General features: G+C 35.5%; 43 protein-coding genes (1 of these 43 running past the window's edge). 4 read left to right on the plus strand and 39 right to left on the minus strand.

Annotation, left to right across the window (positions count from 1 at the left end):
- Window positions 1-218: 218 nt before the first annotated feature.
- The 7 genes from RMR19_RS09395 to RMR19_RS09425 all read right to left on the minus strand — a co-directional run bounded on the left by RMR19_RS09395 (window position 219) and on the right by RMR19_RS09425 (window position 10,612).
- Entirely contained in the window at window positions 219-2,927 is a 2,709-nt protein-coding gene (locus RMR19_RS09395; protein ID WP_310603235.1) for a family 78 glycoside hydrolase catalytic domain, read from the minus strand.
- 134 nt (window positions 2,928-3,061) lie between these two features.
- Window positions 3,062-4,747: a glycoside hydrolase family 3 protein gene (locus RMR19_RS09400; RefSeq protein WP_310603236.1), complete on the minus strand. Its 1,686-nt coding sequence runs from the start codon at window positions 4,745-4,747 to the stop codon at window positions 3,062-3,064.
- Between the two features lie 34 nt (window positions 4,748-4,781).
- The gene (gene pgmB, locus RMR19_RS09405; RefSeq protein ID WP_310603282.1) at window positions 4,782-5,417 is read right to left on the minus strand and encodes a beta-phosphoglucomutase; all 636 of its coding nucleotides are present in this window, start codon (window positions 5,415-5,417) and stop codon (window positions 4,782-4,784) included.
- A 65-nt stretch (window positions 5,418-5,482) separates the two neighbouring features.
- The gene (locus tag RMR19_RS09410; protein ID WP_310603237.1) at window positions 5,483-6,472 is read right to left on the minus strand and encodes an ABC transporter permease; all 990 of its coding nucleotides are present in this window, start codon (window positions 6,470-6,472) and stop codon (window positions 5,483-5,485) included.
- A 148-nt stretch (window positions 6,473-6,620) separates the two neighbouring features.
- A complete protein-coding gene (locus tag RMR19_RS09415; RefSeq protein WP_310603238.1) occupies window positions 6,621-7,910 on the minus strand; it encodes a hypothetical protein in 1,290 nt (429 codons plus the stop codon).
- Between the two features lie 139 nt (window positions 7,911-8,049).
- The gene (locus tag RMR19_RS09420) at window positions 8,050-9,009 is read right to left on the minus strand and encodes an ABC transporter permease (protein WP_310603239.1); all 960 of its coding nucleotides are present in this window, start codon (window positions 9,007-9,009) and stop codon (window positions 8,050-8,052) included.
- Between the two features lie 85 nt (window positions 9,010-9,094).
- Window positions 9,095-10,612, minus strand: coding sequence for a sugar ABC transporter ATP-binding protein (locus tag RMR19_RS09425; protein WP_310603240.1), 1,518 nt, complete (start codon window positions 10,610-10,612; stop codon window positions 9,095-9,097).
- 331 nt (window positions 10,613-10,943) lie between these two features.
- On the opposite strand from RMR19_RS09425, the gene RMR19_RS09430 reads away from it, so the two are divergent.
- Window positions 10,944-11,990, plus strand: coding sequence for an AraC family transcriptional regulator (locus tag RMR19_RS09430; RefSeq protein WP_310603241.1), 1,047 nt, complete (start codon window positions 10,944-10,946; stop codon window positions 11,988-11,990).
- Window positions 11,991-12,150: 160 nt separating this feature from the next.
- Here the strand turns inward: RMR19_RS09430 and RMR19_RS09435 are convergent, their stop codons facing one another.
- The 6 genes from RMR19_RS09435 to RMR19_RS09460 form a co-directional block, all read right to left on the minus strand.
- A complete protein-coding gene (locus tag RMR19_RS09435; protein ID WP_310603242.1) occupies window positions 12,151-13,263 on the minus strand; it encodes a PDDEXK nuclease domain-containing protein in 1,113 nt (370 codons plus the stop codon).
- Between the two features lie 75 nt (window positions 13,264-13,338).
- The gene (locus RMR19_RS09440) at window positions 13,339-14,127 is read right to left on the minus strand and encodes an HAD family hydrolase (RefSeq protein WP_310603243.1); all 789 of its coding nucleotides are present in this window, start codon (window positions 14,125-14,127) and stop codon (window positions 13,339-13,341) included.
- Window positions 14,128-14,132: 5 nt separating this feature from the next.
- Window positions 14,133-14,525 carry a DUF7674 family protein gene (locus tag RMR19_RS09445; protein WP_310603244.1) on the minus strand — a complete coding sequence of 131 codons (393 nt, stop codon included), beginning with the start codon at window positions 14,523-14,525 and terminating at the stop codon, window positions 14,133-14,135.
- 116 nt (window positions 14,526-14,641) lie between these two features.
- The gene (locus tag RMR19_RS09450) at window positions 14,642-15,388 is read right to left on the minus strand and encodes an EFR1 family ferrodoxin (RefSeq protein ID WP_310603245.1); all 747 of its coding nucleotides are present in this window, start codon (window positions 15,386-15,388) and stop codon (window positions 14,642-14,644) included.
- A 306-nt stretch (window positions 15,389-15,694) separates the two neighbouring features.
- Window positions 15,695-16,984 (minus strand): MFS transporter, encoded by a 1,290-nt coding sequence (locus RMR19_RS09455; RefSeq protein ID WP_310603246.1) that lies wholly within the window; start codon window positions 16,982-16,984, stop codon window positions 15,695-15,697.
- Window positions 16,985-16,994: 10 nt separating this feature from the next.
- Window positions 16,995-18,011 carry an ROK family protein gene (locus RMR19_RS09460; RefSeq protein ID WP_310603247.1) on the minus strand — a complete coding sequence of 339 codons (1,017 nt, stop codon included), beginning with the start codon at window positions 18,009-18,011 and terminating at the stop codon, window positions 16,995-16,997.
- 402 nt (window positions 18,012-18,413) lie between these two features.
- Between RMR19_RS09460 and RMR19_RS09465 the strand changes: the two genes are divergently transcribed.
- On the plus strand, window positions 18,414-18,680 hold the full coding sequence (locus RMR19_RS09465) for a type II toxin-antitoxin system prevent-host-death family antitoxin (protein ID WP_310603248.1): 267 nt from the start codon (window positions 18,414-18,416) through the stop codon (window positions 18,678-18,680).
- A complete protein-coding gene (locus RMR19_RS09470) occupies window positions 18,670-18,975 on the plus strand; it encodes a type II toxin-antitoxin system RelE/ParE family toxin (RefSeq protein WP_310603249.1) in 306 nt (101 codons plus the stop codon). Before RMR19_RS09465 ends, RMR19_RS09470 begins: the two co-directional genes overlap by 11 nt.
- A 117-nt stretch (window positions 18,976-19,092) precedes the next feature.
- Here RMR19_RS09470 and RMR19_RS09475 read toward each other — a convergent pair whose 3' ends face one another.
- The 8 genes from RMR19_RS09475 to RMR19_RS09510 form a co-directional block, all read right to left on the minus strand.
- A complete protein-coding gene (locus RMR19_RS09475) occupies window positions 19,093-19,887 on the minus strand; it encodes a cytochrome b/b6 domain-containing protein (RefSeq protein ID WP_310603250.1) in 795 nt (264 codons plus the stop codon).
- Between the two features lie 226 nt (window positions 19,888-20,113).
- On the minus strand, window positions 20,114-20,671 hold the full coding sequence (locus tag RMR19_RS09480) for a prolyl-tRNA synthetase associated domain-containing protein (RefSeq protein ID WP_310603251.1): 558 nt from the start codon (window positions 20,669-20,671) through the stop codon (window positions 20,114-20,116).
- Window positions 20,672-21,661: 990 nt separating this feature from the next.
- Window positions 21,662-22,687: an ABC transporter permease subunit gene (locus RMR19_RS09485; protein ID WP_310603252.1), complete on the minus strand. Its 1,026-nt coding sequence runs from the start codon at window positions 22,685-22,687 to the stop codon at window positions 21,662-21,664.
- Window positions 22,687-23,733, minus strand: a complete 1,047-nt coding sequence (locus RMR19_RS09490) for an ABC transporter permease (RefSeq protein ID WP_310603253.1) — start codon at window positions 23,731-23,733, stop codon at window positions 22,687-22,689. Before RMR19_RS09490 ends, RMR19_RS09485 begins: the two co-directional genes overlap by 1 nt.
- Window positions 23,726-25,258: a sugar ABC transporter ATP-binding protein gene (locus RMR19_RS09495; RefSeq protein ID WP_310603254.1), complete on the minus strand. Its 1,533-nt coding sequence runs from the start codon at window positions 25,256-25,258 to the stop codon at window positions 23,726-23,728. The genes RMR19_RS09490 and RMR19_RS09495 overlap by 8 nt, the downstream gene beginning before the upstream one ends.
- Window positions 25,259-25,400: 142 nt before the next feature.
- On the minus strand, window positions 25,401-26,426 hold the full coding sequence (locus RMR19_RS09500; protein WP_310603255.1) for an ABC transporter substrate-binding protein: 1,026 nt from the start codon (window positions 26,424-26,426) through the stop codon (window positions 25,401-25,403).
- 205 nt (window positions 26,427-26,631) lie between these two features.
- Window positions 26,632-28,068, minus strand: a complete 1,437-nt coding sequence (locus RMR19_RS09505; protein WP_310603256.1) for a sensor histidine kinase — start codon at window positions 28,066-28,068, stop codon at window positions 26,632-26,634.
- Complete coding sequence (locus RMR19_RS09510; protein ID WP_310603257.1) at window positions 28,046-29,695, minus strand: response regulator transcription factor; 1,650 nt, start codon at window positions 29,693-29,695, stop codon at window positions 28,046-28,048. Before RMR19_RS09510 ends, RMR19_RS09505 begins: the two co-directional genes overlap by 23 nt.
- A gap of 356 nt (window positions 29,696-30,051) precedes the next feature.
- Between RMR19_RS09510 and RMR19_RS09515 the strand changes: the two genes are divergently transcribed.
- Window positions 30,052-31,239 carry an SLC13 family permease gene (locus tag RMR19_RS09515; protein ID WP_310603258.1) on the plus strand — a complete coding sequence of 396 codons (1,188 nt, stop codon included), beginning with the start codon at window positions 30,052-30,054 and terminating at the stop codon, window positions 31,237-31,239.
- Between the two features lie 116 nt (window positions 31,240-31,355).
- Here the strand turns inward: RMR19_RS09515 and RMR19_RS09520 are convergent, their stop codons facing one another.
- From RMR19_RS09520 to ilvB, 18 genes are all read right to left on the minus strand, one after another.
- The gene (locus RMR19_RS09520; RefSeq protein WP_310603259.1) at window positions 31,356-32,882 is read right to left on the minus strand and encodes a tetratricopeptide repeat protein; all 1,527 of its coding nucleotides are present in this window, start codon (window positions 32,880-32,882) and stop codon (window positions 31,356-31,358) included.
- A 284-nt stretch (window positions 32,883-33,166) separates the two neighbouring features.
- Entirely contained in the window at window positions 33,167-34,132 is a 966-nt protein-coding gene (locus RMR19_RS09525) for a DUF4825 domain-containing protein (RefSeq protein ID WP_310603260.1), read from the minus strand.
- Entirely contained in the window at window positions 34,125-34,622 is a 498-nt protein-coding gene (locus RMR19_RS09530; RefSeq protein ID WP_310603261.1) for an RNA polymerase sigma factor, read from the minus strand. Before RMR19_RS09530 ends, RMR19_RS09525 begins: the two co-directional genes overlap by 8 nt.
- Window positions 34,623-34,911: 289 nt before the next feature.
- Window positions 34,912-35,376 carry a helix-turn-helix domain-containing protein gene (locus RMR19_RS09535; RefSeq protein ID WP_310603262.1) on the minus strand — a complete coding sequence of 155 codons (465 nt, stop codon included), beginning with the start codon at window positions 35,374-35,376 and terminating at the stop codon, window positions 34,912-34,914.
- A 148-nt stretch (window positions 35,377-35,524) separates the two neighbouring features.
- Window positions 35,525-35,950 (minus strand): 3-hydroxyacyl-ACP dehydratase FabZ, encoded by a 426-nt coding sequence (gene fabZ, locus RMR19_RS09540; RefSeq protein WP_310603263.1) that lies wholly within the window; start codon window positions 35,948-35,950, stop codon window positions 35,525-35,527.
- Window positions 35,951-36,593: 643 nt separating this feature from the next.
- Entirely contained in the window at window positions 36,594-37,832 is a 1,239-nt protein-coding gene (gene fabF / locus RMR19_RS09545) for a beta-ketoacyl-ACP synthase II (RefSeq protein WP_310603264.1), read from the minus strand.
- Window positions 37,833-38,021: 189 nt separating this feature from the next.
- A complete protein-coding gene (fabG, locus tag RMR19_RS09550; protein WP_310603265.1) occupies window positions 38,022-38,762 on the minus strand; it encodes a 3-oxoacyl-[acyl-carrier-protein] reductase in 741 nt (246 codons plus the stop codon).
- Window positions 38,756-39,691 (minus strand): ACP S-malonyltransferase, encoded by a 936-nt coding sequence (gene fabD, locus RMR19_RS09555; RefSeq protein ID WP_310603266.1) that lies wholly within the window; start codon window positions 39,689-39,691, stop codon window positions 38,756-38,758. The genes fabG and fabD overlap by 7 nt, the downstream gene beginning before the upstream one ends.
- A gap of 163 nt (window positions 39,692-39,854) precedes the next feature.
- The gene (gene acpP, locus RMR19_RS09560; RefSeq protein ID WP_310603267.1) at window positions 39,855-40,085 is read right to left on the minus strand and encodes an acyl carrier protein; all 231 of its coding nucleotides are present in this window, start codon (window positions 40,083-40,085) and stop codon (window positions 39,855-39,857) included.
- Between the two features lie 17 nt (window positions 40,086-40,102).
- Window positions 40,103-41,083, minus strand: coding sequence for a beta-ketoacyl-ACP synthase III (locus RMR19_RS09565; protein WP_310603268.1), 981 nt, complete (start codon window positions 41,081-41,083; stop codon window positions 40,103-40,105).
- Between the two features lie 267 nt (window positions 41,084-41,350).
- Window positions 41,351-42,904, minus strand: a complete 1,554-nt coding sequence (gene cls, locus RMR19_RS09570) for a cardiolipin synthase (protein ID WP_310603269.1) — start codon at window positions 42,902-42,904, stop codon at window positions 41,351-41,353.
- Window positions 42,905-43,057: 153 nt separating this feature from the next.
- Window positions 43,058-43,774: an RloB family protein gene (locus tag RMR19_RS09575; protein ID WP_310603270.1), complete on the minus strand. Its 717-nt coding sequence runs from the start codon at window positions 43,772-43,774 to the stop codon at window positions 43,058-43,060.
- The gene (locus RMR19_RS09580) at window positions 43,767-45,008 is read right to left on the minus strand and encodes an AAA family ATPase (protein WP_310603271.1); all 1,242 of its coding nucleotides are present in this window, start codon (window positions 45,006-45,008) and stop codon (window positions 43,767-43,769) included. Before RMR19_RS09580 ends, RMR19_RS09575 begins: the two co-directional genes overlap by 8 nt.
- A gap of 312 nt (window positions 45,009-45,320) precedes the next feature.
- Entirely contained in the window at window positions 45,321-46,517 is a 1,197-nt protein-coding gene (locus tag RMR19_RS09585) for a YibE/F family protein (protein ID WP_310603272.1), read from the minus strand.
- A gap of 362 nt (window positions 46,518-46,879) precedes the next feature.
- Window positions 46,880-54,046: a CehA/McbA family metallohydrolase gene (locus RMR19_RS09590; protein ID WP_310603273.1), complete on the minus strand. Its 7,167-nt coding sequence runs from the start codon at window positions 54,044-54,046 to the stop codon at window positions 46,880-46,882.
- A gap of 540 nt (window positions 54,047-54,586) precedes the next feature.
- The gene (locus RMR19_RS09595; RefSeq protein ID WP_310603274.1) at window positions 54,587-56,038 is read right to left on the minus strand and encodes a phospholipase D family protein; all 1,452 of its coding nucleotides are present in this window, start codon (window positions 56,036-56,038) and stop codon (window positions 54,587-54,589) included.
- 107 nt (window positions 56,039-56,145) lie between these two features.
- The gene (gene ilvN, locus RMR19_RS09600; protein ID WP_310603275.1) at window positions 56,146-56,625 is read right to left on the minus strand and encodes an acetolactate synthase small subunit; all 480 of its coding nucleotides are present in this window, start codon (window positions 56,623-56,625) and stop codon (window positions 56,146-56,148) included.
- 20 nt (window positions 56,626-56,645) lie between these two features.
- Window positions 56,646-57,671, minus strand: partial view of a biosynthetic-type acetolactate synthase large subunit gene (ilvB, locus tag RMR19_RS09605; protein ID WP_310603276.1) — the 3' portion only. It continues 720 nt past the right edge of the window; the window shows 1,026 of its 1,746 coding nt (coding positions 721-1,746); its start codon lies beyond the right edge, outside the window — the gene reads right to left on this strand; it ends in the stop codon at window positions 56,646-56,648.

A 57,671-nucleotide genomic window follows, 5' to 3' on the forward strand; every position in this document is an offset into this window, starting at 1 on the left:
TAGGCTCAAGAATTTTGCTACACCACTTCCTTCATCCATACCATTACTGATACCAACTTGTGGTTCGCTACACTTGGCGGTAAATACCCGTGACTGGACTTTCACCAGTTAGATTAGTGCCATGCCTGGCACACCGCAAAAGACTACACAATGTAGACACTTATAGTCTACATCGTGTAGTCATGATTGTCAATATGAAATAAATGCAAAACCACTCTTTAATCCACCCTCACCGAAAAACAATGTTCCCCAGCCTTCAAAACCCTACTACTACCATCAGGTAAAACAACCTCCGCATTCGCATTGAATGGAATCATAATCTTAAATTGCATCTCCCCAGAAGGTTCTACATGCCACTCACTTTCATACTCACCATATGGTGTGCGAATACGCCCCTTCGCCCATGCAAGCAACTTACTTGGCTTTGGTGCAATCAGCATCTTCACCTCATCACCCATCCTTGGCGAGAAACCTAAAACATAACGATACATCCATTCCGCAATACTTCCGTATGCATAATGATTTAAGCTGTTCATTCCTGTTCCACTAATACTTCCGTCCTCCAATAGAGAATTCCATCGCTCCCAAACTGTCGTTGCACCAAGTTTTACTTCGAACAACCAGCCTGGATATTCTTCATTTAGCAGTAATTTATACGCCCAATCATTAAGATTATTATCCGATAATGCCTGACAAAGAAACGGTGTTCCCACAAATCCAGAATTCAGATGCCCATCATTCGCAATCAACAATTCCTCCAACGACTTAACAAGATATTCCTTCGCCACCTTAGGATATAATTGAAAATGTAATAGTAGCGCACAAGCTGTTTGTGTCAACTCCTCCACATAGCAATCGTTATCATCAAAATACTCCTTTATAAACTCCGATTTAATCATCTCCGCCAAATGCAAATACTCTTCATAACGGCTATCTTGAATCACATTTGCTGCCTTAGCACAAAGGAGTGCAGATTGATAATAGAATACATTGGCAATCATATGGGGATTTGTCTTTCCAATCGGATTATGAGGATTCCCATTATCAAGTGCTAACCAGTCACCAAGATGATGTCCATTCTTCCATAGATAAGCGTCTTCACTTGCCGCTACCTGCTTTGTAATATAGTCTATCCAATCGCACATAACCCCAAAATGTTGTTTTAGTAACGACTTATCACCATAATGTAGATACAACGTCCAAGGTAGTACGGTTGCAACATCTCCCCATACACAAGCACCATTTGTAACATAGAAAGGATTGATTCCTTCAAATGCTTCTACTTTAGGCATTGGAACAAAGAACGGAACAGAACCAGCTAATCGCTTTTGTTCCTCTTTCAAACTGTGTAAATAGTGATTATAAAAAGCAGCACTATCCATATGAAAGCATGCCGTTGGTGCAAATATTGTCGTATCTCCAGTCCAACCCATTCGTTCATCACGTTGTGGACAGTCCGTAGGAATATCTAAGAAATTGCACTGTTGGGAACGCAGTGTATTTTGCACCAATTTATTTACCATAGCGTTACTTGTTGTAATTGTTCCTGTCTGCTCCATATCCGACATAATCCGGTATGCGGTAAATGTAAGCTTACCCTCTTCTACTAATCTTAACAAAACTTCTTTTCCATCAGGTAAATCCACTCCATTACAATCCACAAGCGTTACCTTAACAAATTGAAAACCGTAGTATGTAAAATGTGGTCGCATCGTTACCATCTCACCATTTGAAGTATAGCAAAATTCAGCCTTTGCAGTACGAAGATTGTCGTTATAGAATGCTCCATTCTGTAGGACTTCTCCATATTGAAGTGTAAGGGTGTAACTCTTTTCAATAATTCCAGTAATCTCTACCCAGCCAGTGATAACTTCGCCAAAATCAAGTAGAAGGTGAGAGGCTGTTTTTGAAATACTTTTACTTTCTATAGCTGCACCACTTGCATCCGATACGTTAGCTGAATCTTCCCCTTTCAGACCACCGATTGAAAGTTTCGAAGCTATGTCTGCGTTATCTAAATATGTTGAAACTACTACAGGCTCAAACTCCGCCACCTTCCTAATTGGAGGATTCGAACGCCCTACTAACAGCGAAGTCGTATCATCAAGAACAGATACCGAAAGTTCTTCCTTCTTTGCTGTCATATCAATATGTTCCCCATCATAGATATTGTTCTCGAATATCTGAGATGTACAAGCCATAAAAGAATCATCCGTATACACACAATCCTTTTCACCATCTGTATACTCAATATGTAGCTCTAACAATACTTTCAGTTTGTCTCCATATAGATTATCAAAGTCATGATCAAAGCCAAAACGCCCCTTATACCAGCCATTTCCCATCAAGATTGATAATGCATTCTCACCCTGTTTTAACTGGTTTGTAACATCAAATGTCTGGTATTCCAAACGATAATCATAGGAATGATACCCTGGAAGTAAATATTCATCACCTACTTTTGTATCATTCATATAGATTTCATATAATCCCAAACCACAAGCATAGATTCTGGCGGTTTTCACTTCCTTTTTGCATAAAACATTTTTATAGAAGAATGGCATTGCTGTTTCACTATCTGCACTAATCCATTTTGCTAAGAATGCCTCTTCCATCTTTGCCGTTTCAAAGTAAGCAGTATCACTCACCATTCTTTGACCAATTACATCCACAATGGTAACGTTCCAGTAATATCTTGTACGTGGTTCTAAATCGAGTTGTATGTCCAATGTATTAAACGCATAATCCATAATAATTTGGCTATCATAGATAATGTCTTTCATACAATTCACATCTTTAGAAACTACAAGATGAAATTCCTTACACTCCTGATTTGCCTCCTGCACTTCCCAGTTAAAATGTAATGTTTCAAAATCATATCCGACAGGATTTATAAGATGATTTGTTTTTAAATTTAATATTTTCATGGCGTTACTCATGCATATCACAAGTCTGCTTGTAATACTGCTCAACTAAATATGGCTGAAAGAATTAACGAGCTGCATGTTCTCCTTTACATCAATTTTCTTTCAACCATTTATATAAATCCCTTATTATTCTGCTACAGTTTCAACTCTTCTCGTCCACAATACGGATCAATTGGACTTATCCCTGTAAATGCACTCTCTCCGCACAATTTATTAACAACAGAATCTAACACGTACTCGTTATTGCTGTAACAGTTAATATATGTTTTAATCATTGGTACATCAAGCAGATGATATGGATTTGCTACACTTACAAATATCGTTGGCACTTCCTCCACAAACCAAGGAACATTGTTTCCCATTCCCCAGAAGGTATACCAGTTAATACGATTTGTCGTCTGGTTACTTGCATTTTCATAATTTCCAATATAGATTACTAAATCATATTTCTCTTTAAATGCAGTTACATTGTCCACGCCCTTATCAAACTCTTCTTTTTCATATGGAATTACGGTAAATCCCTTCTCTTCCAGATTCTTTTTTACAGAAGAAAGTACACGGTCATTCGATGGAAAATGTCCTAACACTTCTAATAACACTCGTTTTGTCTTCTTTGCTGAAATCGGCAAAATGTTCTGCGTATCTTTTACTAATGTAATTGCTTTATCCGCTACTTCCTTCGCCCATTCCACATGTTGCTTGCATCTAAGAATCTTCAATGCCTCTTTCTCTGGAACTAACTTACCTGCTCGTTGCTTACTATGTAGCTTTAGTGCCGCTTTCGTTGCTAGTATTCTTGTATTCGCCTCTAACAATCTTTTTTCAGAAAGAATCCCATTCTTATAACCATCCATCATATATTTAAAATCTTCCGATAAATCTCGATTAAATAGGAACATATCACAACCAGCCTCAATTGCTGTCGGAACGGAATATTCCCGTGCCATTGCAACAGCAAAGCCAACCATTGGTGTTGCATCCGTAATGATTAATCCCTGAAATCCTAACTTATCACGTAAAAGATTTTGTAATAGTTCTTTTGATAACGTTGCAGGAACTATCTTTCCCTTCGTCTCCTCATTGTAATACTCTTGGTACGCTGGCATTGCAATATGACCTGCCATAACAGTCAATGCTCCTGCATCAATTAAATGTTGATACACTTTTCCAAACGTATCATCCCATTCCTCCATATTTAGTGAATTCACACTTGTTAGCAAGTGTTGGTCACGTTCATCTATTCCATCACCCGGAAAATGTTTAATGGAAACAGCAACATCACATTCCTTTGCTGCTCGCATATATTCTGCTGCAAATGTTACAACGGTATCAGGACTATCTCCATACGTTCTTACATTTGTAATCGGATTATGATAGTTTCTATCAATATCAACCACTGGTGCAAACGCCCAGTTGATACCAAGTGCACTCGCCTCTGTACATGCAATCTTGCCAAGACGATACGCATACTTCTTATCACCAGTTGCCGCAACACCTAACTGTTTGCTATATGCCGTTCCATCCATTGCCGCTCCATCACCACCAGCCTCTAGGTTTGACGGAATCAAAAGCGGAATTCTGGAATGTGTCTGCGCGTATTCGAATGTCTTTTGCATCTCTTCACCTAGACCATCCCGAAAGAATAGACCACCAATATGCATATTTAGTAATGCATTCTGTAGATATTCTGGCTCTGTTGAATATCCAATTGGACAAAAAAGTTGTCCGATTTTCTCTTCTAAACTCATCGATTCCAGTGTTGTAGTAACCCAATTTATATCTTCATCACTTAAATAAAACGGTGCTGCTTTTAAGTTCATAGTTTTCCTCCTGTTGCTAATCATCTTAACATTCCTACAAAAACTTTAGTAGTTCCCCAAATCTGCCTAGCCCATATGTCGCTCTTCCATCTCCTGCTGCATCACCAATTCCTGCACAATCAAAACCTCCACGGCAAGCGGCCTCTACTCCTGCAGTTGCATCCTCCACAACCAAACAATCCTGTGGTTGTAACTTTAACTGCTCTGCTGCCTTTAAAAACACTTCTGGATTTGGCTTGGAATATGTTATATTCGTTCCATCGCTAATCACATCAAAGTACGTTCCTAACCCTAATCTATCTAATATATATCTTGCATTCTTACTGGAAGAACCGATTGCCAGTACATAACCTCTTTGTCTTAATTCATCTAAAGTATTCTTTACTTCCTCAGATAGATTCTCAGGACTCATATTCATTAATAGTTCTTTATACAATGTATTTTTCTTTTCCATTAAAACCAGTTTTTCTTTTTCAGAAAGGACGATATCATAGTTTTCAAGAATAATTTCCAAGCTCTCTACTCTGCTTACACCACGCAAGCGATTGTTCACTGTTTCATCAAAGAAAATATTCAAGCTATCTGCAACACTCTTCCACGCTAAATAATGATATTCATCCGTTGAGCAAATCACGCCATCTAAATCAAAAATAATCCCCTTATACTTCATCTTATCAACCATGCCTTTCTCACTCTGTTCTTTTGCTTATCTTTTGGCTTATCTTTGCAATTTCCTTACTCTAAATTCTCTTTCCTACTTCTTCTTACAAACATTTTAGTAATCACCTGTTCATTATTCAGATAGATTAAAAACATAACCAAAATCAATGCTGTCACAATCTGCTGCACAGAAGAACTAACATTTAACCTCGCATACATTAAAGAGATAAACGCTGTCGTTACTGCTCCAAGCATATAACCAATCTTCTCATTGCAGAACCTTCCGATAAATCCACCGATAAACATTGGAAGGAATGCGGTAAACATAACGGCAATTGAACCAAAGTTTAACGACATCTGAATCGTTCCTGTATTACTTGCACTGATAAAACCAACAACTCCCATTAAGCCACCAGCAATCGCATAGCAACCTATTGCATTTTTAATTTCATGTATTCCTAAGTTGACGGACACCTTTTGTCCTGATAACAACGCCTTATATTCATAACCAAATTTACAATAATCAAATAGTACAATCATAATTACCAAGGCAACTACGATTACGCCAATATAGCTTCCGACACTTGGGAAACTTGTCAAATTCTTATTTGCTACAAACGAAACTCCATATCCTTTTGTAATTGCAAATGCCAAACCTTCGTAGAATAGTGCTACTCCTAACGATACAATAATCGGTGGAAGTTTTACTAATACATACAGCACTCCTGATATACAACCTAATACAATTCCTACTACAATTGAAATAACCAACATAAATCCAACAGATAAATTATAGTGAATGCAAACCGATGCACTAATTACAGACGACAATAACGAAATCGAACCAATCGAGAAATCAAATCTTCCTGAATTCAAATTAATAGATAGGGCAAATGTTGTTAACATTACAGAGGCTACTGCACGAAAGAAAGCAATCCAGTTACCTTTTGTTTCAAAAAGTGTAATCCCATTCATTCCACATAATAGCAACATAATAAGTAACGTAGCGACTGGAATCACAGCTATTGCAATAATTTTTTTACTTATGCTTAATTTATTTTTCATACGAATCACCTTTTCAATTTGTCTATTTGCTCTTAGTAGTTTGGGGTTGTTGCAAAATATTTTTCCACGATATACCGCACTTTTGTTTAAGTAATACCCTTGTATATTGTAGGAAATTATATTTTGCAACAAAATCTCTATTTTTAGCCTACTTCATACCTATAATTTCTTCAAAACTATACTTACTAACAAAATCAGAGTAGAAAGCATAATCTGTACCTAATAATGTGTTAAGCATATCTTTTGTATACGCTGGTGCTTCTAAAGAACTGTCTACACCATAGAATTCCTGAAACTCATCATAAGAATTGGCAACCCAGTATCCTTGGTTTAATGCAATTGCATAACCCTCTTCAGTACGAATTGGAGCACCTAACGCCGCACTATATGTTGCAATGAAGATTGGCCCAATACTTGCAGAGAATTTACCAGCTAGATAATCAAGCATTCCGGCTTGCATTGCATCACCAAAACTACTTGCATAGGCATCAACACTGGCAATCTTAACATTTGTTCCTTCAATCGCTGTTCCGAAGAAATCTGAACCATTTCCAACCGCTAATAATACTTCCAAACCTGTTGTCTGTGCCATTTGTCCACATTTTGCAAACCAAGCATCATCCATGTCATATCCACCAACATAACCAAGTAGATTTACATCTCCAATTGCACCTGTATCAATTGCACCATCGGCATAGATTTGCCCTACAATACTATCTTTATCTGTTTTGCCTTTATAGTTTGCTCCATCACCTGCTGATTCTACCATTGCTGTCAACATACCTGCTACACGATAAATGTGCATGTCAGTATAGTAAGGTAATGCACCACCAAAGATTGCAAAGTTTTTCACTCCTTGATCAAGATAATATTTCGCCATGTCGTATCCTGTTTGATACTCCACATCAAGAGAAGGCCCAATTGCACCAACATAATATTCATTTGTTTTATATGTTTCATACTCTGTTTCTGTCAACGTACCAGTTGCAATAGCATAATAAACTTTTGCACTTGCACATTGCGCAACTTGTGCAAGACGGTCAAATGAGGAGAACGAAATAACCGCTTTACAATTGTTTGTAATAAATGTATCAATTGCTGATTTCTCACCTGCTGCATCTTTTAGCTCATCTGAATAAATTAACTCTACATTGTATTGCTTTGCTATGTATCCCGTGTAGTAGTTACGAAATGCCAATGCTTCTGCACTTGTTGCGTCCGATACCAAGATTCCCATCTTAATCTTCTTACTTGTATCTAAGTTTGTCTTTACTGCTGAATCCTCTGTTTTGTCTTCTTGATTTTCATCCGCTTTCTCTGTTGTAACTTCCCCTGTTGTTTTGTTTGCGTTTTTATTGTCTGTATTCTTCCCACACCCAACTAACAATGTTGATGCTACTAACACGACGCAAAGCATTTTTGATACTGCCTTTTTCATAAAATTACCTCCTGTTTGAACTTGATTTATTTTAAGCACATTCGCCTAAAATCAACTACTAGGATGTGTCTGAAAATGCTTGTACTTGGCTGTTCACTCCACTTAGGGTAATGAATTTTCAGACACATATACCTCAAAACTATCTTGGCAACATCTTCTGTCGATTGTCACTTGTCGCAACAAATACAACGAAGATAAAGATTGCCGCTTTCACCATTTGTCCAATTCCTGTGTTCAGATTAAATAGTGTCATAATCTGTCCTAAAAATGTCATTGAAAATGCTCCAATTGTTGCGGCTGTGATTTTACTTCTTGCTCCACCTGACACTGGCATTCCACCAAAAACAATTGCAATAATAACGTCCATACCAACACTAGATGCTGTGTTTTTCGTAAGCGTAGGTGCATATACAATGGATAAAAATGCCCCTAAACCAACGCCAATGCCTGCCATTACGAAAGCAATAATTCCCATCTTCTTGTCCGAGATTCCTGTAAGTTTCGCACAGAGTGGATTCCCTCCAACAAATTTCTGCATACGTCCAATCTTTGTATAGTTAAAGATAAAGATGCAAAGCACAAGAAATATTGCAAATACAGTGATTTTAAATCCTACATTATCAAGTCCTGCTACTGCACTTGCTGGGATGGCAATTTCTGACCCTGTACCATTTGCACTGATTAGTACCAGCACTAACGCATTTAACACACTTAGCATCGCAATGGTTGTAACAAAAACAGGCAAGTTAAATACCGACGCTAGTACCGAATTAAATAAAGAGATACAAACTGCAATTCCAATACAAGTTATAAACATAACAAGCAAACTTTCTGTCTTGTTATACACAATTGCTCCAAGTAATGCACTTACTGCCACCGATGCTCCCAAACTGATATCAAATGAGCCTAATGTATAGATGAATATTGCTCCTGTTGCTACAATTGCAACGACAATGGATTGATTCACAATTGACTTCAAACCATATGTGATATTAATATCTTTTTGAACACCTACTAGAAAAAATGTAGCTATTAGTATTAACAATCCCATTAATGGGGCGACACTTAATACTATCTTTTTTATATCAATCTTCTTCATTCATCATTCCCTCACTTTTTGCCAAACACTAACTGTCCAAGGCTATGTTGTTTAAGTTATCGTTACTATCTTCTAATTCGTTACATCAAATCATATACTCAATAATGTCTGATTCACTTAGCTCTTTCTTCCTAGGAAATTCTTTCTTAATCTCCCCATCTTTCATAACAACAAGTCGGTCTGCCATTCCAATTAATTCTGTCATTTCTTCTGAGATAATAACAATGGACTTTCCTTCTTTCTTCATGTCATACATCAATTGATACATGGCTTGCTTCACACCAATATCAACACCTCTTGTTGGGCAATCCAGAATTAAGATTTCACTGCCTCGTCCAATCCATTTACCAAATACAACTTTTTGTTTGTTTCCACCAGACAATGCAGATACATATTGATTTCTGTTTTGGCATTTAATCTGTAGCAAATTAATTTGCTCATCTACATACTGTTTTTCCGCACCAGATAAAACAAGAATATTTTTATGAGCGATCGTATCCAAACCGCCAATTGCTATATTTTCTTTAATACTTGCATTTAAACAGAGGGATTCCGTATCACGGTCTTTCGCTACATAACCAACTTTTCTTTTCATCGCTTCCGCTTCATTTTTTAATATTTGCTTGTGTATCAAAACATTTCCTGATGCTGGTTTCACAGCTCCAAACATAACCTTGCCAAGCGTATGCATTCCGCAATGCGATAAACCACCGATTCCTAAGATTTCGCCTTTATGCAACTGCAAGTTAAAGTTTTTTAATTCTCCTGCAACATTAATATCCTCTAGTTCTAATACAACTTCAGAATTATATGAACCATTGTAATCACTACGGTAGTAATCACCTTCTAACTCTCTTCCAATCATACTTGTCTTAATTAGCTCTTCATCAAATTCCTCTTTGTCAAATGTTCGGATAATTTTCCCATCTCGTAATACCGTTAAACGATTACATACATTCATAATTTCATCTAAATCATGCGAGATAAAAACTACTGCTTTATTCTCCTTCACCATCTTATTCATTAGATTATATATAATCGTTCTTCCGTTCTGGGAAAGTGCTGTTGTTGTTTCGTCAACAACAAGCACCTCTGGATTCTTCTGCATAACCTTCGCAATCTCGATTAACTTTCTGTCCTGCAAATCCAGTGCTCCTGTTATCCTATCCGCTTTAATATAAGATGCTCCGATTTGATTTAAAACTTCCTGTGCCTTTCGGTTTAATTCCTTTCGATTCACAAAACCATAGCCACGACCTTTATGTATACTCTTAAACTGATCTAACTCACCTAAGAATATATTCTCAGCTACGCTTATTCCTGCAACCGTACCGTTTTCCTGAACAATCATACCAATTCCTTGATTCAGTGCATGAATCATCGTGTCTGGATTCCAGCTCTTTCCTTTATAGAGCATCTCTCCGCTATCGGCTCTTTGCATTCCCGAAACAATCGATGTTACCGTTGATTTTCCCGAACCATTTTCTCCGATTAACCCAAGGATTTCTCCACGGTTAATTGCTATATCTACATTGTTTAGGGCAATCGTTGACCCGAATCTCTTATTCATCTGTTTTACTTCAACAATAACTTCCTTCTTCATAAGCGATATCCTCTCCGTACTAAACACTTATTGTTTTTCAACTGATTATACGTTTATTATATCTCTTTTTTTGAAGTTTACTATTGTCTGTATTATTCAATTGAATTGATGTTTTTTAATCTTTATGTTATGATAGTGTTATATTGTATGATTTTTTTTAATCTGAATGGTTTAAAAATTCAGCCTTAACGATTAGATTACAGAACTATATACAACTCATTCAAAATACACCCACACAAAATTTTTCTGTGAGTGCTAATCGTTCTTCATTTTTTTACAATTACTACGACAACCGTTAAAACTCCAACACCATAGAAAGCAGGTGCTAAATATGACTTTTGAGCTCTTTGAAACCCAGATATATGAATTAAATGAAGATGAGAAATTCTATAGAAGTTATTATTATGCTAGACAGCAAGAATATTCATTAAAAAAATTTCTTGCGAATATTGATTTAGGCGAAGTTAAAAAAAGAAATCTACTCATTCCTGAATTAGCAGAAACCATTCCACCTCGAATGGAAGATTCCTATGTATTTACGGCAAAAGACCAGAAAGACATCGCTGTGCAGAAACACAATCGCTTTTCTCCTGCACTTGAGCATTCTCATACTTTTTTTGAACTATTATTTGTCTATGACGGAAAATGTAGTCAGAAAATTAATGGAAAAGAAATGAATCTTAGAGACGGTGACCTTTGTATTATTCCCCCTGGAAGCAGACACACCGTTGAAGTTTTTGATGAAAGTATCTGTATTAATGTTTTTATTCGTAAAAGTACTTTACAAAATATTTTCTTTAATTTTTTGCGTACCTCGAATGTATTATCCATGTTTTTTCTCAACAATATCTATTCCCAGAATGCCAATGACTATATTATCTTTCATTCTGGGCCAGATATCCATGCACATATCGCAATGTTGCGCACTCTATGGGAATTTACAGAGCAAGATGATTATTACTATTCACTTATTGTTAATACGATAAACAACCTATTTGCTATCTTACTGCGTTACTATTCCGAAAGCGTAGAGATGCCAACCTTTATTGAAAAATCCGATGTACAACGTTTCGCACTGTTGCAGTTTATTCAAAGCAACTATACCAATATTACGTTAGAAGAAATTGCAGAACGGTTTCATTACACACCTGAGTATACTTCAAAATTAATTAAGAAAACGACAGGTCATACATTTACGCACATCCTGCAGTCCATTCGAATCGAACGTGCCCAAATTTTATTGCAGGATACGAATATGACCGTATCGAATATTGCGAACCAAGTTGGCTACGATACAACGGAGCATTTTATCCGTACATTTAAGAAGCTTCTGCATATGACACCAACACAATATAGACAATCGAATATTCGGATATAGAAAGCAAACTATAGTTAAAGTGCCAAGACAGGATGAACTCCATTGCCTTGGCACTTTTTAATTTTCTCGCTATAATCAGATACACCCGAAATTCCAAAAAACCCATATCATTGCTACTAGTAGCTTCTGTAACCCTATGGGAATAGCATAATTTGTTGCGCTACTGAATATCTTCATCGCCTCTCTCTTCATCAATCCATTCTCTCAATTTATTCTGTAATACCTTTTTGTCTGGCAAATACAATTTATATTCAGACGCATAAATATTAGCATCTTTAGGCAAGGTGATTTCTACCAATGCATCATTTTTTTCTTTACATAACAAAATTCCTATTGTAGGATTTTCTGCATCTAATTTTTCATAACGATCATAATAATTTACATACATCTGCATCTGCCCAATATCCTGATGTGTCAGTTTGTCAACCTTTAAGTCTATCAAAACGTAACAGTGTAATAGGCGATTATAAGTAACAAGATCAACATAAAAATCATCCTCATTAAAGGTGAATCGTTTTTGTCTTGCTTCAAATAGATAGCCTTTTCCCATTTCCAGAAGAAATTTTTGTAATTTGTCGATGATTGCTGTTTCTAAATCAGATTCAACATATTTTGCTTTTTCTTCTAATCCGAGAAATTCCAACACGGTTGGTTGTTTCACAATATCCTGCGGTTTTGTAATGACATTGCCCTCTTCTGAAAGACGCATAACCTCTGATTTATCTCTGCTTAATGCCAGCCGCTCATACAAACTGGAATTATATTGTCGTTGCAGTGTTCTTACGCTCCAATTTGACTTAACTGCTTCTATTTCATAAAAACTGCGTTCATCTGCATTTTCAATGCGCATCAATTGCAAATAGTGTGACCAAGATAACTGCAATGACATATTATTATTCAAAAGATTCAATACTGCTTCACTCTTCTCAATTGCAAAAAGGCTAAACACTGTTTCACTTATTCGTTCACGATAAATCAAATAAAATTTTCTAGCATTTTTTAATGTGTCACCAGAAAACCCCCGACCAAATTCATTTAATAACTTTTTTGATAAATTATTAATAATATTTTGCCCATATTTCGCCCTGCTATTTCCTTCCTGCTGCTCCTCCACAATCCATCTTCCTATAGAATAATAAGTCATCAATTGAATGAAATTTACCTGCTTTGCCGCAAGCCCGCGAGCATACTGAATCAAATCCACAGTATTTAAATATAGCCGATCCTCATTGGTTTCTATTTTCGTTATTTCAGTATTTTCATTATGTTCCATTTTATCACCTTCCTTACATACCATAAATATATAACGGTATTTCATGATTTTAACATCAACAAATTCCGACTTATACTACACTAAAATCAGCTGTTTCACCCTCTCCAAATCCATACGCTCCAAAACAAAATCAGCTTCCATATCTGCAATCCTATCTGCATCTTCCTTTGGTGATAGATTCGAATTAATATAACAAGTATGCAGTCCCACTTGCGAACCTCCTACTGTATCCGAATTGTAATCATTTCCAATCATAATTGCAGTAGATGGATCGATCTGATAGGTCTCCAGTAAATATTGATAAAATCTACTATCCGGCTTCATAAATCCGATATCCGAGGACAATGCAATTCCATCGAAGTAAGGCAACAATCCCAACAATTCTAGTTCTCCCTTTGTAAATACCGCTTGCGCATTACTTAGCAGATAGACCTTTTTATTCTTTGCTTTTAATGCCTGTAATAATTCAATTGCACCTTTATAGAGCTTAACATATTTTGTTGATAACGCGCGAAAGATTTGTGCAAGCTGAATACAGCTAGTAAGCGATACTTCGATTCCCTTGTCTTGAAACAATCCTTGATATACATATTCAATTTGAATTTCTCTCTTTATTAAAGCTAAGTTTATGTTTGCATCTGCTTCTGTCTTCTTTTCTAATGACTTATCAGCATCTAGCGCTGTTACCTTATCAAATGCTTGCTTAACAGCCTGCTCAAAAGCCGTTTTTAATTCCTCTGGTGTATAATTTGCCCCTTGGTATTGATAAAGCAAACTCATCTTACTCCATAAATCCCAAGATTCCTCATCAGTACGGATATCTACAAGTGTTCCATATAAATCAAATATATAAGTATTAAACATTTCTTTCAACCTTTCTCATGCAACGGTTTAACACCGCCCATCATATCATTTTGAGGCAATAACTCTTCATTAATATATCTTCTAAATTCATCTGAAATATATTCACCAAATCTCTTCCATATCATTTCCTCATCTGATAAACGCTCTAAAATAGTTACATCAACAACGTTTACAACATCCTCTGTTCCATCTCTCCACATAAGTTCAACCATATCACAATATTGATTAATTAAATCACATTGCTTATTTAAACACAATAATTCAATGAGAGGCTGGCTAATCAATTCACTCGCTAGTACATGTAATAGAATCTCTTCATAATCAGCGAGGTGTTCTTCATAAATAGATTTACCATTCGGCAGTTCCATCATTTGAGCTGCACATGCTTCCTTATTCATAACATTTCCTTATCCCCTTTCCACCAATACTGTGCAATAAGTACACCAACATCTCCAGCAATAGAACCTATAAATTAACACAAACTTCACAGCACCTAACCATGCATTCTCAACTATTATGGATGAATATATTGTCCATGCTTTTTAGTTTTTGTTCCATATTCTATTGCAAATTTAGGGCATCTATGAAGACATCCTAAGCACATAACACATTTGTCTTTTACCCAAACTGGCTTTTTTCCTTTCATCTCAACGGCTTGAACTGGACACTTCTTTGCACAAAGACCACATCCTACACATTCATCTGTAATTGATAAGTTGCTAGTATTTCTTGTATTATTATCATACATCCTCTTACCTATTTTGCCAATTAAAAATGGCACTGTAAGTCCCATATGTTTTCCTTTAACCTTTTGATTCAACTGGCGAATCAGTACATCAATTTCCCTATCTGCCTTCTCATTTATTCCCTTTACTTTCGATGCATCCGAAAGGTCAAACATAGGTGTCCATGTATCAGGCATTTTAATATCAAAGGTTGCATCAAAGGATAGGCCCTTTTCCTTCATAATCTGATTAGCAAACAAAGCTGCTGCTCCTGTTGTAGTTCCATAGGTTCCTATATAAAATGTATACGGTTTTTCTTCAAATTCTATCGTTAACGTATTCAAAAAATCAGAAACAATACTTGGTATTGTAAAGTCATAAGTAGGTGATACAATGCCAACTCTTCCATCAGTAACCTTGTAGCTAAATTGCTTTGACTTAACTGCCTCGTCAATAGCAATTACCATTTCATTATCGTGTTTTATTTTAGAAACTACATGCTTACTGTTTCCTGTTGCTGAAAAATAAAAAATCATTCGCCAAACTTCCTTTCATGTTGCAGTGAGTATTTTCTGGCAGTCCTTAAATTCAGACTACAATTCTATTAATGCTTCTTTTGAGTCCATAGCATCTGCTTAACTGTTCATTTGTTTAAATAGTTGTATTATATCATATATTTTTCATAAAAGAACATCGGTAAAGAAAATCGAGACAGATTAACATGTTATTTAAACAATCATTACACAAAAAAAGAGCCGTGTTCAGTTGTAAAAACTTTACATCAGCTCAATATTATACTATGAGAGTACTAATAGTCTGCTTTTTCCCAAATCCCCCCTCCTCTACATACATTCTGAAACATCACACCCGCTTTTTCCCCTCTTCCGATAAAGGATAGAACCGAATTGGAGAAGCAGAATTCCAATCATAGAAACTAAGTATAAAACTCGAATCTCCCCAAACTCTAACACACTGCCCAAAGACGAAGATACTACCATATCTTTAATCAAACCACCCACCACTGGACCTAATATAAAAGCAATTCCGATAGCCGCGCTATAAAAGTTATCATGCAGTATACGTCCATTTTCAGGCATCAGCTCATAGCGTCGATTGAATACCGCTACTACAAAGCCAGAATTTGCCGCAGCTGCAAACAAAAAAGCAACAGAAATTGTCAGCATATAATTCCCCCCGTTGGATAGAGCTAAAAACATGCCTTCACCCATAAAAAGCCATATAGAACTTGCCAGAACAAATTTATGCCCACGTTTGTCGCTTAGCTTTCCCCATACCCGTAACAAAAGAACTTGCGGTAGAGAAATCAGCATTTGCAAGCCCGTAATGGTAGCATATGGCAAGCCTAGATATCTCATCATGTATAACACGGTAAAGCTATCCGATATATATAGCCAAAAATAAAACAGTGATACATAAAGAACAAAGCCTAAAAATGGTTTATTCTTCATTGGCGTCCTAATAATATCACTTAGTTTATACTTCACCTTTAACAATTCACCTCCAGAAGCATTCGGAATACGCAGAAGAGTAATAACCTCTACAATACTCACCAAAAATGCAATTCCAAAAACAATAAGCAGACCTGTGTATTGCTGACTAGCATTATCTACAATTCTCCCTACCACAAGGGAAAGTATAACTGTAACAACAAGAGAAACCGTCTGACGTAGTGAGATATACTGACCTCGTTTTTTGCCATCAATAAAGTTGACCATCCAGTTGTTAATAACAACTGTCGTTTGCGCCTGTAACGTAAATGCTGTGATTACAACCATTACAAAAACGGGAACTGTCAGCGAGCCAAGTTGAAATTGTGGAATCAAGACAATTAGCAATGTGACCAATCGGGATAATATCGAAAGCAATACTGCCAACTTTTTTCTATTCGTCGCCCTTTCAATCAATGAGGAGAAAAACAGTATTAGAATGCCACATATGTTCGGAATTGCTGTGAGATATCCTATCAGAACATCGCTTGCACCAATGCTTACGGCTAGGCCACTAAGAAAAACACCACTTGTCATAAAAACAAACGCTGTAGACCACGAAAACTGGGCAATAAAATCCCGTTGAGGATTCGACTGGACAAATTTTTTGATATTTTCAATCATTTACATTCTCCTATCCCTTATATTCTCCAATTAAGGACAAACTGCAAAACATTTGGTCAACACACAGAGAAGTCAAGCCACTTTTGTAGTCGTTCCATGTATCATCCACATGTAGTACTTCTGGTAAAGTCTCTGATGGCATCTCTGCATAAAGTATATCTGCAACAATACCTATAGCTTCCTTGCGAAATGCCGGACCACCAAGGCTAAGATATCTCGGATTAAGAGTCAATATAATCCACTTTATAATTGTCGATACTATTTCTGAATATTGCATAATATTTTCTGTAGAACACAACTTTTGCACCAAAGTAAGTTCTCCACCAACTGGCATAAGACCCAACTCTCCAGAGTAATTATTCCATCCTCGTACAAGTCTGCCACCTGACAGAAAACCAGCACTGATACACCCATCATCAAACTGAATATATGCGATATTTAGTTCTTCCTCAGATTCTTGTGGAAACATCTGTTGGTGGCATCGCCCCATACCTATTGTTATGAGATTCAAATCATTTTCTAAAAGGACAGGAATACAAAAATGTTCTCGCAATACCTTTCCAACAACACATTTTTCAAATTCGCCATGGTTATTCTTCCATCTGTATCCATCTTTAACTACTATACCAGGTACACCAATACATATCGAGCGAAGAGTATCCGCAGGAAGCTCCTTTTCCAGCACATCAAGCATCTTGTTCTCCAGATTGTCAGGAGTAAATGAAAAGCTACCTTCCTTAGCAATCTCTCCGAAAAGATTAAGAATAGAATATCGAACCAAAGTATCGTTAACACTAAATGCAGCCCCATAGAATCGTTCAGGGTTCAATTGGTAACGCTCTGCTCTACGTCCACCACTAGAATCATCTTGACCAATAACAAGTATTTCTTTGTTTTCCTGCATCTCACATAGCAATGATCTTACTGTTGTTGTACTGACATTGATATGTTCTGCAAGCTCTGCTCGTGTCGCATTCCCCATTGACCGAAGCATCTCCCGTATATTTGCTTTATTTACTTCTTTCATGTTTTTAGGGTTCATAGAGATAACACTCATCTTTATCTTATCCTTTCTTTTAAAAGACACTTATATAAGTATCTTTTATTATAGAGTGAACCTGTATCACTGTCAAGCGTTTATTCCTGCTATATCTTTAATCTTAACTAGGGCAAAGGTTGTCCCTATACTTTAAAGGGGCTGGATTCTTGGTCGTTCTGCTTTATTAGCCCATAACCTTTCAGCAGGATGTAATTCTCGGGTTTTCTGTGACTTTCGCTTCGTTGCACTCACAAAAAATACCTCGCGGGATATTGCATGCGAACAGTAATCTGCATTTTTTCATTATCAGGATAATTAATAAAAATGAATTTACAATATAGCCAAAAAAAGATATAATTATATCATAGTAATGATATGGAGGTAGTAAAAATGATAATAAAGGCATCTGCGGCTTTAAGGAATGATTATGCGGCAATTTCAAACATGGCAAAGGAAACAAAAGAGCCCATTTATATAACCAAAAATGGTGAAGGGGATTTAGTGCTTATGAGTATCGATGCTTTTGAAAAGCGAGAGCAAACATTGCAACTTCGTGCAAAGGTATTACAGGCAGAACAGGAGCGTTTAGATGGTGCAGAAACATACAGCATCTCAGAAGCAAGGAAGCGCTTGAGGGAGAGAGTAAATGACATATAGAGTTGAAATCCTTCCTACTGCATGGGAAGATTTAAAACGTATAGAAGATTGGTATATCGTACAGTTTAGCATGGAAACAGCTTTAAAAGTAAGTGATGCTATACTTGATGCTATAGAACGTTTAGAGCGCTTTCCTGATTCTGGCTCATTGACACCAGATGAGTGGTTGAATCAGCAAGGCTATCGGATGATTATCTGCGAAAAACACGTTGCTATACACAAGCTGATTCACGATGTTGTTTACATCTATCATATTGGGGACACACGGACTGATTATACAAAGTTGTTTTATTAATAGTGTTAAATGAAAGCATACAAAGATGAAAGGTGTCGTAAAACAACTATGAATATGCTGTTTTACGACCCCCTCATTTGCTTTCTTATTATTACTGAATTTCTTATTATGCTCGATTCACTGAGTTCCTCCATATACCTCCTCATATTGTGCTGTTGCTTCTGATATCTGCGAACTACTCCTATTACATCGTGGCGCAACTAATGAACAATGTTTATGGCAACCAGAACAATATAATTTACTCAAATAGTCAGATAAAGACATTTGTTCAGAAACTGTATCTTCCTGCACGGCATCTATCGTAATTTCCTCTTCCTTTTTAGGTGTAATCGTGGCCTGTGCTGAGGCTATTTGTGCTACATTCTCTGCTGTGTCAGGAAATGCATATATAACAATCTGCTGATAAAGAATGAAAGTTATAAAAGCAACTGCGCAAGTAACAGTAACTACACTTCCGACTTTTTTACTTCGTTCACTCATGGAAAGTTTTTTAATAAAACTAACAAAATATTTTTGATGAAATGCTATATGAATCACTAAAAATCCTAAACATAAATAAGAAGTAATTTTGTGTGACATTACTAATAACTCCAAATTAGTTGGGTTCATTTTAAAAACTACTTGTGACATAGCAATACCTGTAATTAGTATTATAAACATGCAAACAAACAAAGTCATATTAAGTATATACATTATCGTAGACCTTTGGTTTGCTTTTCCTCGCCAGAAGGACTTGGTAACAGTTTTTATCCATGAACCATTCAAAAGCAAATGTCCAATGATTACCCCTGCAAATAATAAACCTGCAATTTCATGAAAAACTATTCCTGTCGCTTTCATACAAATCAAAGCAACAAATATTATAGTCATTAATAGATTAAGAAACATTTTTAACATTAATTTAGGCTTCATAAAAGAATACTCCTTCCTATAAATATCTCATTATCTTGGGAAACAAGTTAATTTATATTTTTATTTATATCTTTATTTTAAGATTAATTATAGAAGATGATTATGTGTAAATCGTGAAGAAGAAGTGATTATTTCGTGAAATTAATAATTCTATTTACAGAGACTAGAATCCACAGATCTTTTTTTACAATACATGATTTAAAGAACTTATCAATCTTCTCTTCTCCTATTCCTCCCCACTCGGCAACTCAACAAAAATCGGCTCATGAAGAACCCTTGGCAAGTACACTTCTAAAACATCCTTACACTTCAATTTAATACTAGAAGTATTCATACAAGGATGACAAGCAAAAAACTCTGGTTCCATAACCTCTCTATCAATTAATAACTGTACTTGATTTTCCGTATCGTTCATCAATCCCATAACACTAACCGAACCAGGTGTTATATCTAAGAATTTCTCCATAAACTCCGCACCAGCAAAAGATAATCTCGCACTATTAATCTGTTTTGATAAATCCTTCGTCTTAAAAACCTTTCTCCCTGGCATCATCAAAAGATAAAATTTTGTCTTTTGTGAATTACATAAGAATAAATTTTTACAGATACTAGTCCCTTCCCCTAATGCTATCTCAACCTTTTCACACGCTTCAATCGTATTCGCTTCCTCATGGTCAACTCTTTCATAATCAATATTTAATTTATCAAGCAAATCATAAACACGAATTTCTTTATCTAATCTACCTTCGTTTGTATCAGGTCTACCCTTTACTAATTCATACATGCTGTCGCCTCCGTATCTTCCAATTCTTTATCAATCCAATTACAAAACTCCTCCTAATGTCCAAAGACAACTCAAAGAGAATTTCAAACATCAACCTACTTTTTTACACCAAATTATACTTCCATCTCTCCAAACTGTAAAGGAGAAAAGCAAGAAACAAAATATAATAATAAATTGCTTATTAATTCTAAAGAATATATATTTCTCTTTCCAAAAACAACCACTTTTATATTTAAATTAATATGCATTTGTGAAACTCTTACTATTCCTGATTATTTCTTAATTAAGGTATGATAACACAAAACAAAAACACATCTTGTGTATAAACTACACAAATTAGAATATCAAATCGCAACACAAAAGGATGAAATTCTCCACATAACATAAAGAATCTCATCCCCCTCTTATATTTATATCCTATACACTATTGTAGCATTACAGCCCTTCTAAAGCACTTTTTGAGTTCCAATTATGCTCCCAAAAGCTCACAGTATATGCAATCAAGCACTTATAACCCCTAAGCTTTCCATAACTTTCACCCATAAAAACATCTTTTCCTAGCACAATAAGAATATTTATTCGACAACCTACTTGTACTTGTGTTTTAAGAATCTTTATTCATTCAACAACCTACCCGTACTTGTGTCCACAACATTCCCAAGCAAAACTTCACTACCTTCCTTAGCTTCTTCGTTGCTGTACACTGACTAAAAAACGATAGCGAAACACCTATAGTACTTCTTAGTGTGTACTCAATACCCTAGAAAGGCGAGGCAAGGACGCCGAGCCAGTCCGAGCTGAGGCAGGATGCCGAATCGAGGACGGTTTCGTAACTTTTAATCACCGCTCCCGTACACACTTAGAAGTACTTAGGTGTGTAGCGTGTTTTGTGTCAGTGTCCAGCAACGAAGAAGCTTCGAAAACCAAACAAGTTTTGCTCCTCAAGCACCCAAAACACAAGTACTCCACAGCCCAAAATGAATAAACCTTCTACTTCTTCTTTTTCACCGCCGCAAACACACTCTGCATAACAATAAAGAAACAAAGCAATGCAGCAATTGCAATCTTCGTCCACCAAGAAGATAATGTACCTTGGAATGTAATGATCGATTCGATCGTACCCTTAATCAATACACCGAACAAACTACCAATAACATTACCAACACCTCCTGTTAATAGTGTTCCGCCAATAACAGAAGAAGCAATTGCCTCCATTTCAAATCCACGCGCCTGCTCAACGAAACCACCGCAAGAATTTAAACAGAATACAAAGCCCGCAAGCGCAGCTAAGAAACCATTCATAACATACACACGTAATTTAATTCTTCTAACGTTTAATCCCATAAGCAATGCCGATTGCTCATTTCCACCAACGGCATAGATCGAACGACCTGACTTTGTGAATTTAAGAAACAAGAATACAATGGCTAACACTACAATTGCAATGAGAACACTTACATAAATGTAAGGATGGGTTGCCACACCCTTTTTATTGTAAGTTGTAATAAAATTAAAATTAATCTTTGTACCAGCCATCTTTAAAAATGTTTCATTCGTTATACTAATCATATCTTTACTAATGATTGCTGTCATACCTCTGGCAAAGAACATACCTGCCAAAGTAACGATAAATGGTTGGATTTTAAGATACGCAACTAAGAAACCTTGTACAAGACCAAATATTGTACCAACGATTAATACAATAATAATACTTACACCAGCACTCATGCCCTTCTTTTCCATCATCCATGCAAGTAACATACAAGTCATACCAATAACCGAACCGATGGAGATGTCGATTCCACCTGTAATCAGTACCATTGTCATACCGGCTGCTGCAATCAGTAATCCCGCATTACTGATGAACAGATTTAGAAACACTTGTGGCTTATTGAAGCCTTTATCATGAAACGCAACTATTCCAGCTAAATATAACACGAAGAATAGAAGGATCGTAATCATTAACAAGAAGTTATTTCCGTCTAATTTTCCTTTTATCTTTTTCGCTATATTCATTATGCCACCTTCTCTCCTATCTTCTCAACTCTCTTCTGTTTCTGATGATTTACAAACTTCTTGAATTCAGGTGATTGTAAAGCAACAATAAGAATTACAACAACGGCTTTATATACAGGTAATTGATCGGCTGAAACACCCATTGCATAAAGGGAAGTTGATAACGCTTGAATGGTAATAGCACCGATAACACTACCTGCAAGGGAGAACTTACCACCGCCCAAACTATTTCCACCAAGGGCAACGGCTAAGATAGCATCTAGTTCTAAGTTTAAACCAACGTTGTTTGCATCAATCGAATAGATTCTTGAAGTTGCAATTGTTCCTGCGATTCCTGCGCACAAACCGCAGAATGCATACGTTAAGAAAATAATTAAAGTCGAATTCAAACCAAGTAAACGGCTGGCTTTTGAGTTAATACCAACACTTTGTATGTACATATTTAACGCAGTCTTTTTTAGTAATACATATGTTAAAATTACTACGATAATTGCAACAAATATCGGTGTTGGAACTGGTACATGAGGTATTGTTGAGCCAAGGTATTTGAAACTGTCCACTTTTATGTATAAGATATTACCTCCTGTAATCAACTGTGCAATACCACGTCCTGCGGTAAATAAAATCAAAGTTGCAACCATTGGTTGAATCCTTAATTTTGCTACAAGGAAACCATTCCATGCACCACACAATGTTGCAACAACTAATGCTCCCACGATTCCTAAGATATAAGGCACATTATAATTTGCTCCGCTTCCTAAGATGGAACAACATACTGCTCCTGCAACTGCCATCGTTGCTCCAACAGAGATGTCTGTACCCGCTGATGATGCAACACACATTGTCATTCCAACTGCTAATATAATCAATTCACTTGAACGATTAATAATATCGATAATATAACCATACAATACACCATTTGAATTAATTGACACTTTGAAAAACGTAGGTGTTTTAATCAAATTCAATAGCAATACGATAACTAAGCAAACAATCGGCCAGAATAAACGATATTTTGTAATGTTTTTTAACTTCTCCCTATTCATCTGCTTCACCTCCCGCAATTGCTTTCATTATGTTATCTTGTGATAACTCTTCTTCCTCAAGTTCTCCAACTTTACGTCCATCACGAAGGATTGCCATACGATTTACGGTACGAAGCATCTCTTCGATTTCAGAAGAGATAAACATAACTGCCATACCTTCACCAGCCAATTTTACAACTAACTTTTGAATCTCTGTCTTTGTACCAACATCAATACCTCTTGTTGGTTCATCAAGAATTAGGAAATCCGGATTCGTCATTAACCAACGGCCAAGAATAACTTTTTGCTGGTTACCACCACTTAACTGTTTAATTGGAGTTTCACGGCTTGCTGTCTTAACTTGCAATATTTCAATATATTTATCTGTAAGCTCTTCCTGCTCTTTCTTACTGATTAGATGGAACATGCCTCGTTTTGCCTGTAGTGCAAGAATCATATTCTCCCGAACTGACAAATCTGCGATAATACCCTCTTCCTTACGATTCTCTGGACAGAATGCCATTCCCGCTTTCATCGCATCGATTGGTGCTTTCACAACTAGTTTTTCACCATTCATAAGAAGCGAACCTTCATCTGCTTTATCTGCACCATAGATTGCTCTTGCAAGTTCGGAACGTCCTGAGCCTAATAATCCAGATAAACCAATTACTTCGCCTTTATGAATTGCTAAATCGAATGGTTTAATCGTTCCTACATGACCTAATCTTTTCGCATCAATTACTCTTTCTCTTTGTTCATCCTCTGTCTGTTTTGCGTTAACCTTCTTAATGGATGCCAAATCATCAAACTCTTTACCCATCATCTTTGCTACTAACTGTACTCTAGGCAAGTTTTCTACTTCATATTCGCCAACTAGTGTACCATTGCGAAGAACCGTTATACGATCACACACTGCATATACCTGTTCTAAAAAATGCGTTACAAATACAATTCCAGTACCTTGTGCCTTTAACTTATTCATCACTTTGAATAGCTTCTCAATCTCAGATTCATCTAAGCTTGATGTTGGCTCATCTAAAATTAGAACTTTTGCTGAGATATCAACAGCTCTTGCGATGGCAACCATCTGCTGTATCGCAACGGAATAATTTTCAAGTGCTCTTGTTACATCGATTTCTATATTAAGGCTGTCAAGTAACTCTTTCGCCTTTATATTCATTGTCTTCCAATCAATTCGCCCGAATTTCATAGGCTCTCTTCCGATAAATATATTCTCCGCAACTGATAAGTTCGGGCAAAGATTTACTTCTTGATACACGGTACTAATCCCATGTTTTTGTGCCTCTTGAGGAGAACGATTGATAATTGTTTCACTTTTCCCATCAATATGAATTTCCCCTGTTTCAAATTCTTCTACACCTGTTAGTACTTTAATTAATGTTGATTTTCCTGCACCATTTTCACCCATCAATGCATGAATCTCTCCTGCACGTAGTGTAAAATCCACATCTGATAATGCTGCTACTCCTGGAAAATTCTTATATATATGCCGCATAGATAATACAATATTCTTTTCGTTTTCCATGTGGACCATCCTTTCATATAAAAAATCAGGTATGAGCCACTACCACTTGGTGGCTTTCCATGGCTCACACCTGACTATATATTGCTACATTTTTAAGTCATAACTCTTTGATGATATCCTCAAGTTAGATTAAATACCAATCTTAATATTGACGATTTGGTAATTCTTGTGCTGCTGTTTCTGCTGGGTAAACACCTTCTTCAACATATTGAATCTTCTCAACAGTTTCACCAGCCATTAACTTCTTAGCAAGTTCAGCAACTCTTGGTCCGTGAAGTGGATTACATTCAACAGATACATTCATATCACCAGCAATCATAGAATCGAAAGCAGCTTTTACTGCATCAAACGATACAATTACAACATCTTTACCAGGAGTTTTTCCTGCTGCTTTCAATGCATCGATTGCACCAAATGCCATGTTATCGTTTTGAGCGATTACAACGTCAATGTTGTCATATTTCTTTAAGAATGCTTCCATAACTTCTTGACCTTTAGCTTGTGTAAATTCACCTGTTTGCTCTTCAAGAACATTGTAGTTTGTGAATCCAGCGATTGTTTCATCAAAACCTTTTGTACGTCCGATTTCTGCTGAAGAACCAATTGTTCCTTGTAATACTACAACGTTATGTTCTGCATCGCCTGTACCTTGTTTATTCATATATTCTACTAACCAGTTTGCTGCATCTACACCTTCTTGTTTAAAGTCAGAACCAACCCAACAAGAATATAAGGAGTCATCAGAAACATCGATCATTCTGTCTACGATAATTACTGGGATACCAGCGTCTTTTGCTTCTCCAAGAACAGTTTCCCAACCAGTTTCTGTTACAGGAGCAATTACGATAACATCAACTTCTTGAGAGATGAAATCTCTAACTGCTTTTGTTTGGTTTTCTTGTTTTTGTTGTGCATCTGCGAAGATTAATTTGAATCCATTTTCTTCTGATAATGCGGCTTTCATAGATTCTGTATTTGCTACACGCCAATCACTTTCTGCACCAACTTGTGAGAAACCAATTGTAATTAAGTCCTTACTTGAATCAGAAGATGAATCTGCTGTAGTAGCTTTTGAATCATCTTTGTTGTCTTTCTTTTCGCCACAACCCACTGCCATTGTTGCCACTAGTAATACACACATTAGTAATGCTAATACTCTTTTTTTCATACTAAAATCTCCTCCTGTTATTTCATATTTTTTTATAACAAGCTTCCCCAACAATCTATCTGCTTGCTATGGTGTTATTATAAAAAAAATAATGCAGAATAGAAATGCATTATTTTTTGTTTCTTTTTAATATTTTACGAATTTAAAATACTACCTCCAAAATTTTTTCTTTTTCACAAAAAGGTATATTTTTTTTGTCAAAAGGTTAATTTTTTTTCGATTCTACTGGAATGCATACTGTCATCGTTGTTCCCTCACCATACATGGAGGTAAATGAAATTCCATGCTCAGCTCCATAACTCAACTGAATTCGCTCATTTACATTTGACAATCCAAAGCCTGACTGCGAATCTTCATAGTCTGATGGTTTCTGGGTAAGCAATGCTCGAACTCTATTCTGCTCCTCTTCCGTCATTCCAATTCCATTGTCCGCAACATGAAAATACAGCTTTTCCTCTTTTTCTTCTCCCCAAACTCGAATTGTTCCTATCCCTCGCTTATTCTTAATGCCATGATACAATGCATTTTCAACGATTGGTTGCAGAATTAACTTCAAGACAATACATTCATTTAGCTCGTTTGGAATCTCAACGGAATAGTTTAATATATCCTTATATCTTGTATGCTGGATTTGAAGATAACTCATAACATGAAGCTTCTCTTCGCCTAACGTGATATAATCTTTTCCTTTACTCAAACTTGTTCGAAAGAAATTCGATAGAGAGCTTACCATACTCACAACCTCTTCATGTTGCTTATCCTCTGCTAACCATATAATCGTATCAAATGTATTGTACAAAAAATGCGGGTTAATCTGTGCCTGCAACAGTTTAAGTTCCATCTCTCTAAGATTCATCTGCTCCTGCTTTACATCCTCAACTAAATCCCCTATCTTCTCTGTCATACTATTAAAACTCTGTGTTAACGTAGTAATTTCGTCATCGGAAGTCAATTCTGCTCTTGCAGTAAAATCTCCTGTTTCAACTTTCTTAATTGCACCACATAGTTTCTTAATTGGTTCTGTTATCGTTCTTGATATTACCTCTGTACAAAATATAATTATCAGCAGCATAATTCCGAGAATCGTTAAACCAAACTTAATTGTCGTGTAGATTTCATGAACATAGTTTGAGCGTAGCTCCTTCATCTGAAGTGTCTCATAATACACATATTCCTGTGCACTCTCTATAACTAATGTTGTCGTTCCATAGATATCATTATCCAAGATTCTATTATTCACATCATACTTCGGCCCTTCTTTTCCAAGGTTCTCTTCTATAATTTGAATACTATTTTGCAAGCTATCCAAGAAACCAAGTAACTTCTTAACCGTTCGTTTATTTTCACTAAGGATTGTTCCATCTTTCATCTTTATCACCATATCTCGCGCTTTCTCAATCTGCACATATGGCTCTTCCTCTTCGAAACTACTTGAGCCGATTACAATACGATATACGCTATAATCCAGTTCCTGTTTAAAATTCTGCCCTAGATTATTTGCAATCGATACGTTTTGATAGATCGCATCATAGTAATTGGCGTATGAACTCATTCGGTATAGCAGATAAGTACTGAATATAGTCAATGGAACTAGCATAACGAACATCATCATACGAATCCTAGACTTTAGTGTTGCTCTCATATGTACCATTCTCCCTGTATTCTTTTGGTGAACAATTCTGTGTTTTTTTAAACAAATAGCTAAAATAATGTGGATCTTTATATCCAATCGCATACCCTATCTCAGAACTTTTCATACTTGTGCATTTTAACATTTCCTTTGCGTGTTTCATACGTACCTTTGTCAGATACTCGATAAAGGTTTCGCCCATGTCCTGACTAAATATATTGCTGAAATGGCTTGGACTAACATTCACATGGGAGGCAATTAAGTTCAAAGACATCTCCTCATTTGCAAAGTTTTCATGAATGAAATCTGTTGCATCTTTAATTAACGAACGATACTTCCCTTTCGCCGATTCATTTCTTGCTTGAATTGTCAAATGAAATATTTGACTCATATAGGTAATCGTCTCATCAACCGACTGAAATGCACTTGAAGATTCCTTTAATCCATCCCCAAACTCTTTCAATATATCGATACTTATCCCCAATTGCTCCAATAGTAATCTACAACAAAAATACATATCCATTGCTATATATTGCCGAAACAGCAATGAGGTAATCGAACTCTTACCAAGACTTACAAAATACTCTTCAATAAAATGCTCCACTTCCCCTTCTTCTCCACAGGTTAAGAAGTTCATAACAATTGCTTTATCCATCTTATTCACATCAAGAGCACTAATATCCACTCTCGAATCTTGCATAATCTGATAGTTTACTAGCTTCTCACTATCCACAACTTGGTTTTTACTTAGAATATAACGATAGGCAAATGCTTTACATGCTTCTTCATACGCTTTCGGTAGTTCGCTTAATCGCTCCACTTCTTTCCCTGTCGCTACAAAATACTTTAACTTCGCAGATGATGCCCTACCCGTAACAGTATCTACTATTTGCTGTACATACATTTCCACCGTACTATGCAGACTTTTTCCTTCTTCTTGCATCACAACAAGTATCGTTTCTTCATTCTCTCTTTCAAATAGGGCAATGGCTTCCTCTTTCTGAAATGCTTCATTTAATCGATTTTTCATCCGATTTGCCACTTCCGAATAATTATGACTCTCTTCTTCCCCTTCATAGAGCTTGTAAAGAATAATATTATATCTACTTGAAGTAAGCTTGATTTCTAGATTTGCTGATAATTCAAGAATCTCAGATAAAGATAACTTGCCTGCTACCAAGTCATTAAAAAACTTCTGTCTCTTTATAACTTGAATTTCCTGCATATCTTCTTGCATCATTTGCATTTGTTTATCCTTTTTCTTCTGACTCTCAATAATCTCCTTTACTCGATTAACTGCCTCTAACAATTCATTCCCCGTTACTGGTTTTGTAATATAATCCGTCACGCCTATTGTGATTGCCTGTTTTGCGTACTCGAACTCGTCATATCCACTAAGCACAATAATCTGAACCCATGGCATCTCCTTCTTTATTAATTTACTTAACTCCAAGCCATTCATAAACGGCATCTTGATATCCGTAATTACTATATCTGGTTTTAACTTCTGAATCATCGGATAAGCCAGTTCCCCATCACTCGCTTCCCCTACGAATTCATATCCTTCTCTACTCCAGTCTATATTCTTCTTAATCCCCTCACGCACAATGACCTCATCTTCAACTAAAAAGACCTTCATTTGATTCCCTCCAAAGATTATATAGCGTTTCCGTTTTTTTCTTTCTACTATACTATATAGTAAGCATAATGCTTGAAAAATGCAATATTTTTCATTTTTGACTTGTTGGTTTTGTTTACAAGTTATGTCATACCGAGAAAAAGTAATTGCCAGTATGAAGACTAGCAGTCCATTTGGGTGCTTTTTTTAAGCAATAAAATTGTAAAATAGCTGTAAGTTACTGCTTTATTATAAGAAGAAAAACATTTCACATATTGATTTTTTCTAAATTCATGTTAAAATTTATGCTGGTGTATGCAAATAAATATACCAAAAATAATTATTTTTATAATATACAACTTAGAAAGAGGTTCTACATGAAAGACGAATCATACATAGAATATAACGCACCACTGAAATCTACAGCCACACTTCCACTTCAACCATGGAATGACTTTTTTGCCCGTATATTACAATTTGCCAAAAGCCAAGCAGTTCTTACGATTGCTGTTTTTGCAATGTTAATTACTTGCATTTTTGTTCCCATTGACAAAGCTTATCTAGGATATTTTAATCTTAGTACATTAGCGACTCTTTACTGTACACTTGCCGTTGTAAGTGCATTTTCTCATATTCATGTATTTGAAATTATCAGCAAGAATATTGTACTAAAATTACATAACTTACGAAATGCGACGTTAGGGCTTGTATTTATTACGTTCTTTGGTTCTATGTTATTAGCAAACGATATGGCTTTATTAACATTTCTACCGTTGGGATTTTATGTACTGAACAGTACAAGAAATAAACAAGCGATGGCGTTCACCTTCATTATGCAAAATATTGCTGCTAACCTTGGTGGAATGGTAACTCCTTTTGGTAATCCACAGAATCTATATCTCTATTCCTATTACCATATCGGTAACGCAGAATTTGTTTCGATTATGTTGCCATCTTTCTTAGCTGCAACTGTCCTTATCGTTATTGTTTGTTGTTTTGTAAAGCCGCTTCCTCTTACACTAAAGAAGGATGATGATTATACATTTAATAAGCAACGTACATTAATATACTCTATCTTATTTATCTGTAGTATATTAATTGTTTTTAGAGTTGTCCCTTACTTACTTGGAACAATTGCTATTACGGCGGCTTTATTTTTCTTAGATAAGAAGGCAATCAAAGAAGTAAACTATCCGTTACTCCTAACATTTTGTGCTTTCTTTGTGTTTAGTGGTAACCTTGCGAGAATACCTGCTGTTCACTCATTATTTAACACAATACTACCTATTAACCCATTACTATTTGGAATTCTATCTTGCCAATTCATTAGTAATGTTCCTAGTTCTGTATTGTTATCGCATTTCACAACGGATTATCAAAGTCTTTTACCTGCTGTAAATATTGGTGGTTTAGGTACTTTGATTGCATCTTTAGCAAGTTTGATTACATTTAGTGAATATAAGAAGCATAATTCAGGAAAAGAGAAATCGTATATTATAAAATTTTCTGCTATTAACTTTGGATTTCTTATTGTTTTATATGGGGTGCAGGTATTGTTTCGATAACTATTTATGCGCTGCAAGGTTATAGGTTACTAGCTTAGAGCAACAACGAATTCAGCCCTTTCGCTGAAGGCGAACAAGAAAAGGGCTGAATGCATTCTCTTTTGATTGCTACCAAACTATTTACTAAATTTATAAGTACTTGAATATTTGTAATTAAAATAAACATCTTCATTCTTCTTTAGTTCATAATAGCTGAGTGTAAAATTAGTTCCACCAGTATTTTTAATTGTCACGCCATCTTCGTCGTATAAGGTTTTTGGTAAAAATTTTGAAGAAAGGTTAATATTAAAATATTCTGAGATGACTGCGCTGTGTACACCTGCAGAAATAACTGAATACGAAGTGTATCTATATCCCCAGAAATTACCACTTAATGTTACAGTCCCGTCAGCATTTAAATTTAACCAAAGTTCAAGGCTTCCGTCTTTCTCATTATTATACCAGCTACTCCAAGAACCATAGCTCTTGCTTATCTGTCGCACCTCAATATATCCGTATGTACATTTATATGTACCCACATATTTTACAAAATAATCATAAAGATCTAATGCCTTTAATCGGTTCGCTACACTTACACCATTGAATGAAAAACCACTTGGAAGTGCTTTATATATCTTTCTTGCTGCTTTATAGTCCTTGTCCTTGTATTTCTCTTCAGCAGTCATAAACTTAACATTATTTATCCAGTCTGCTGTATCACTGTATCCCTTTGAGGCTTTAAAATATTTGAGTGCCGATTCATAGTTCTTCTTATCAAATTCTATCTTCCCTACTTCATAAGAGCATTCAATTATCATTTTCGATGCTTTTTTGTAATTACCTGCCTGTTTCAGATATTTGAGTGCTGATTCATAATTTTTCTTATCAAGTTCTATTTTCCCTAATTCGTAAGAACATTCAATTATCAATTCTGATGCATTTTCATATTTACTTACGTTTTTTAGATATTTAAGTGCTGATTTATAGTTTTTCTTATCAAGTTCTATTTTTCCTAATTCGTAAAGACATTTAGTTATATATTCTGATGCATTTTCGTAAGTGCGTACCTGTTTCAGATATTCGAGCGCTGATTCATAGTTCGCAGAGTTAAAATCCTCCACACCTTGATAGTAATTCGCTTCTGTTATTCTTTCGGTTACACCATCAATGGATTTTGCTTTTTTAAAATTATTTAGTGCATCTATATACTCTTTCTTTCCCATCGATTGCATACCAAGAGCATAAAATCTACATTCATTTGTTTCAGAATTTGGTAATACATCAAATGCTAAAACTGCCGAACCCCAATCCTGTGCCTCAAAGGCTTTATCCGCTACTTCTTGAAGTTTTTGTTTTGCGTCCGAATAATCCTCAGCCTTAATCAACTTGTCGACTGCTTCTGAATAGTTATTGTTACTTAACGCGGTAATGCCATTCGTATAATTTAAAGCTTTCGTTGATAGAATAATCATCTCCTCGGAATCTTGATACCCTTTTGCTAAATCAAAGAATTCGATTGCTTGACCATATTTACCATCATCAAACATTTTATTTCCTTGACTATAATAATATCGTGGCGGAATAAGTATTAAGCATAATGCCAAAATTACAATCACAGATACTGTAACTGAACCCCCAATTATATATTTCTTTTTACTATTCATATTACACACCCACCTTTGTCATTTTTTATAATTGCACTTACCTCTTGATGAAAATAGCAACTGGCTTTGCGTGAGACACATACCTCATCCACAAATTTGTTTCTATACCCTCATTTTACCATGTCACCACATAAACTTAAAGATAAATTTTAACACCTATCGACAAAAAACTAGGGTAACGTTTGCATTATTTTTGAAAAATACATTATGAATTTAGCGAAGGAATTAAGAAATAAGAGCAAAAAATTAGAGCAGAGTATAACCACCAACTCTGCTCTAATTTGCTATAGATACAATTTCATCAACAAACGTTGAAACTCCGACAAACTCTTTGCATATTCTTTAATATTTTTCCCCAGTGCTTTCGTAGCATCTTCTACTGTTACTGTTTCCTTTATCATCTCACTACCATTGTTATATTCCCATGATACCCTATCCAAATTATCAATCAAAGCTAAGATAACATACGCATACTGCGTCATACGTTCATTAAAAATCGTATCATTTTCTATTGTATCCGTAAATTCCATTGTCCAACCATAAGGTTGCTCGCTTGTCTCAAGAGAGTTAAGATAGTTTCCGAACTTTCCAATTTGCAATGCCCCTGCTGTTCGTCCATTGGCAGACATATCACCTATATAGGCATGTTTTGTATTATAAATCTCATTCGCTTCTTTTGTAATTAATATGCCATCTTCCCACAGTATCTTATCAGCAAATACAACTTGATTTACTCCACTCGGTATCTGATAACCCACATAATAGTTATTATCTTTCTCCCCTGGCATTGCATGACGTTCTATCAGTTTAATGGTTGCTATATTATCTTTTACTGTTACGACATGTTTTTTAAAGGTGCTTGTATGACTAGCCAATTCACCTTGAATGACCAACACATCGTCTCCCTCCATCGTACTTGACATTATAACATTGTAATCAGCCACACTGTCCGTTGTATTTCCTACAGCGTAAATACGGATTCCTATTAACAATATAAATACAAATGCTATCCCTACGATCCCTAGCAACAGCTTTTTATTTGTTTGCTTTTTCACCGTTTTTAGATAATCCATTTCCTTTACCTCGAATGAACTTTCAATTGGCGTTTTCATTTCATTATATAATTTCTTACATTCCTCACAAGAAGATAGATGCAACTCCATCTCTTCATTTGTCACATCACTTGTTAATCCTTCTACATAAGTCGGTAACAAATCACGAACAATTTCACATCTAAGCCTATTATCCATTGCCTCCAACCTCCTCTAACAACTTTTCTTTCCCCCGATAGTACGTCACTCTCGCCCAGTTCTCAGAACGTCCCATAATCTCCCCAATCTCACGAAAGGACAAATCCGCAGATAGTCTTAGATACATCACCTCGCGCTGAGGCTCTTTCAAGCTATGCAATGCTTTCATAATCTCAAGCTTATTCATATTACTAAGCACAATATCTTCCGAAGAAGGCACTGGATTATCTAGTAATTCCGAATCGACCAGTGCTTCTATATGATGCTTCTTGCAATAATTACGCCACTGATTTTTAGCAATCGCACACAACCAAGTTGAAATCTTACAACTTTGATCATATTTGGATTGGCAACGAACAGCTTGATAAAAAGTTTCCTGCATTAACTCTTCCGCTAAGCTCTCATTGCGTGTCATAGAAAAAAGATATTTATAAATCATCTTAGAATACTCAATATAAACCTGCTCCATAGAATCCCTCTTATCACTCAAACATCGTCTCCCCCCTCGCTCTTTACTCTACTTCTAATATAATACAGATGTAAAAGAATTACTAATGAATTTACCACATAAATAACTCTTTACAAACATTAATAGCCAAATCTTATGTTTCGTTACAAATCAAAAAAATTTCAGCCAAAATAATTTTACTTATTTTCACCTGTTTTCTAATTCCTAAATTTTAAAATAATCCAAAAACCAAAGCCGATACATCATTTCATCAAAAAGTATAAGCCTATTCTCTTACCGATTCGATGTTTCTATGTATCGACTCTCTTTTTTATTTCTTACTAATTGCTCGCCCTATAATAAACACTCCAATAATACTCTCTCCACAAGACAATCCTAACAGTAAACCAGACACAAAGCTACGGAAACCCGCTCCACCAAATTGTTGCGATAACGTCATCATAGCTATTCCTAGCAAAATAAGCGTCACTCCCAATAGCAATTGCTTTTGTTGTTCTAAGTTTTGTATTCGCTCCAACATATCTATCATCTGCGCTTCATCAAAGACACGAATACTATTGTTTTCTTTCACTTCACCATCCATCAATTCCGCAATGGTGATTTCTAATTCTTTGCATAGCGATTCGACAACACTATAATCTGGCATACATTTTCCATTCTCCCATTTTGAAATGGTTTTGTTTGATACCCCAAGTTTTTCGGCAAGTTGTTCCTGCGTTAAATTTTTTTCTTTTCTCTTTATAGCAATAAATTTACCAATCATTATTTGGTTCATCTTAATCCCTCCCTATATTTTCTGTATTAAGATTACTGCTTTTGATTGCAAAACCACACCTCTTATAAGGAGAATATGAGTGGAATTACGTTTTTTTGTATTAAAAAAATAGAGCACTCACCTTTTCGTGAATACCCTACCGTCCATCTTATTTAATGAAGAAAGTTAATTCTCCTTCTGCAACTAAGTCATCCCCAACATAAGCTTTTCCTTCTCCAACGCCAACAGGGCCTTTCATCTTAGTTATCTTTGTAATTAATTTAAGAATACAACCTGGTTCTACTTGTTTACGGAATCTTGCTTTTGAGATACCCCCAAAGAAAATCAACTTATCCTTATATTTTTCACAACTTAGAATTGCAACTGATCCAGTCTGTGCAAGTGCTTCTACAATTAAAACACCTGGCATAACAGGTTTCTCTGGATAATGTCCTTGGAAAAATGGCTCATTATATGTCACCGCTTTATAAGCTGTTGCAGTATCCCCTGGATTTAAATCTTCAACACGATCCAATAGTAACATTGGAAATCTATGCGGGATAATGTTTTTAATTTCATTAATTCCTAACGTCATTTCGAAATCCTCCTCTTTTTTCTGTATAAAAATATAGATTTATATTAACAGCATGTTTTAAAATTGCTTGTGCAAGTCTATGTACTCCCCCTAGAAGGGTAAATACAGAAAAACACAATGAATTTTAAAACACGCTCTAGGACGATAAAGTCAATTAAAATTAAATTGACTTTATCGTCCTAGTATATTCATATTATAGTTTTTACTACCCACTATCTAGGTTCACGCATCAAAAGGTTAAGAATAACCTTGATAATAAATACTAGATAACATTTATTAATCACTTTACCCATACTTGTATATCATACCTATACATTAATACTAGTACATCAATAAAGTATATCTGCAAAACTTCATAGCCTTGACCTGCTTCTTCGCTGCCATACTAGAACTAAGAAACGATAGCGAAACACCTGTAGAACTTCTTAGTGTGTATTCAACTCCCTAGGAAGGCTCGGCATGGACGCCGAGCCAGCCCGAACTGAGGCAGGATGCCGAATTGAGGGCGTTTCCGTACCCTTTCAACGAATTTTCCCCATACACACTTAGAAGTTCTAAGGTGTGCAGCGTGTTTCGTGTTCTAGTATGGTAGCGAAGAAGCTCTACAAACCTACAAAGTTTTGCATCACCACATTGAAGCTATCTATTCACTGTATTTCTTAACCAACAAACTTGCGTTATGACCACCAAATCCTAATGAATTAGAAAGTGCATAATTAACTTCCATGTCTCTGCCTTTACCAGTAACATAATCAAGGTCGCATTCTGCATCTGCAACTTTATATCCAACTGTTTCGTGTACGTAAGAATCTTCAATTGATTTTACACAAGCGATAAATTCTACTCCACCAGCAGCACCAAGTAAATGACCAATCATTGATTTTGTTGAGTTAATCGCAAGCTTGCTTGCATGATCACCAAAAGCTAACTTAATTGCTCTTGTTTCAAATAAATCGTTGTATGGAGTACTTGTTCCATGTGCATTGATATAATTTACATCTTCTTTTTCGATTTCTGCTTCTTTGATAGCTGATACCATTGCTTTGGCTGCACCACTACCATCTTCCATTGGAGAAGTGATATGGAATGCATCACAAGATGAACCGTATCCTACAAGTTCTGCATAAATCTTAGCACCTCTTGCTTTTGCATGTTCTAATTCTTCTAACATTACAACACCAGCACCTTCACCCATTACGAAACCATTTCTTTCTCCATCAAATGGAATAGAAGCACGGTTCTTATCTGTTGATTCACTTAACGCTGTTAAATTCATAAATCCAGCTAAGCCAAGTGGTGTAATAGACGCTTCACAACCACCAGCTAACATAGCGTCTGCTTCTCCATATTGAATTGTACGGAAAGCATCACCGATTGAATGTGTTCCAGTTGCACAAGCTGTTACAACACTTGTACATTTACCTTTTAAACCGAAACGAATTGCAACATTACCCGCTGCCATGTTTCCGATTACCATAGGAATCATAAGTGGAGAAACTCTGTTTGGTCCTTTTTCTAATAGTTTCTTGTTCTCTGCCTCAATTGTTCCAAGACCACCAATTCCTGAACTAACAATAACTCCAATACGATCTGCATTCTCTTCTGTTACTTCAAGACCGCAATCCTTCATTGCTTCTACTGATGCTGCAACAGCATATTGACAGAATGGATCCATTCTTCTTGCTTCTTTACGATCCATATAAGCAGTTGGGTCAAAGTTCTTTAGCTCCGCAGCTAATTTTACTTTATAATCCTCTGTACTGAATTTTGTAATCTCATCAATACCAACTGTACCAGCTTTTACATTTGTCCAAAACTCTTCTACTGAATTACCAATAGGAGTAACTGCACCCATACCTGTAATAACAACTCTCTTTTTCATTGCCTCTACCTACTCATACCGCCTAGCGATATGGTCACACTTATGAAACTACCTAAGCCTGCGTGACATCCTTTCTTTTTTGTTATTTGTAGCAATTTTGTACTATGACTTTCAAGTTACATTTCTTTTATCTAATTATCAATTTCAGCTGTAATCCATAAATTTCATAATTACCTATCATTTAATTAATTACATTGCAATTCCACCATCTACTTGGAATACTTGACCTGTTATATAATCACCTTGACTTGATGCTAAGAACGATACCATCTTTGCGATATCTTGTGGCTGACCCATCTTCTTTAATGGAATTGTCTCTTCCACTTTCTCTTTTACTGCATCAGAAAGTGCATCGGTCATATCTGTTTGGATAAATCCTGGTGCAACTGCATTCACATTAATATTTCTTGAAGCAAGTTCTTTTGCAACAGACTTCGTCATACCAATCATTCCTGCTTTTGCAGCACTGTAATTTGTTTGTCCTGCATTTCCCATGATACCAGAAACAGATGAGATATTAATAATTTTACCACTGCGTTGTTTTAACATATAGCGAGAAGCATGTTTAATTGTGTTGAATGCTCCCTTTAAGTTCGTTGTGATAACATCGTCGAATTCTTGTTCTGACATTTTAAGTAATAGGTTATCTCTTGTGATACCTGCATTATTAACAATAATATCAATTGTTTTATGTTCTTTTACGATTGTATCAATCATTTCCTTTACTTCTTCATAATTTCCTACATTACATCTATATAACGAAGCACTTTTTCCCATATCAATAATTGTATCAAGTACTTCACTTGCTGCTTGTTCATTACCACTGTAGTTAATAACTACATAAGCACCTTGGCTTGCTAATTCTTCAGCTATTGCCTTGCCAATACCACGACTTGCTCCAGTTACTAGTGCAACTTTACCTTCTAGCATACAATACCCTCCAGCTTCTCTAAATCTTCTATCTTCTCTATATTAATAACCGTAACGGCTTTATCAATCTTCTTTAAGAATCCACTCAATGTCTTGCCTGGTCCAATCTCAACAAATGTTGTTACACCATTCGCAATCATAAGTTCCATTGTTTGTTGCCAACGAACTGGTGAATATACTTGTTTCTCAAGTAATTCTTTTGTTTGTGCAATATCTGTAACGATTTCTGCTTTTGCATTACATACATATGGAATCGACATAGGATTTACGGTAACATTTTGAAGTTCGTTACCTAATTTTGCTCCTGCTCCTTCTAATAATGCAGAATGGAATGGGCCACTTACTTTAAGTTCTAATGCTCTTTTTGCACCAGCTTCTTTTAATTTATCACAAGCGATTACTACCGCTTCCTTCTTTCCTGATATAACAATTTGTCCTGGACAATTATAGTTTGCAGGTTGTACACACATGTTTGTTTCAGTCTCTACTTCTTTACAGATACGTTCAATTACATCTGCATCAAGTCCTAAGATTGCTGCCATACCACCTTCGCCGTTTGGAACTTCATTTGACATGTAAATTCCTCTTTTACGAACTAATGTAACTGCATCTTCAAAAGAAAGTACATCATTTGCTACTAATGCTGCATATTCTCCTAGAGATAAACCAGCTGTAATATCAGCTTTAATCCCTTTCTTCTTAACAGCTTCCAAAATACTTACACATGCTGTAACCATTGCTGCTTGCGTATATTCAGTTTGATTAAGTTCCTCATTTTCTTCAAAACACATTTTAATCACGTCAAAATCTAATACTTTGTTAGCACGCTCGAAAACTTCCTTACTCTCCTCAACTTGTTCATAGAAATCCTTTGCCATTCCCACATATTGTGCTCCTTGGCCTGGAAATAGAAACGCTGTCTTATACATACAAACACCTATAGTCCTTTCGTTTATTCAAAAATTGCCCCAAATTGGCTTATAAAAATGCCCTAGCTAATCAAATAAATCTATGTTCCATTCCATAGTTGGAATATCTTTCGTAGATTTATGTTGATTATAGGGCAATTTCATCATATATAGAAATACAATCTTATGCTAATTTAGCTTCGATGTATTTAGCTGCTTCCGCAACTGTTCTAATTTGTGGTAAATCTTCACTTGGAATTTCAATATCAAATTTTTCTTCCATAGCCATTGCAAGTTCAAATAAATCTAATGAATCTGCTCCTAAATCTTCAATGAAGTTTGTTTCATCTTTTAATTCGTCAACATTTACGTTTAATTGTTCTGCTACTAATTCCTTTAATTCGTTTAAATCCATCTCAAATTCCTCCTAAATTACCATTCAATTAATGTGGTCCCCCAAGTAAGACCACCGCCAAATCCGGATAATATAATTTTATCTCCTCTATTTAGCATGTTTTTCTTGTTCATCTTATCAAGTAAAATTGGTATACTCGCTGCGGATGTATTACCATACTTGTCAAGATTCATTGGGAACTTCTCAATTGGTTCTTTTAATTTTTTTGCTACTGATTCCAGTATTCGTTGATTCGCTTGATGTAATACATAGTATCTAATATCTTCTTGTGTACATCCAGCCTTTTCTATAACCTGTTGTATCGTTAATGGAATTGTTTTGACAACAAATTTAAAAACTTCTTGCCCTTCCATTTTAACATAGTCAAGTGTGTCTTCGCCTGAAGGCGTATTTTCCTTTGAAACTAGCGGATTACGTATGTATCGACTTGCACACGTCAATGCATCTTTTCTAGTACCATCTGAACCTAATACAGATTCAAATATACCTGTTTCAGAAGCTTGTACTATCATCGCACCAGCACCATCTCCAAAAAGCACACAAGTTGATCGGTCATTCCAATCAAGCATCTTAGATAACACTTCTGATCCAATCACAAGTGCTGTCTTATAGATTCCTGCTTTTATAAATGAATATGCTGTGTTAAGTGCATATACAAACCCAGAACACGCGGCACTTAGGTCAAAACAAACTGCATTCATTGCACCAACTTCTGCTTGAACTTCACATGCAGTATTCGGTAAACAATTATCTGGCGACATAGTTGCAACTATTATGATATCAATATCCATTGGATCAATATCTGCTCTTGCAATCGCTTTTGCTGCTGCTTTTGCTGCCATACATGCTGTTCCTTCACCAATAGTAACCCTACGTTGTCTAATACCAGTTCGACTACTAATCCACTCATCACTTGTATCAACGATTTGAGACAAGAACTCATTATCTACCACTTGTTCCGGAAGATAACTTCCTGTACTGACAAATCTCATTTCCATGCCATGTACCATGCCTTTCCGCCATCGCTTAATAGATATCCCATGATACGATACATACTCATTATACAGTATCCTTCTATTAAGTCAAAACTTTTTTTTGCAAATTACTTTGATATTCAAAGTATATTTGTTATATGGCTATTTGTCAAGATTTATTTTCACTAAGTTTTAATATGTTATTGCATATCCATACGCGCTTAGCCGCAGCTCGATTTCGCTACGCGAGCTGGCATGGCATCTGAGCTGAATTATAACTATTTTTCCCTTCTACATTAGTGGTGCAAACAGTCGAAGCACTGCACGAATCAGTCTCATTGGTAATCTTCTGTGGCAATCTTCAATTGTTATCTGCTTGCAAACCTCAAACACTTCCAAAGCATCTTCCTTCACTTGTTGCACTACCTTTGATTCATATAAAAACACACCACACTCAAAATGTAGATACAAACTGCGATAATCCATATTGATTGTTCCCACTGTGGCTACCTTGTCATCACAAACAAAACATTTGGAATGAATAAATCCTGGTGTATACTCAAAAATCTTCACTCCATTGCTCACTAATTGTTCATAATACGATTGTGTTAACCAAAAAGCATATTTCTTATCCGGAATGCCTGGTGTTACAATCCTTACATCTACACCCTTCTTCGCTGCTAAACAAAGCGCTGTCATCATCTCATTATCAATAATCAGATACGGCGTATACATATAGATATAGTTTGTTGCTGCGTTAATCATATTGATATAGACATTCTCTCCCACGGTTTCCTGATCCAGTGGTGTATCTCCATAAGGCTGAATATAACCATCGGATTCAAACTCCTCTTCAAAATGAATATGCGGATAGAATATAGCAATATCCTTATCTGTTGGACACATCGCATTCCACATCTGCAGGAACATAACCGTAAAGTTCCAAACTGCTTCCCCTTTCAGCATTAGTCCTGCATCTTTCCAGTATCCAAATCGCTCAATATGATTAATATATTCATCTGCAAGATTAATACCACCAGTAAATGCCGTATGCCCATCAATTACAAGAATCTTTCTATGATCACGATGATTCATAGCAACAGAAAAGATTGGTATATATGGGTTAAATGCGAAACATTTGATTCCCATCTTCTGCATCTTCTGAAAATATGGATACGGAAGTGTTGTTAAACACCCAAAATCATCATACATAAGACGGACATCAAGACCCTCTTTTACTTTCTGTTCAAGAATCTCAAGTATGCTATCCCACATTTTTCCCTCTTCAATAATAAAATATTCAAGAAAGATATAATGTTTTGCTTTCTTTAACTCTTTAAGAATAACAGGAAAATTATCTTCCCCCGACTTATAATACTCAGCAACCGTGTTCTTATGAATCGGAAAGTTCGTCACTTTGTAAATGTAGTTCGATTGCAGCATTACTTGCTTGTCCATGCCTTTTATTTGCTCTATTATTTCATCATTTTGTACCAGATATTGGTTTGTTGCTTGATACTGCTGATCTAACTTCTCACTCATCTTTCTTGATGGCTTCTTATTCCCCATAGATGCGTAGAGTAACCCTCCTAGCAATGGAAATGTTAAAATCGGCACTACCCACGCAAGCTTATATGCGGGATTATCCTGCTTATTAATAATATATAGCACCGTCACTACACTCAACAGGTTAAACAGTATCGAGATAATTGTACTATATTCTCCTAGCCTGACAATAAATAGCACAAACCACCCTACTTGAAGTGCTAGAATTATCCCAACGATAACAAGTCTACTGAACATTAATTTTAATAATTTAACGCCTACTTCTTTTATCTTTTTCATACTCACACCTTATTCGCAATATATTATTTTTGCTAATATTTTATCGTTTATTCGTGAAATTGTCCAGTGTTACGCCAAAGAAAGACTTGCCCTACACCCCTTTGTTGCTGCAAACTTTTTGTTTGATCAATACTCTCTTCTATCCAAAACCATCTACAAAAACTCTTTTTTCACTTCTTCTGGCAAATATTTGGCCAACTCCTCTACTAACTCAAATACCTTCGTCCCTGGTGCAATCATTGCACTTGATTTATTTTCATTTTCTTTAATAATTCTCTTCGCATAACGAATTGCTAACTTTGCTCTGCCATATTCCAAAAGAATGTTAAATATATCAGGCAAGTTCTTCTGATATTTGCCCACTCCTATTTCTTTAAACTTCTCATTCAAAAATTTTATATATTCCGTTCTATGATTATTTGAAACGTAATTAACAAAATGCAGTATAAACCAAATTTCAATGCATTCATTACTCCATGCTGCATGATATTGTATATCTTTATTTTGCTTATTCAAACTATTAGCTATCTCTATTACTCCATTAAAATCACTTTTAGGAAAACTGTCTTTATCGTATACGCACCATATTTGCCCTCTTTCGAGATTATTCTTTCTTACGTACTCTTCAGCTTTGCCAATCACACGTTTTGTTTCAACAGCACATGGCTCAATTTCAATCAAAACCATATCTTTATAGATTGGATTGTCTTCAATTAATCTTTTAAACCCCTCAAAATACTTTGGTTCTGTTTGTTCACCTTCACAAAATATATAGTATTGAAATTCTTTCTTCTCCAAATAATCTTGTCGACGTTTTTTCTTCCAATCAGACTTGTTTGAACTTGCTCCTCCCTTGGATTTTTTAGGCATTCACATCACTCCAATCTATTATTTTTCTAAGATATGGATCAGCTCCGTATTTACCTTCAAGATACTGCTTGTCAAACTTTGCATCCTTTCTAACGGATTCCCCTTTTCCATTTTTGAATTCAACTAATGAATACAATTTTGAATTCTGTTGATTCCCCTTAGCTACAAACCATATTTCATCTCTTCGGAAAATTTCATTGTTCATCGTAGAAAGGTCATGTGATGTAAATATCAACTGTGCTGCATTTTTATTTGATATTGGATTTGTATATAGTTCTATAATATATCTCAATAATACGGGATGCATTTTTGCATCAAGTTCATCAATCACTAATGTACTTCCTAGCACCAAGCTTTTTGCTATAAAAGGCAACAACCCAAAGATTTTCTGCGTCCCACTGGACTCTTCATCTAACGAAAGCTCTGCAACATATCCATCAATACTATGTTTCATATATATTCTAAGGTCATCTTCCTTCTCTTCAACCCTGAAATCATCTATATCAAGATTCATTTCCTTTATCATCTTTAGAATTAGTTCTTTCAAATCATCTGATTTTGCAATTGCAGTTCTCATTTCTTGTAACGGATTACCGTAATTCAAAAAATCTATCCCATACTCAAACCATGAGAATACGTCCGAAACCACTTCGTTTTTCTTATAAGTAATACCCAAGTATGATATAAATGGTAAATTTTCAGAGATATCATCACTTATCTTAAATCTTGAAAAAATACCTTTAAGTGAAATATCACTCCCCTCTCGCTCAAATAATCCAGAGCGCCTTCCTGTATCTAATTTTATTCTGTCAAGACTTTCATATACTACGACATCTTCTTTCACATATAAAACATATCTATATTCTGCTAGTTTTGTTTGAAAAAAGATTTCAAACTCTGTAGGCTCTCCTTTTGTTTTTTCAGAAAATAAAAACGGCTTTACAGGAATCTTTTTAGCTTTATATCCGCATTCTTTATTATCGCAAGTTGCACAAACTGGTCGAAGCACTTTTGCTTCTAATGTATGAATTGCTTCTAAAACATTAGATTTTCCGCCACCATTTGGCCCATATATAACAGATACAGGTAGGAATGTCTCTGCTATATCTCTGCTTTTCTCATCAAGTATTTTTATTATTTTATCTTCATGCTCCGAAATTGCTGCAGCCTGCAAATCTAAAGTTATTTCATCTCTAATACTTTTGTAATTTCTTACTGTAAACTGACTTAACATAGTATCATCGCCTCCGTTTCTATATCATAATTATACCTCTTTTTTTGAGTTTGTAAACAAAATATGAGATTTTACCTCATATTTTAATTTGAAATTTTCAAAATTTTTAATTTCAAAATTTAATAAGCGCATATTAACCATAAAGTGAAATTTTAAACGTATACGCAATAAACACTGCTTATACTAAAATCCCCCTTTCGCAAACATAAATCCCGCTATCTAATTCCACACTTTTAAATCTGATTTTTATCATAAATAAAAATGCACATACATGTTTTTCAAATTACAAATCACATACGTGCATTTCTCTGTCTATTTTTTTCTCTTATACTTCTCTACATTAGCACTAATAACGGCTACCACTGGCACCGTTAAGACAATGCCTATACTTCCTGCAATCCCTCGTATAATCTCAATTGCAATACTATCCGTATTCAATAATTGTGCATATGGAATTCCGTAAGAATATATCATAAGCAGCAAGTTAAGAGACGAGCCTGTAAATGCGAGAATCAACGTATTTGCCATCGTTCCCATTGCATCTTTACCAATGTTCATACCAGAAGTGAATAACTGCTTTGTTGTAAGTGCAGCGTTTACTTCATGTAACTCATGAATAGAAGATGCAATACTCATCGCTACATCCATTACCGCTCCAAGTGATGCAATTAATATTCCCGCCGTTAGTAAATTCGTAATCTTAATACCACCGCCATTACCTGCAATCAGATACAACGCCTCTGCCTCTTCCATTTGGAAACCACCAATATGTCCAAATACACTTACTAGATGCGTCAGCAAACCAGCCAGCATAACACCTGTTATTGTACCAATAATTGCCGAAGTTGTCTTAACATTAATTCCATCAATTAAGATAAAACTTAAAATTGTAGTAAATGCAATGATTCCGATTGTTGTTGGTAATGTTGGAAATCCCATTAATAATAATGGTAGCAAAATCTTCACGACTGCAAGCAATGTTAGAATTAAACTTATTAATGCAAACGCACCTTTCTTTCCACCGATTACACATAGTAACACCATGAACAATCCTATTAATGCATACAAAAGCAAGGAACGGTCATAATTGTATACAGAAAAATTCGCTCCATCTTCATATCCCGTTACACGAACCATAATTCGTGTTCCTTCTTTTGCATACACATTAAATTGTGCACTTAGGTAATTATCCATTGTAACGACTTGTCCTTTGTAAGTGCCACTTGTAATCCTAACTTGTAATACTTGCGAACCTCTACGAACGCCTTCTGTTGCCTCATCTACCTGTGTGTTATCAGATAATACCTCCTCAACAACACCTTTATCGTAACAAATGCTCTTTTCCTCTGCTTGAATATCGCTATTGTCTATACATAATGTTACTGCCCAGATACATAATACTGATATTAAAAATGTTATAATCTTAATCCAAGTTGTTTTTGAAAACTGTAATTTATTATTGTTATTTGTTCTTGATTTATTACTCTCATTCTGTTTTTGTTTCTTCATTCTTTTTTGAGTACTCCTTCCCAACGGTTTAAATTCTCTATCTATATGCAAACCCCATAATTTTAGGTAACTATAGTTTTAAATACGCGTAATCTCGAAGAATTGTATCTTTCAATACCTGTCTACTTAAATAGACCTATTCCTATATAGCGATCCCACAAAAGTCATATTTTCAGTATGATTCAGAGCCACTCCAAAGTCAAGCCACGAATGCCAAAACCGCCAACAACCCGACAAGAATGTCGTGTCGCTGGCGGTTCTATGGCATGTCTAAAAATGCTTATCCTAAGCTTACTACTGCATTAAACGCATGTCTGAAAATTCATTGCCTTCTTCTATACGCTTCCATACAATACCCTTTATTACTTAACAGTAATTGTTGTTTTATAGCTCTTTGTAACTCCGTTAATTGTTACTTTCGCTGTAATTGTTGCTTTTCCTGCTTTCTTTGCAGTTACTTTACCTTTACTTGATACGGTTGCAACTTTCTTATCAGAAGTGCTGTAAACAACTTTTGCACCTTCTGCTTCAAGCGGTAATACAATCGCAATACTTGCTGTTTTCTTTGCTGAAATTGTTTTCTTAGAAACAGATTGTACTTGTTCAAATAATGTAGCAACGATTTCTTTACTTGCTTTTGATGTAAGTACTACATAAGTTGAACATTGTTTTATGTCTATTGTTATATAACCGTCTTTATCTACGGTATAAGCAACTTTACTGCCTTCTTCTAATCTTGCTTCGTTCTTTAATTTAGAACCAGTTGTTGCTTTCTCGTTATAACGATATAGATAAACCTTCTTACCTGCTTCCATACCTGTGTTATTACCTACATAGATACGTACTGTTGCTGCGCTTGGTAAGATTCCACTTTGTCCAAAATCAAGTGTAATACCTTGTTTTTTCGCTGTTGATGATAACGACTCAAGTAATTTATTCAACTGCGCATTCTTTGTTACAGGATTAAGTGCAATTGCAATATTTACATCCGTTACTTCGTTCTTAGAACTCTTAAGCTCTTTTCCGTTAAAGCTCCATGAATATACTACTTTACCAGTTCCACTCTTAACAGTAACAACGATGTCTTTTTTCGTTGATTTTGCATTGCTAATTACTGATTTAGCAATATTCATATTACTGATTACAATCATATCATTATTCAATATACTTGTTGGAATCGTAACAACTACTGCTAATTTGCTTACATCTTTACCATTTAATTGTGTAACCATGCTTGTTGTTGATACATTAATTGTTACTTCTACTGGAACATTTGCTGATGCATATTTCGCAGCTTCTTGCAATGCACGTTCCATTACTTCTGCTGAAATTGTACTTGTTCCATCTTCTTTTGTAACTAATACGCTATCTAGGATAACTTCTGCTTTAACTTCCTTTGTTTCTCCAGTTGTCGCATCCATAACAATTGTTATCTTAGTAACAACCGCATTATTATTAGAATCTACATCTTTTATTACTTTTGTTATTGTCTTTGTATTTTCTTCAGCATCAGTAACCGTTGTTATAGAATCGTTATTCGTACTAGTACCACTTGCATCTGCAGTACTTCCTGTGCTTGACTTTTCTTTCACAAGAACAATTTCAGAACGGTCACGTACACGTAATCTTTCTCCATCTGGATCATAAGAAACTAAACCAACTGCTGAAATTGTATTTCCTACCTTAACAAAGCTTTCTAATGTCTTACTTGAACTATCAGAATGCAATATGTAACCATCGATAAATACTCTTGCGTTAACACCAGAACTATCTTTAACCATAATTGTTTCTACAATATCATTTTTAATAACTACGTCTGTAATAACACCTTCTACTTTAACAAGTTTACCACCATTTGTTTCGTAGTTCATAGATTCTTTCGTTGTCATCTTAGTAGGTGCAACTACATTCTTTGTTTCGTCAATTACTTTTGCTGTAATAACTCTTAACTCTTTATCACCTAAGTATTGATCTAATGAACCAACTACACGTACTTTTTGCCCTACTTCAATGATTCCTTCATTAATTGGGAAGATGTTAATACCACCTGTTGCATCTTGAATATAAATGGTATCGAAGAATGCATTTCCTGATACGGTACCTGCTGTAACAATACCTTCTACACAATAGATTTCACCCATATCACCGCTTCTTACATCAGCAATATTTGTAACAGCCATTTGCTTCTTAATCGAATTCATGATATTAACAATTACATTCTTATTGATGTATGGTAAATCCCATACGTTATCTTGCTCCGCTTTTACTTCAAAATCTGACATGAAAACAGTACTTGATACGAATACATTACCGCCGCCTGTTAGAGTTTCTCTTGCTAATAGAATGGCATTTCCTTTTTCAATTTCTACATAGTAGCTATCTAAAGACTTACTGTCAAATGAATATGTTGTACTATGACCTTTCACGATATACTCTGCTTTACCACTTGCAACGGCATCCGCATCTAATAATACCGTACAACCACTGTATGCACTATATTTTTGTCCATCTACAACACCTGTTGTATACGCAGAATCTTTATTGTAGTCCGTTGGATAGATACGATATGCTTGACCACCATTCGTAACATCGTCCATCGCTTCATCACTATTCATACGGGTAGTTGCACCAATGTATGATAGTAATTTATTCTGCTCTGTTGATGTTTGGCAATCCGAAGTATCTTGATAATCGGCAATACCACAGATGATTAGTTCTCCACCACGATCTGTATATCCTTTTACTAACTCTAGGAAAGAATCTTCAAAATGACTAACTGTATATGCACCCGCATTTGCTGTTCCTGCCTTTTTCGCAGGTGCAGATATAATTAGTAAATCACATGTATCTAAGATATCCTGTGTCATCTTGTCTGTAACAATTGTTACCTTTACATTCTCATCTGCTGCAATTTTTGTAAAGTTACCCATGTTTGCGCCATAGTAGCCAGTTACATAATCATTACCATGTGTACCATCAATAACTACATTTGTTACCATACTTGGTGCAACATAGGTTAATTTTAAAACTCCCTTATACACTTTATCTACACCATTAAGTGTCGCATTTACTGTAACATTGATGTTTACGCCACCTGTTCCATCATGTGTATAATCAAAACTATACGATTTTGTTGCATAAGAAGGAATACTTGTTAAATCTGCTTTACTCAAATCAACAGAATGAATAATAGTGTCATCAATCGAGAAATCAATTGCATTTACTTCTAAATCTGTTGCTTCATTATTGTATAAATCTAAATTAATATCTAATGCTTCTCCCTTAACAGGTAATGCTGCTGTTGTTGAAACACCTGAGATACCAACTGCTTCTACTTTACCAACCCAAACTGGCGCTGTAACTGCGGTATCTTTATCTGGTTGTGTTACACGGATATAGTAGTAAGAATAATCTGCTGGTAATGTAAAGTTTACTTCGGCAGAACTTGTTGTTACATTTTCCGTTGCTACACTTAATCCACCATTAACGATTACCTCTACTTTACCAATTGCTGCATCGGTTGGGTCATTTAATGTAACCTTAATCTCTGCTGTATCTGGAGTTTGATCAAGGATTGTACCCATGATTTCTCCATTCAATGTGTATTGAATCTCAAGGTCGTTATCTTCTGTTGCATATGTTCTCATGTTTCTAAGTGCATCGTAGATATTATCTCTTGTTAAACTATCTGCTAATATTACTGTTCTTGCCGTATTGGCATCTCCCCAATACCCTTTATGGTTATCTTGGTTATTCGTTGGTGATACATGCCAGCCTTTATCAAGTGCACGAGTATAATACTCATAAGATGGGAAGTAACCATCACTTCCGATTGCACCTTCGCCATTACCAACTTCGATTAATGTGATTAAACTGTCAATATCTTCATCATAGTGTGCGAAGTCACTGAAATCACCAAATGTTGTTCCTGGATGGTTGAATTGGTTAATCGAACCTGTATCTGTCTTTATTGTTGTATAGTAATTATTAAGTGCTGTTGAATAGGTTGAATAGCTGGATTGTGTACGGCTTTGGAATCCTGCTGTGTTAAATGTATTCATATGTCCAAGTCCGTTTGACCAAGTCATCTCATAGCCATAAAGTCCAACGAAATCGGAATCGGTATATTTGTCTGCTAACTGATGTCCTTCAACCCACTCTGTACTCATAGAACCATCTAAGATATTCGCTTTATCTGCGTTATCAAATGAGTTAGAGTGATCTGTTACTGCTAAGAAATCAATTTGTTTTGCTGTATTTTTTGCATAGTCAAATGCTTGGTCACATGTACCTGCTCCATCTGAGTAATCTGTATGGGCATGGATTTGACCAAAATATATATTATAGTTTTCATTCTCGCGTAATGTATAACTACAAGTTGTTGTTTCACTATCCTTACAACCATTTACTACTGCTTTTGTAATAATTGTTGCTGGTAACACATCAAGTGAAATCTTCACATCTGAATTGTAGTTCAACCACGTTGTTCCATTGTCCATAGAATACTGAATTGTTGCACCTTCTGTTGCACATGATAACTGTACTTTTGTTCCAAGCGTTCTTGCTCCACCGTTTGGACTTGCTTTCACTGGTGCTACTTGTTCTTGTGTGTATCCATAAGTGATAAATACACTATCAAATAATCCATCTTTCTTCGCATAAGCAGTTACTGTTGCTGGTAATTCTGTAAATGTTGGTTTGTTATTCTTATCATATACTAAATATGATACACCATCAAACGAATAATAGATTACTGCATCTTCTGTCTTTGTTGTAATTGTAATCTCTTGACCTAAACGTGCAGTTCCTGCATCTGGTGTAATATCTGGATAGCCAGTAATATTGTCTGCAACGATTGGACTTCCCGTAACAGAAACTTCGTTGAAATAGTTTGTTCCAGTGCTTCCAATTGTTGCATTACTAATAGATATTGAATTTGCTACTTTAAGTCTAATATATAATGTCTCTACATTATTTGCGCCATTTGGTAATGTTACGTTAAATTTTTCATATGTACTGTCTGTAGTAATTGACTTTGTTCCTACACTATTAAAAATAATTCCATCTGTACTATATAGAATTTCGAAATTCTTTGGTCCAGTCTTAGAACCTTTCATTGAATAATTAAGCTTGATATTCCCAAGTAGTTCCGTACTTAATTTAATTTCGTAGTAGTCCCCTGCCAAACTTCCCTTTGATCCAAGTGAATAACTTGTGCTTCCTGTTGAAGTACTTGTTGATGAAAGCAATGGAATACTTCCTGATGAATGTGTAATGGACGCTGATGTATCCAAGAAATCGTTTGCTGTATATTTGTCTGCATAAACAGTTGGTGTTGTAATCTCACCACTACCTGTCCAATTAGCAATTGGCAATGTAATTGATGTATCTACTGTTGAACCATCAGCACTCATTGCTACATAATCTGTTGATGCACCGTTTCTTAGTTGATATGACGTATTATACTTAGACCATGCACCATAAAGGTTCACTACACTACCTGCTGCAACTCCATCTGGAAGTAAAGCACCCTTATATAATGCTGTTGTTCCTGTTGCATCTGTAATTGTTGTAGAACCAGTCGAACTATAGTTTCCTAATGTAGCATTCTTAATCAATACATATTCGGATAAGTAGCGATCTCCACCACTTAATAATTGTGCAATTGTAAGTACTTGTGGCTTGAATAATGTTGCTGTTCCTACTTTCTCTACTTTTGTTACACTGGAGATTTGGCGAACACCATTAATTGTATCAATCTTGCCCGTAATTAATACAATATCACCTGTTGTGTATGTATTTGAGTAGTCATAGATTTGAAGACCCATAATCTGCTCATCGATAACATCTTGTATAATAATACTATTAATACTATTGGCATTGTTATATACATTACCAAATTGGTAAGCTACTTGACCAATTACAGTAACGGTATCATTACTTGTTGCTGCATAGATGTCTGCAATTGTTTTTGCACTGTATTGGCTAACCATCTCTGCTGTAACTGGGTCTGTAACACCTGTTAAATCATCGTTACCATCATCTCCATTATCTGGAGCATCTGCTGTCTTAACAACATCGCTTGCTTGTACTACACGAAGTTGTAATGCATTATAGTATCCTACTACTGCATCTAATTTAACGGTTGCATTTTCCTCAATTCCTGTAATAGCAGGAATCTTATATATATTCGTTGTATTCGTGTCTTGCTTTAATGATGTGTTTCCTGCTATATTAATCGCTCCAATAACAGCATTTTCAATATGTACACGACGACATTCATAATCATTAGGGTTTGCTAGTAATTCAGCAATTGTTGCATTCGTAGAATATAATGTATTATCACTTGATACTTTGGTATAAGTAACTTCTGTTAATTGCTCTAATCCATTATATGTCCCTTTTTTACCTGTGGCTAATACCTTATCTCCAACAGCTATATCGCTTGGAGCTGTCGCAAATGATAAATTAATACCTGCTGTGTTATCCTCAATATAAACGTTTTGTGTATCCGTAAAGTTAACGATACCTTCCACTTGAACTCGTTCTGTACCATCTGCTTTACTACGTGCATCTGCAATTGTTACTGTAACTGCTTCTGTTGTATAATATCGATACACAGAATATGCACTTTTCTTACCATTTAACTCTGCATATGTTGTAATTGTAAAATCTGTATTGTCATCATTCGCACCCAAATCTGCTAATGTAAATGGAGTTGTATACTCTGTATATTCTCCATCATTAACTTTCATCATAATTACAGCACCCTCGTCAGAATCTGAGTATAGTGTGATTTCATCTGTAGGGTTTACTACTGTTCCTGTTGTATAGGTAGCTGTTACTGGGTTTACTGTAACTGGATTATAGCCTGCAATCGTTGTACCTGAAAGAACAACGGAACCGATGTTTGTAACACCACTCGCTACTGCTTTTTCATTTTCTGCATACTTCTCACTTGTTCCTGCACGAGCTGAAATATCACTTGTAGAAATCATTCTTATATATAAATTTTCTGCATCTGTAACATCTGTAGGCAAATCACATGTTACTACAAGACTATAATTGTCTGTCGCTTTATATTCAGAACCTTCAATTTTAGTCCATGTCTCTCCATCAAGACTGTAATGTACTTCAAAGTCTCTCAGTCCCGTACCTGATGACCTTGGTTTAAATGAAATTGTATAGTTCTCATATCCACCTGCTGGAAATTGAAGAAGCCAATAATCCCCCATCGTCCAACCCGACATACCTAATACAGGTTTGGATGTAGCATTTGCCACCTTTCCAGCTTTAGCATAGGCATCAATAGTCGTACCACTTTTTTCGTCCACACATGGCAATTTAGATGGATATGTAATTATCTCTTCACCATCAGTTGGTGTTATGAAACTCAAAGAAGCAATCTTTGTTTTCGCTACATCTTCTGCATAACTCATTTTGGCTGGCACTACAGACAATACTGTAGATATAACCATAACCAATGCTAATAACATCGCCATTGGTTTCTTTACTGCACGTTTTGACATCTCTTGTCCTCCTCTTACAATTCGAAATACACCTTGTTAAACTCTCTTTTGGCTCAAATATGATTTCCAAGCCCACGTTTATATATAATAACTGCCCCTTATTTCCCTTGCGTAAACATATTGTTAATTTAATGTTAAGACATTTTCCATTAACCCCGTTTTTGTTTTACAATAATAGAAATATAGACAGATTATTTTAGCCCAAAACCTACTAAACAGTAGACTTTCCCCATTGTCTACTATCTTAGAGATTATGATTGTATCATAAGGTTTTTAATAATGCAATATAAGATATCCTAATACTCTATATAATTCCTAATTATACCAACTCATTGTTTTACTAATTCATCGATAAATTCAGATATTTTTCGTCAAATTCTTTTTTTTCATCTTCTTGTCGCTTTTTTTCTTTTCAAAGCTATTTTTTTCCCACAACTACACCTTTAACTTGTACGCAAAAAAAACAACTTGTATTCCTGTTAGCATACTAACTTAGAAATACAAGTTGTCTCTCAATTATTCTTACACTTAATTTTTCACTTATAGCAAGTAGCGAATAATTTGGAATATTACAGACGTCACTCCAAATGCTGTTTTCTTCCACCAAGGTAACTTAGGAAGTACAACATCGTCTCCTGCTGTATATTTTCCATCACCGCTAACTTCATAAGATTGCTCTTTCATTGCATTCATTACTGTTTCTAGTTCTTGATTGAATTCCTCACCATGAACGACTAGCATTGTCTCCGTATCAAGATATACGCTTCGCATATCAAAATTGTAAGAACCGATAATGGAGATATCATCATCAATCAACACCGATTTATCATGCATGGAATGTGCCCCAGCGAATTCATATACAGTAACACCTGTATCTAACACATCTTGCTTGTTAAAAAGATAATCTGATGATGCCATATAGTTATCTCCTACTTCAACAGAGTTAATTAGCATATCATACTGCTTTAATTTCCCTTGCAGCTTTTCAAGATCTGCCTTCATTGCCTTATTCATTACCACATAAGGTGTTTGAATAATTACACGCTCTTTTGCATTTTGCATCAATTCATTTATTTGATACCAGATATACGGCTCTTTTGACATTATGTTAATTGGATTCGTAATTAATGTAATCTTGTTCGTTGGAACAGTGTATGCTGCATAATCAAAATCGCCTGTCATAAGATTTGAGCGTTCTGATAATAGTTTCTGATACGTCTCTTCTAGCATCTGCTTTGCAGATACAATTTTTTTCTTACGAGAAAAAGGAACTTTGTCAAATACAATTCCACTATCTTTGCAATTCCACAACGTGTAAAAATACTCTTCAACCTCATGAATCACACTTTCTTTCGATTGCTCTGTTCCTGCTGCCGTATTATATACAAATATATCACGGTCATAACTTAATACCTCTGTATTATAAGTTCCTAGGAAATAATTCGATGTATTTCGTCCACCAAGTATTAACATGCTATCATCGATTATCACATACTTATCATGTAATCGTCCATCAAATGTCCAAGGCTTCAAGAGATTGAACATATTGTAATACTTTATCGTAATATTTTCATGCGCAGCTAACACATAATACATCGGGTCTCTCTTCATATCAACTCCCGCCGATAATCCATCTGCAATAATTTCAACCTTTACTCCACGATTCGCCGCCGCTAATACAACCGAAAATATCTCTTGGCAACATCTATCTGTCTTAAATGAAAATGAGGACATAATAATCTTTTCTTTTGCTTCATTTAACATTCGAAGGCGAATATCCAAAGCTTCGTCACTATCTTCAACAACTGCTGCCCGATCAACGGAGATATCATTTCCATAGAAGCGATTTATATCTAGGTTTTTCTTAGTCGCTTCACTTACTTCCTTTTGATGTATAAACGGCAAAGTAGCACCTAATATTACATAGACAAGAAAAAGTAGTAGTACGATAACAACTGTTTTTATTATTTTCTTTTTATTTCTAGCTAACAATCTCACACTTCCTTTATACTGACTTTAGACGACATCATTACTTATAAGTCATTTACTACGAAAATAACTAGGACAAAATTGTCCTAGTTACTGTTTTTTCGCTACATCTACAATATTTCAATTGCTACATTTCCACCTCTTACTACTTGCACTTTAGGGAACTTCTTCATTAATTCAACTATATCGTTATTCTTCTCTTCTGTATTTGTTGACTCAATAATTAAGCCCTGTGTATTATAGTCTACAATTTTCGCCTCAAATACACTAGCAATCTGAAGAATTTCACTACGATCTGTTTTATTACATTCTTTCACTTTGATATATAGAAGTTCTTTCTTAACAATCGCCATATCAGTTAAATCAATTACTTTTACTACATCTACCATTCTGTTTAATTGCTTTTTAATTTGTTCAAATACTTCATCATTACTGCTTCCGCCAATTGTAATACGAGACATTGTTGGATCTTCTGTTGTTCCTACTGTAAGACTTTCCATATTATAGCCTTTACCTGAAAACAATCCTGAAATTTTAGCTAATACACCTACATTATTCTCTACATAAAGTGCAATCCATCTCTTCTTCATAATCTACTCTGCCTCCTTTTCTATATATCAAGTATCATGTCTTTTAATGCATTGCCTGAGCGAACCATTGGTAATACAATAAAATCACTGTCTATCATACATTCAATAATTGTTGGTTTCTTCGTCTCTTTCATAGCTTCTGAAAGTGCTTCTGAAAGTTCGTCCTTATTCCATACTCTTTTACCAGCCGCGTCATAACTCTCTGCTAACTTAACAAAGTTTGGTGAATATGGTGGACATGCTTTTTTCCCTTCTCGGCAAGCATAGTTACAGCTCTTACGGTAACGTAAGCATGTTGCTGAGTAATGCTTATCATAGAATAAGCTTTGCATCTGACGAACCATTCCAAGGTGATTATTATTAACAAGTAAAATAATAATTGGTAATTGTTGCGCAACAGCGGTTGCCATCTCTTGAATATTCATTTGCATACCACCATCTCCAGAGAGACAGATTACCTTTTTATCTGGATTACCAAGCTGTGCTCCAATTGCTGCTGGCAAACCAAATCCCATTGTTCCTAAACCACCTGAAGTAACCAACTTCTTCGTTGCATCCATATGAAGATTTTGTGTTGTCCACATCTGATGTTGACCTACATCAGTTACAACTACAGCTTCCTGCTCTTTAATTGCTGCATTTACTTCTTTTAAAATCTGTTGTGGTGTCAAGCCTTCGAAATCTTCCATCTCTGTATCGATTGGATATTTCTCATTCCAAGTTTTAATATCTTCTCTCCATGATGTAAGATCACGCAATTTACTAAAATCACATTCTAACAGACTTTCAATTGCATTCTTAGCGTCTCCTACAATTGGGATATCTACTTGAATGTTTCTTGAGATGGATGCCGTATCAATGTCAATATGAATAATCTTCGCTTTTGGTGCAAACTCACTAATCTTACCTGTAATTCTATCATTAAAACGTGTACCGATTGAAAATAGTACATCACATTCTTCAATTGCTTTGTTACCTGCATAGCATCCATGCATACCGATGTTTCCTACAAACAATTCATGGTCTGTTGGAATCGAGCCACGTCC

The organism is Anaerosporobacter sp. (genome assembly GCF_031551385.1).
GTDB lineage: Bacteria > Bacillota > Clostridia > Lachnospirales > Lachnospiraceae > Anaerosporobacter.

Excerpts from the sequence above, each read along its gene's own strand:
- RMR19_RS09395 (WP_310603235.1), bottom strand. The coding sequence starts at position 2,927 with ATGAAAATATTAAATTTAAAAACAAATCATCTTATAAATCCTGTCGGA.
- RMR19_RS09400 (WP_310603236.1), bottom strand. The coding sequence starts at position 4,747 with ATGAACTTAAAAGCAGCACCGTTTTATTTAAGTGATGAAGATATAAAT.
- pgmB (WP_310603282.1), bottom strand. The coding sequence starts at position 5,417 with ATGAAGTATAAGGGGATTATTTTTGATTTAGATGGCGTGATTTGCTCA.
- RMR19_RS09410 (WP_310603237.1), bottom strand. The coding sequence starts at position 6,472 with ATGAAAAATAAATTAAGCATAAGTAAAAAAATTATTGCAATAGCTGTG.
- RMR19_RS09415 (WP_310603238.1), bottom strand. The coding sequence starts at position 7,910 with ATGAAAAAGGCAGTATCAAAAATGCTTTGCGTCGTGTTAGTAGCATCA.
- RMR19_RS09420 (WP_310603239.1), bottom strand. The coding sequence starts at position 9,009 with ATGAAGAAGATTGATATAAAAAAGATAGTATTAAGTGTCGCCCCATTA.
- RMR19_RS09425 (WP_310603240.1), bottom strand. The coding sequence starts at position 10,612 with ATGAAGAAGGAAGTTATTGTTGAAGTAAAACAGATGAATAAGAGATTC.
- RMR19_RS09430 (WP_310603241.1), top strand. The coding sequence starts at position 10,944 with ATGACTTTTGAGCTCTTTGAAACCCAGATATATGAATTAAATGAAGAT.
- RMR19_RS09435 (WP_310603242.1), bottom strand. The coding sequence starts at position 13,263 with ATGGAACATAATGAAAATACTGAAATAACGAAAATAGAAACCAATGAG.
- RMR19_RS09440 (WP_310603243.1), bottom strand. The coding sequence starts at position 14,127 with ATGTTTAATACTTATATATTTGATTTATATGGAACACTTGTAGATATC.
- RMR19_RS09445 (WP_310603244.1), bottom strand. The coding sequence starts at position 14,525 with ATGAATAAGGAAGCATGTGCAGCTCAAATGATGGAACTGCCGAATGGT.
- RMR19_RS09450 (WP_310603245.1), bottom strand. The coding sequence starts at position 15,388 with ATGATTTTTTATTTTTCAGCAACAGGAAACAGTAAGCATGTAGTTTCT.
- RMR19_RS09455 (WP_310603246.1), bottom strand. The coding sequence starts at position 16,984 with ATGATTGAAAATATCAAAAAATTTGTCCAGTCGAATCCTCAACGGGAT.
- RMR19_RS09460 (WP_310603247.1), bottom strand. The coding sequence starts at position 18,011 with ATGAAAGAAGTAAATAAAGCAAATATACGGGAGATGCTTCGGTCAATG.
- RMR19_RS09465 (WP_310603248.1), top strand. The coding sequence starts at position 18,414 with ATGATAATAAAGGCATCTGCGGCTTTAAGGAATGATTATGCGGCAATT.
- RMR19_RS09470 (WP_310603249.1), top strand. The coding sequence starts at position 18,670 with ATGACATATAGAGTTGAAATCCTTCCTACTGCATGGGAAGATTTAAAA.
- RMR19_RS09475 (WP_310603250.1), bottom strand. The coding sequence starts at position 19,887 with ATGAAGCCTAAATTAATGTTAAAAATGTTTCTTAATCTATTAATGACT.
- RMR19_RS09480 (WP_310603251.1), bottom strand. The coding sequence starts at position 20,671 with ATGTATGAATTAGTAAAGGGTAGACCTGATACAAACGAAGGTAGATTA.
- RMR19_RS09485 (WP_310603252.1), bottom strand. The coding sequence starts at position 22,687 with ATGAATATAGCGAAAAAGATAAAAGGAAAATTAGACGGAAATAACTTC.
- RMR19_RS09490 (WP_310603253.1), bottom strand. The coding sequence starts at position 23,733 with ATGAATAGGGAGAAGTTAAAAAACATTACAAAATATCGTTTATTCTGG.
- RMR19_RS09495 (WP_310603254.1), bottom strand. The coding sequence starts at position 25,258 with ATGGAAAACGAAAAGAATATTGTATTATCTATGCGGCATATATATAAG.
- RMR19_RS09500 (WP_310603255.1), bottom strand. The coding sequence starts at position 26,426 with ATGAAAAAAAGAGTATTAGCATTACTAATGTGTGTATTACTAGTGGCA.
- RMR19_RS09505 (WP_310603256.1), bottom strand. The coding sequence starts at position 28,068 with ATGAGAGCAACACTAAAGTCTAGGATTCGTATGATGATGTTCGTTATG.
- RMR19_RS09510 (WP_310603257.1), bottom strand. The coding sequence starts at position 29,695 with ATGAAGGTCTTTTTAGTTGAAGATGAGGTCATTGTGCGTGAGGGGATT.
- RMR19_RS09515 (WP_310603258.1), top strand. The coding sequence starts at position 30,052 with ATGAAAGACGAATCATACATAGAATATAACGCACCACTGAAATCTACA.
- RMR19_RS09520 (WP_310603259.1), bottom strand. The coding sequence starts at position 32,882 with ATGAATAGTAAAAAGAAATATATAATTGGGGGTTCAGTTACAGTATCT.
- RMR19_RS09525 (WP_310603260.1), bottom strand. The coding sequence starts at position 34,132 with ATGGATAATAGGCTTAGATGTGAAATTGTTCGTGATTTGTTACCGACT.
- RMR19_RS09535 (WP_310603262.1), bottom strand. The coding sequence starts at position 35,376 with ATGAACCAAATAATGATTGGTAAATTTATTGCTATAAAGAGAAAAGAA.
- fabZ (WP_310603263.1), bottom strand. The coding sequence starts at position 35,950 with ATGACGTTAGGAATTAATGAAATTAAAAACATTATCCCGCATAGATTT.
- fabF (WP_310603264.1), bottom strand. The coding sequence starts at position 37,832 with ATGAAAAAGAGAGTTGTTATTACAGGTATGGGTGCAGTTACTCCTATT.
- fabG (WP_310603265.1), bottom strand. The coding sequence starts at position 38,762 with ATGCTAGAAGGTAAAGTTGCACTAGTAACTGGAGCAAGTCGTGGTATT.
- fabD (WP_310603266.1), bottom strand. The coding sequence starts at position 39,691 with ATGTATAAGACAGCGTTTCTATTTCCAGGCCAAGGAGCACAATATGTG.
- acpP (WP_310603267.1), bottom strand. The coding sequence starts at position 40,085 with ATGGATTTAAACGAATTAAAGGAATTAGTAGCAGAACAATTAAACGTA.
- RMR19_RS09565 (WP_310603268.1), bottom strand. The coding sequence starts at position 41,083 with ATGGAAATGAGATTTGTCAGTACAGGAAGTTATCTTCCGGAACAAGTG.
- cls (WP_310603269.1), bottom strand. The coding sequence starts at position 42,904 with ATGAAAAAGATAAAAGAAGTAGGCGTTAAATTATTAAAATTAATGTTC.
- RMR19_RS09575 (WP_310603270.1), bottom strand. The coding sequence starts at position 43,774 with ATGCCTAAAAAATCCAAGGGAGGAGCAAGTTCAAACAAGTCTGATTGG.
- RMR19_RS09580 (WP_310603271.1), bottom strand. The coding sequence starts at position 45,008 with ATGTTAAGTCAGTTTACAGTAAGAAATTACAAAAGTATTAGAGATGAA.
- RMR19_RS09585 (WP_310603272.1), bottom strand. The coding sequence starts at position 46,517 with ATGAAGAAACAAAAACAGAATGAGAGTAATAAATCAAGAACAAATAAC.
- RMR19_RS09590 (WP_310603273.1), bottom strand. The coding sequence starts at position 54,046 with ATGTCAAAACGTGCAGTAAAGAAACCAATGGCGATGTTATTAGCATTG.
- ilvN (WP_310603275.1), bottom strand. The coding sequence starts at position 56,625 with ATGAAGAAGAGATGGATTGCACTTTATGTAGAGAATAATGTAGGTGTA.